54 protein-coding genes (1 of these 54 cut by a window edge) are annotated in these 57219 nt (G+C 65.6%); 24 read left to right on the plus strand and 30 right to left on the minus strand.

Annotated elements, in window-relative coordinates; all coding sequences use genetic code 11:
• Positions 1-60, plus strand: the 3' portion of a protein-coding gene (locus tag S58_RS26385; protein WP_015668452.1) for a L,D-transpeptidase. It extends 621 nt beyond the left edge of the window; 60 of the gene's 681 nt are visible here — the last part of the coding sequence; its start codon lies off the left edge, out of view; the stop codon is at positions 58-60.
• A 97-nt stretch (positions 61-157) separates the two neighbouring features.
• Here the strand turns inward: S58_RS26385 and S58_RS26390 are convergent, their stop codons facing one another.
• On the minus strand, positions 158-1447 hold the full coding sequence (locus tag S58_RS26390; RefSeq protein ID WP_015668453.1) for an extensin family protein: 1290 nt from the start codon (positions 1445-1447) through the stop codon (positions 158-160).
• A 162-nt stretch (positions 1448-1609) separates the two neighbouring features.
• Here S58_RS26390 and S58_RS26395 point away from each other — a divergent pair, with 162 nt between their 5' ends.
• The 3 genes from S58_RS26395 to S58_RS26405 all read left to right on the plus strand — a co-directional run bounded on the left by S58_RS26395 (position 1610) and on the right by S58_RS26405 (position 5593).
• Entirely contained in the window at positions 1610-3238 is a 1629-nt protein-coding gene (locus S58_RS26395) for a fatty-acid--CoA ligase (protein WP_015668454.1), read from the plus strand.
• Positions 3239-3381: 143 nt separating this feature from the next.
• On the plus strand, positions 3382-4599 hold the full coding sequence (locus tag S58_RS26400) for an MFS transporter (protein WP_042340230.1): 1218 nt from the start codon (positions 3382-3384) through the stop codon (positions 4597-4599).
• Positions 4600-4732: 133 nt separating this feature from the next.
• Positions 4733-5593: a DUF1499 domain-containing protein gene (locus S58_RS26405; RefSeq protein ID WP_015668456.1), complete on the plus strand. Its 861-nt coding sequence runs from the start codon at positions 4733-4735 to the stop codon at positions 5591-5593.
• Positions 5594-5696: 103 nt separating this feature from the next.
• Here S58_RS26405 and S58_RS26410 read toward each other — a convergent pair whose 3' ends face one another.
• The 3 genes from S58_RS26410 to ribB form a co-directional block, all read right to left on the minus strand.
• Positions 5697-6611, minus strand: coding sequence for an MBL fold metallo-hydrolase (locus tag S58_RS26410; protein ID WP_015668457.1), 915 nt, complete (start codon positions 6609-6611; stop codon positions 5697-5699).
• 230 nt (positions 6612-6841) lie between these two features.
• Positions 6842-8056 carry an acyl-CoA dehydrogenase gene (locus tag S58_RS26415; RefSeq protein WP_015668458.1) on the minus strand — a complete coding sequence of 405 codons (1215 nt, stop codon included), beginning with the start codon at positions 8054-8056 and terminating at the stop codon, positions 6842-6844.
• A gap of 63 nt (positions 8057-8119) precedes the next feature.
• Positions 8120-9196, minus strand: coding sequence for a 3,4-dihydroxy-2-butanone-4-phosphate synthase (ribB, locus tag S58_RS26420; RefSeq protein ID WP_015668459.1), 1077 nt, complete (start codon positions 9194-9196; stop codon positions 8120-8122).
• Positions 9197-9371: 175 nt separating this feature from the next.
• Between ribB and S58_RS26425 the strand changes: the two genes are divergently transcribed.
• Positions 9372-10610, plus strand: coding sequence for an aminotransferase-like domain-containing protein (locus S58_RS26425; protein WP_015668460.1), 1239 nt, complete (start codon positions 9372-9374; stop codon positions 10608-10610).
• Positions 10611-10619: 9 nt separating this feature from the next.
• Here the strand turns inward: S58_RS26425 and S58_RS26430 are convergent, their stop codons facing one another.
• The gene (locus S58_RS26430; RefSeq protein ID WP_015668461.1) at positions 10620-11900 is read right to left on the minus strand and encodes an amidohydrolase family protein; all 1281 of its coding nucleotides are present in this window, start codon (positions 11898-11900) and stop codon (positions 10620-10622) included.
• A gap of 171 nt (positions 11901-12071) precedes the next feature.
• On the opposite strand from S58_RS26430, the gene S58_RS26435 reads away from it, so the two are divergent.
• Both S58_RS26435 and S58_RS26440 read left to right on the plus strand, forming a co-directional pair.
• Positions 12072-12521, plus strand: a complete 450-nt coding sequence (locus tag S58_RS26435; protein WP_015668462.1) for a hypothetical protein — start codon at positions 12072-12074, stop codon at positions 12519-12521.
• A gap of 144 nt (positions 12522-12665) precedes the next feature.
• The gene (locus tag S58_RS26440; protein ID WP_015668463.1) at positions 12666-12893 is read left to right on the plus strand and encodes a hypothetical protein; all 228 of its coding nucleotides are present in this window, start codon (positions 12666-12668) and stop codon (positions 12891-12893) included.
• 99 nt (positions 12894-12992) lie between these two features.
• On the opposite strand, the gene S58_RS26445 is transcribed toward S58_RS26440, so the two are convergent.
• From S58_RS26445 to S58_RS26495, 11 genes are all read right to left on the minus strand, one after another.
• Complete coding sequence (locus S58_RS26445; RefSeq protein ID WP_015668464.1) at positions 12993-13814, minus strand: aldo/keto reductase; 822 nt, start codon at positions 13812-13814, stop codon at positions 12993-12995.
• Between the two features lie 194 nt (positions 13815-14008).
• Positions 14009-14428, minus strand: coding sequence for a hypothetical protein (locus S58_RS26450; RefSeq protein ID WP_015668465.1), 420 nt, complete (start codon positions 14426-14428; stop codon positions 14009-14011).
• 301 nt (positions 14429-14729) lie between these two features.
• Complete coding sequence (locus S58_RS26455) at positions 14730-15611, minus strand: aldose 1-epimerase family protein (protein WP_042340945.1); 882 nt, start codon at positions 15609-15611, stop codon at positions 14730-14732.
• A 75-nt stretch (positions 15612-15686) separates the two neighbouring features.
• Positions 15687-16730 carry an ABC transporter permease gene (locus S58_RS26460; RefSeq protein WP_015668467.1) on the minus strand — a complete coding sequence of 348 codons (1044 nt, stop codon included), beginning with the start codon at positions 16728-16730 and terminating at the stop codon, positions 15687-15689.
• Positions 16727-18244 carry a sugar ABC transporter ATP-binding protein gene (locus tag S58_RS26465; RefSeq protein ID WP_015668468.1) on the minus strand — a complete coding sequence of 506 codons (1518 nt, stop codon included), beginning with the start codon at positions 18242-18244 and terminating at the stop codon, positions 16727-16729. Before S58_RS26465 ends, S58_RS26460 begins: the two co-directional genes overlap by 4 nt.
• A 69-nt stretch (positions 18245-18313) precedes the next feature.
• On the minus strand, positions 18314-19375 hold the full coding sequence (torT, locus tag S58_RS26470) for a TMAO reductase system periplasmic protein TorT (RefSeq protein ID WP_015668469.1): 1062 nt from the start codon (positions 19373-19375) through the stop codon (positions 18314-18316).
• A 66-nt stretch (positions 19376-19441) separates the two neighbouring features.
• Positions 19442-20413: a 5-oxoprolinase subunit C family protein gene (locus S58_RS26475; RefSeq protein ID WP_015668470.1), complete on the minus strand. Its 972-nt coding sequence runs from the start codon at positions 20411-20413 to the stop codon at positions 19442-19444.
• On the minus strand, positions 20410-21279 hold the full coding sequence (locus S58_RS26480) for a 5-oxoprolinase subunit B family protein (protein ID WP_015668471.1): 870 nt from the start codon (positions 21277-21279) through the stop codon (positions 20410-20412). The genes S58_RS26475 and S58_RS26480 overlap by 4 nt, the downstream gene beginning before the upstream one ends.
• The gene (locus S58_RS26485; RefSeq protein ID WP_015668472.1) at positions 21279-22661 is read right to left on the minus strand and encodes an acetyl-CoA carboxylase biotin carboxylase subunit; all 1383 of its coding nucleotides are present in this window, start codon (positions 22659-22661) and stop codon (positions 21279-21281) included. The genes S58_RS26480 and S58_RS26485 overlap by 1 nt, the downstream gene beginning before the upstream one ends.
• Positions 22658-22897, minus strand: coding sequence for an acetyl-CoA carboxylase (locus S58_RS26490; protein ID WP_015668473.1), 240 nt, complete (start codon positions 22895-22897; stop codon positions 22658-22660). Before S58_RS26490 ends, S58_RS26485 begins: the two co-directional genes overlap by 4 nt.
• 7 nt (positions 22898-22904) lie before the next feature.
• Entirely contained in the window at positions 22905-23699 is a 795-nt protein-coding gene (locus S58_RS26495) for a 5-oxoprolinase subunit PxpA (protein WP_015668474.1), read from the minus strand.
• A 287-nt stretch (positions 23700-23986) separates the two neighbouring features.
• On the opposite strand from S58_RS26495, the gene S58_RS26500 reads away from it, so the two are divergent.
• Together S58_RS26500 and S58_RS26505 are read left to right on the plus strand one after the other, a co-directional pair.
• On the plus strand, positions 23987-24892 hold the full coding sequence (locus S58_RS26500; RefSeq protein ID WP_042340946.1) for a LysR family transcriptional regulator: 906 nt from the start codon (positions 23987-23989) through the stop codon (positions 24890-24892).
• Positions 24893-25216: 324 nt separating this feature from the next.
• Entirely contained in the window at positions 25217-26413 is a 1197-nt protein-coding gene (locus S58_RS26505) for an amidohydrolase family protein (protein ID WP_015668476.1), read from the plus strand.
• 274 nt (positions 26414-26687) lie between these two features.
• Here S58_RS26505 and S58_RS26510 read toward each other — a convergent pair whose 3' ends face one another.
• The 8 genes from S58_RS26510 to S58_RS26545 all read right to left on the minus strand — a co-directional run bounded on the left by S58_RS26510 (position 26688) and on the right by S58_RS26545 (position 34969).
• On the minus strand, positions 26688-27203 hold the full coding sequence (locus S58_RS26510; protein WP_015668477.1) for a MarR family winged helix-turn-helix transcriptional regulator: 516 nt from the start codon (positions 27201-27203) through the stop codon (positions 26688-26690).
• A gap of 13 nt (positions 27204-27216) precedes the next feature.
• Positions 27217-27921, minus strand: a complete 705-nt coding sequence (locus S58_RS26515) for an ABC transporter ATP-binding protein (RefSeq protein WP_015668478.1) — start codon at positions 27919-27921, stop codon at positions 27217-27219.
• Positions 27918-28709, minus strand: a complete 792-nt coding sequence (locus S58_RS26520) for an ABC transporter ATP-binding protein (protein WP_015668479.1) — start codon at positions 28707-28709, stop codon at positions 27918-27920. Before S58_RS26520 ends, S58_RS26515 begins: the two co-directional genes overlap by 4 nt.
• Positions 28706-30592 carry an ABC transporter permease gene (locus S58_RS26525; RefSeq protein WP_015668480.1) on the minus strand — a complete coding sequence of 629 codons (1887 nt, stop codon included), beginning with the start codon at positions 30590-30592 and terminating at the stop codon, positions 28706-28708. The genes S58_RS26520 and S58_RS26525 overlap by 4 nt, the downstream gene beginning before the upstream one ends.
• 184 nt (positions 30593-30776) lie before the next feature.
• The gene (locus tag S58_RS26530; RefSeq protein ID WP_042340232.1) at positions 30777-31979 is read right to left on the minus strand and encodes an ABC transporter substrate-binding protein; all 1203 of its coding nucleotides are present in this window, start codon (positions 31977-31979) and stop codon (positions 30777-30779) included.
• A 27-nt stretch (positions 31980-32006) separates the two neighbouring features.
• Positions 32007-32591, minus strand: coding sequence for an amino acid synthesis family protein (locus S58_RS26535; RefSeq protein WP_015668482.1), 585 nt, complete (start codon positions 32589-32591; stop codon positions 32007-32009).
• 42 nt (positions 32592-32633) lie between these two features.
• Positions 32634-33521, minus strand: coding sequence for a UPF0280 family protein (locus S58_RS26540; RefSeq protein WP_042340233.1), 888 nt, complete (start codon positions 33519-33521; stop codon positions 32634-32636).
• On the minus strand, positions 33518-34969 hold the full coding sequence (locus S58_RS26545; RefSeq protein ID WP_015668484.1) for a hypothetical protein: 1452 nt from the start codon (positions 34967-34969) through the stop codon (positions 33518-33520). The genes S58_RS26540 and S58_RS26545 overlap by 4 nt, the downstream gene beginning before the upstream one ends.
• 298 nt (positions 34970-35267) lie before the next feature.
• On the opposite strand from S58_RS26545, the gene S58_RS26550 reads away from it, so the two are divergent.
• The 10 genes from S58_RS26550 to S58_RS26595 all read left to right on the plus strand — a co-directional run bounded on the left by S58_RS26550 (position 35268) and on the right by S58_RS26595 (position 47538).
• On the plus strand, positions 35268-35750 hold the full coding sequence (locus S58_RS26550) for a (2Fe-2S)-binding protein (RefSeq protein ID WP_015668485.1): 483 nt from the start codon (positions 35268-35270) through the stop codon (positions 35748-35750).
• A complete protein-coding gene (locus S58_RS26555) occupies positions 35750-39295 on the plus strand; it encodes a molybdopterin cofactor-binding domain-containing protein (protein ID WP_015668486.1) in 3546 nt (1181 codons plus the stop codon). The genes S58_RS26550 and S58_RS26555 overlap by 1 nt, the downstream gene beginning before the upstream one ends.
• Positions 39296-39448: 153 nt before the next feature.
• Positions 39449-40231, plus strand: coding sequence for an IclR family transcriptional regulator (locus S58_RS26560; protein ID WP_015668487.1), 783 nt, complete (start codon positions 39449-39451; stop codon positions 40229-40231).
• Positions 40231-41106 (plus strand): ABC transporter permease, encoded by an 876-nt coding sequence (locus S58_RS26565; RefSeq protein ID WP_015668488.1) that lies wholly within the window; start codon positions 40231-40233, stop codon positions 41104-41106. Before S58_RS26560 ends, S58_RS26565 begins: the two co-directional genes overlap by 1 nt.
• Before the next feature lie 8 nt (positions 41107-41114).
• Positions 41115-41993 carry an ABC transporter permease gene (locus S58_RS26570; RefSeq protein ID WP_015668489.1) on the plus strand — a complete coding sequence of 293 codons (879 nt, stop codon included), beginning with the start codon at positions 41115-41117 and terminating at the stop codon, positions 41991-41993.
• 14 nt (positions 41994-42007) lie between these two features.
• Positions 42008-43072 (plus strand): extracellular solute-binding protein, encoded by a 1065-nt coding sequence (locus S58_RS26575; protein ID WP_015668490.1) that lies wholly within the window; start codon positions 42008-42010, stop codon positions 43070-43072.
• A complete protein-coding gene (locus tag S58_RS26580; RefSeq protein ID WP_015668491.1) occupies positions 43069-44157 on the plus strand; it encodes an ABC transporter ATP-binding protein in 1089 nt (362 codons plus the stop codon). Before S58_RS26575 ends, S58_RS26580 begins: the two co-directional genes overlap by 4 nt.
• A gap of 4 nt (positions 44158-44161) precedes the next feature.
• A complete protein-coding gene (locus S58_RS26585; RefSeq protein WP_277996595.1) occupies positions 44162-44884 on the plus strand; it encodes an AroM family protein in 723 nt (240 codons plus the stop codon).
• Positions 44881-45981: a DUF917 domain-containing protein gene (locus tag S58_RS26590; protein WP_015668493.1), complete on the plus strand. Its 1101-nt coding sequence runs from the start codon at positions 44881-44883 to the stop codon at positions 45979-45981. Before S58_RS26585 ends, S58_RS26590 begins: the two co-directional genes overlap by 4 nt.
• A gap of 3 nt (positions 45982-45984) precedes the next feature.
• On the plus strand, positions 45985-47538 hold the full coding sequence (locus tag S58_RS26595; protein ID WP_015668494.1) for a hydantoinase/oxoprolinase N-terminal domain-containing protein: 1554 nt from the start codon (positions 45985-45987) through the stop codon (positions 47536-47538).
• Positions 47539-47548: 10 nt separating this feature from the next.
• On the opposite strand, the gene pncA is transcribed toward S58_RS26595, so the two are convergent.
• Complete coding sequence (pncA, locus tag S58_RS26600; RefSeq protein WP_042340950.1) at positions 47549-48172, minus strand: bifunctional nicotinamidase/pyrazinamidase; 624 nt, start codon at positions 48170-48172, stop codon at positions 47549-47551.
• Between the two features lie 171 nt (positions 48173-48343).
• Between pncA and S58_RS26605 the strand changes: the two genes are divergently transcribed.
• Entirely contained in the window at positions 48344-48637 is a 294-nt protein-coding gene (locus S58_RS26605) for a hypothetical protein (RefSeq protein ID WP_015668496.1), read from the plus strand.
• Between the two features lie 59 nt (positions 48638-48696).
• A complete protein-coding gene (locus S58_RS26610) occupies positions 48697-48897 on the plus strand; it encodes a hypothetical protein (RefSeq protein ID WP_015668497.1) in 201 nt (66 codons plus the stop codon).
• A gap of 20 nt (positions 48898-48917) precedes the next feature.
• On the opposite strand, the gene S58_RS26615 is transcribed toward S58_RS26610, so the two are convergent.
• The 3 genes from S58_RS26615 to S58_RS36890 form a co-directional block, all read right to left on the minus strand.
• The gene (locus S58_RS26615; RefSeq protein WP_015668498.1) at positions 48918-49118 is read right to left on the minus strand and encodes a DUF3606 domain-containing protein; all 201 of its coding nucleotides are present in this window, start codon (positions 49116-49118) and stop codon (positions 48918-48920) included.
• A 75-nt stretch (positions 49119-49193) separates the two neighbouring features.
• Complete coding sequence (gene amaB / locus S58_RS26620) at positions 49194-50744, minus strand: L-piperidine-6-carboxylate dehydrogenase (RefSeq protein ID WP_015668499.1); 1551 nt, start codon at positions 50742-50744, stop codon at positions 49194-49196.
• Positions 50745-51562: 818 nt separating this feature from the next.
• The gene (locus S58_RS36890; protein ID WP_015668500.1) at positions 51563-52339 is read right to left on the minus strand and encodes a class I SAM-dependent methyltransferase; all 777 of its coding nucleotides are present in this window, start codon (positions 52337-52339) and stop codon (positions 51563-51565) included.
• Positions 52340-52492: 153 nt separating this feature from the next.
• On the opposite strand from S58_RS36890, the gene S58_RS26630 reads away from it, so the two are divergent.
• The 3 genes from S58_RS26630 (at position 52493) to S58_RS26640 (ending at position 54921) form a co-directional block, all read left to right on the plus strand.
• Positions 52493-53125, plus strand: a complete 633-nt coding sequence (locus S58_RS26630) for a LysE family translocator (protein ID WP_015668501.1) — start codon at positions 52493-52495, stop codon at positions 53123-53125.
• A 264-nt stretch (positions 53126-53389) separates the two neighbouring features.
• Positions 53390-54016 carry a LysE family translocator gene (locus tag S58_RS26635; RefSeq protein WP_015668502.1) on the plus strand — a complete coding sequence of 209 codons (627 nt, stop codon included), beginning with the start codon at positions 53390-53392 and terminating at the stop codon, positions 54014-54016.
• Between the two features lie 134 nt (positions 54017-54150).
• Positions 54151-54921: a serine O-acetyltransferase gene (locus tag S58_RS26640; protein WP_015668503.1), complete on the plus strand. Its 771-nt coding sequence runs from the start codon at positions 54151-54153 to the stop codon at positions 54919-54921.
• 18 nt (positions 54922-54939) lie between these two features.
• Here the strand turns inward: S58_RS26640 and S58_RS26645 are convergent, their stop codons facing one another.
• Together S58_RS26645 and S58_RS26650 are read right to left on the minus strand one after the other, a co-directional pair.
• Complete coding sequence (locus tag S58_RS26645; RefSeq protein WP_015668504.1) at positions 54940-55194, minus strand: hypothetical protein; 255 nt, start codon at positions 55192-55194, stop codon at positions 54940-54942.
• 135 nt (positions 55195-55329) lie between these two features.
• A complete protein-coding gene (locus S58_RS26650; RefSeq protein WP_377812139.1) occupies positions 55330-56952 on the minus strand; it encodes a methyl-accepting chemotaxis protein in 1623 nt (540 codons plus the stop codon).
• Positions 56953-57219: the final 267 nt, after the last annotated feature.

Consider the following 57219-nt stretch of genomic DNA (forward strand, 5'->3'; position numbering starts at 1 on the left):
TCGCCCTACAAGCCGCAGATGGCGCTGCAGGGCGGCGGCACCTACGCTGCGATGCAGTAAGCATCGGCCTGACGGCGGACGAAATTTCAAAGCCGAGAAACGCGTTTAGCATCCTTTCCGAGAGCGCCGGGCAACCGGCGCTCTTTTGTTTTGGGCGCTAGAACAAACCGCGGAATGGATCCCAGCTGCGACGACCGTGATGGCGCTTCCGCGAAGCGGGCTTCGACGGAGATGTCCGCTCCGCACCCTGGCTCGTCTGTGCGCGCTGATCCCGCCCGGCTGCATCGCGGGTTTTGCCTTTGTCCGAAGCTGCTGGCGGACCACCTGCCGACGGCTTGCCGGTCGATGATCGCGCCTCTGCCGCATCAGCCCCGAGCTTTTGCTGTTCAGGCGCTGACTTTGACGCCGTGCGCCGATTGCGGGCAGCATCGGCGGGTTTTTGCGCGGGAGGCGGCTCTTCCGCATCGGACCGTTCGGCCCCTTCGCTCGCTGACGGTGCGTTGCTCTCCGCTGCGGTCGAAGGTCCGGCCCCCGTCTCCTCCGAGCCGCCGCGACTGGTGCCGTTGCGCTCGGCGGGAGTGCTCGCGGTTTTCCTGGAGCTTTCAGTGCCCGCCTCCGCGGTCTCGCGCGGCGGCGCATCGTCAGGTCGCGCGGCGGGCATCAACGGCGCGACCTTCGGCAGGGGATCGAGCACGTCCCATTGGCAGATCCTGTAGTTGTTGCGCCGCTCCATCAGATCGAGATGAATGTGGTCCTCGTGATACCAGTCCGAATCGGGACCGAGCACGGTCGAGAAATGAGTGCACACCGCGTGCAGCACCGCCTCGCGCAAATCGCGCGGCTGGGCGCGGTCGGTGAGGTCGATCATGCGGCCGTCCGCCAGCTTGAAGCCGTGCACGTCCAGCGCATTGGCACGGCCGTGCTCGGATAGCTGAGCGCCGGCGACATTGTTGCGGCCGCGGCATTGATACGAGTCGAAATTGTCGAGCGCAGTGATCGCGCTGCCGAGCCGCTCGGCCAGCGGCGCCACATCGTTGCGGACCCAATTGGCAACCGCAGTCGCCATCGGGCAGCGCATGGTCGCTGCCGGCGTCAGCGCCACTCGCCGCTTGTCCGGCAGTACCACCGCCTCGAGCCGCACCAGATCCTCGCCACCGCAGCCGCCGGGGCCCTTGATCGGCGGAATCGAGGGCGCGATCGCGACCTCGTCGGTCAAGGCCAGCCGGCAGGCCGAGGGCGGCGGCGCCTTGACGTCCTCCTTCGCGCCGGCCACGGCCTCGCCGCGCGCCGCGTCATCCTTGCCTTTGGCGGCCTCGCGCGCCGGCGCGTCGGCCGGACGCGGCTGCGGAAGCGGCACTTTGGCGGCGATGTCCGCCGGCTTCGAAGCGGGCTCGGAGGCTGCGGGCGCACTGCGATGCGATTTGGCCGCGGCCGGCGCGGCCGCCATGAGCCAGCTCAATGCGAGTGCTGCCGCAGCCGCGCTAACCATCGTGCCCGGCGCGACGTCGTGGCCCCCACAAGGCCATTTGCGCCGGGGGCGGCGCGCGCTAAAATTGATCAAACAGACCAAAAGACCCTCGCTGCAAGCGAATACCGGAGGAACGACCTGATGCTTGGTTTGATGCAAGACTGGCCCCTGCTTTGTCACCGGATCATCGAGCATGCGGCGACAATCCACGGCTCCCAGGAGGTCGTGACCCGCTCGGTCGAAGGCCCCATCGTTCGCACCACCTATCGGCAAATCCACGACCGCGCTCTCAAGGTTTCACAGAAGCTGACGCGCGACGGCATCAAGCTCGGCGACCGCGTCGCCACCATCGCCTGGAATACCGCCCGTCATCTCGAGGTCTGGTACGGCATCATGGGAATCGGCGCGATCTGTCACACGGTCAATCCGCGGCTGTTTCCCGAGCAGATCGCCTGGATCATCAACCATGCGCAGGATCGCATCGTCATCACCGATCTGACCTTCGTGCCGATCCTGGAAAAGCTCGCCGACAAGCTGCCGAGCGTCGAACGGTACGTGGTGCTGACCGACGCCGCGCACATGCCGCAGACGACGCTCAAGAACGCGGTCGCCTACGAATCGTGGATCGGCGAGGCCGACGGCGATTTCACCTGGGGCACCTTCGACGAAAACACCGCAGCTGCGATGTGCTACACGTCCGGCACCACGGGCGATCCGAAAGGTGTGCTGTATTCGCATCGGTCCAACGTGCTGCATGCGTTGATGGCCAATAACCGGGATTCACTCGGTACGTCCGCAGCAGACACAATGCTTCCGGTGGTTCCCCTGTTCCATGCCAACAGCTGGGGCATTGCCTTCTCCGCGCCCTCGATGGGCACCAAGCTCGTGATGCCCGGCCCCAAGCTCGACGGCGCCTCGGTCTACGAGCTGCTCGACACCGAAAAGGTGACCTACACTGCGGGCGTACCGACGGTGTGGCTGATGCTGCTGCAGCACATGCAGGCGCATAACCTCAAACTGCCGCACCTGAAGATGGTGGTGTGCGGCGGCTCGGCGATGCCACGCTCGATGATCCAGGCCTTCCTCGACATGGGCATAGGCGTCCGTCACGCCTGGGGCATGACGGAGATGAGCCCGATCGGCACGCTCGCGACCTTGAAGCCGCCGTTCCTCGACGCCGCGGGCGACGCCAAGCTCGACGTGCTGCAGACCCAGGGTTTTCCGCCGTTCGGCGTCGAAATGAAGATCACCGACGATGCCGGGGCCAAGCTGCCGTGGGACGGCAAGACCTTCGGTCGCCTCAAAGTGTCGGGCCCAGCGGTCTCGAAGGCCTACTTCAAGGTCGACAGCAACATTCTCGACGAGGAAGGCTTCTTCGACACCGGCGACGTCGCGACCGTCGACGAGCATGGTTTCATGCGCATCACCGACCGCTCCAAGGACGTCATCAAGTCCGGCGGCGAGTGGATATCCTCGATCGACCTGGAGAACCTCGCTGTCGGCCATCCGGCCGTGGCGGAGGCGGCCGTGATCGGCGTCTACCATCCGAAATGGGACGAGCGTCCGCTGCTGATCGTGCAGCTCAAGCCCGGCCAGACCACGACGCGCGAGGACATCCTGAAATACATGGAAGGCAAGATCGCCAAATGGTGGATGCCCGATGACGTCGCCTTCGTCGACGGCATCCCGCACACGGCCACCGGCAAGATCCTGAAGACCGCGTTGCGCGATCAGTTCAAGAGCTATCGCTTCCCGAACGCCGCAGCCTGAGAAGGCCGCGTCCAACGGCGCATCACGACGAGCGGCCTCTCCATCATCGGAGAGGCCGTTCTGCTTTGCTCCCGCACCTTGGCCGGTGATCCGGCGTTGACGTGGCGCAAGGCTGGAGGAGATCCAACCGGTACAAAGCCGCGATGAACACGACGGGACAACGGACAGCACGCACCACATGGCGCGACGTGCCGTCGACGGTGCTGACGCTCGGGCTGGTGTCGCTGCTGATGGACATCTCATCGGAGCTGATCCACGCCCTGCTGCCGATCTTCCTCGCCACCGTTGTCGGCGCCTCGACGGTGACCATCGGCCTGATCGAAGGCGTGGCCGAGGCCACCGCCGCGATCACGAAGGTGTTCTCCGGCGCGCTGTCGGACCGGATCGGCAAGCGAAAGCTGCTGGTCGGGATCGGCTATGGGCTGGCGGCACTGACCAAGCCGGTGTTTCCGCTTGCCAGCACCTCCTGGCAGATCCTCGCCGCGCGCTTCGTCGACCGCATCGGCAAGGGCATCCGCGAGGCGCCGCGCGACGCGCTGATCGCGGACGTGACGCCGGAAGGCATCCGCGGCGCGAGCTATGGCCTGCGCCAGGCGCTCGACACGGTCGGCGCCTTTGCCGGCCCGCTGCTCGCCGTGGCCCTGATGGCACTCTACGCCAACGACTTCCGCGCGGTGTTCTGGTGGTCGGCCCTGCCGGCCGCGCTCGCCGTGCTGCTGATCCTGTTCGGCCTGCGCGAGCCGGTGGAGACCGCGCCGGCGCCGCGCCGCGGCTGGCCGATTCACGCGCGCGAGCTGCGCCGGCTGCCACGCGCCTACTGGATCGTGGTCGCCATCGGTGCGGTGTTCGCGCTGGCCCGCTTCAGCGAGGCCTTCCTGGTGCTCAAGGCGCAGGCCGACGGCCTCGCCCTGTTCCTGATCCCGCTGGTCTACGTGCTGATGAACCTGATCTATGCCGGCGTCGCCATGCCGGCGGGCATCCTCTCCGACCGTATCGGCCGCAGCAACGTGCTGACCTGCGGGCTCGTCATGCTCACGGCCGCCGACCTGACGCTGGCTTTCGTGCCCGGCCTGATCGGCACCGCGATCGGAGTGGCGCTCTGGGGCCTCTATCTTGGGCTGTCGCAGGGGCTGCTCTCGGCGATGGTCGCCGATACCGCCCCGCCGGACTTGCGCGGCACCGCCTTCGGCCTGTTCAACCTCGTCACCGGCGGCGCGCTGCTCGTCGCCAGCCTGCTGGCGGGATGGCTGTGGCACGCCTATGGACCGCAGGCGACGTTCACGACCGGCGCGGCATTCTCCGGCGCAACCATCCTGTTGATGCTGACGGCGTTGCGCACCCGCTCCAGCGGAGCCGCCTGACCCGGTCTCCGGATCAACCGCCCTCTCCGGGCCAGACCCCTCTTGAATTTACCCCATCCGCGTGGTCTCACACGGATGACCCGGCCGCCCGGCGCAACACAGGCAGCGGCCCAACCCGGCAGTTCCTGACACGATGGCCCGCAGGTTTCACACCCCCTATCTGTCGGAGCCGACCTCCAGCCTGGCGACCTGGACCCGCAATCTCGCGGTGTTCTCCGTGATCGCCGCGGTCGTTTCGATCCTGATCCTGCGCTTCGACTTCCTGGAGATGAAGCCGGCGCTGGCGACGTTCTTCGGCGCGCTGGGGCTCGCCGCACTGTCCATCCTGCTCGGGCTGGCCGCCTTCGTCGCGATCTGGCGCAACGGCAGCCGCGGCATGAGCCGCATCCTGCTCGCCTTCATGATCGATGCGGTCGTGCTCGCCTATCCGGCCTATCTCGCGCTCCAGTACCGCAAGCTGCCCAAGATCTACGACATCACCACCGACCCGATCGATCCGCCGCGCTTCGAGGCGCTGGCCGCCTTGCGCAACGGCGACGGCACCAACACCGCCGTCTATGCCGGGCTCTATACGGCCGAGCAGCAGCAGAAATTCTATCCGGACATCGAGCCGGTGCAGATCGAGCTGCCGCCCGATCGCGCCTACGCGATCGCGCTGAAGCTGGTCAACCGCCGCAAATGGTTCGTGGTCGACGAGCGCGCGCCGCAGCCGCCGCGCCGCGTCGGCCGCATCGAGGCCGTGGCGCGCACGCCGATCATGGGCTTTCGCGAGGACATCTCGATCCGCGTCCAGCCCGACGGCGAGGATTCCCGCATCGATGTCCGCTCCGCCTCGCGGTATTTCGATTCCGATCTCGGCAGCAACGCCGCGCGCGTCAACAAGCTGATCGAGGATTTGTCGAATGCCGGCGAGGCCGAGGCGCAGAAGCCGGTGAAGAAGATCACGCCGCCGCCGGTGGCGGCGAAGGGAAATGCGAAGACGGTGAAGAAGTGAAATGGGCGAATAGGGAGTAGCGAGCAGAGAAGGAAGTCGCTCGAGCCTGCGTTCGCTCCCCCTATTCGCTACTCCCGATTCGTTATTCGCTACGCCAGATTCGCTACGCCAGCCGATACGTCCCGCCGATCACCGGATCGCCCTCCGTCGCCACGACGCCGCGGGCCACGAGATCCTCCAGATGGGCCAGCACGGAATAGCCGGCCGCGGTGGTGAGCCGCGGATCGATGCCGATATAGATCGCCCGCACCATGGTCGGGATGTCGGCCTCGCCTTTGCCGAGGCGATGCAGGATCGAGCCCTCGCGTGCCTGGCGATGGCGCGTCAGGAAACGCGTGTAGCGCGGCCCTTCCAAGATTTCCGGGCCGTGGCCTGAGAAATAGAGCTCCTCGGGCCGGCTTGCGAGGCGCTCCAGCGAGGCCATGTAGTCGACCATCGAACCGTCGGGCGGCGCCACGATCGAGGTCGCCCAGCCCATCACGTGATCGCCGACGAAGGTGGTGCTGCGCTCGCTCCAGGCGAAGGCGAGATGGTTCGCCGTATGACCGGGCGTCGCCACGGCCTCAAGCTGCCAGCCCCGCCCTTCGATCACATCGCCGTCAGCAACCGTGATGTCGGGCGCGAAATCGCGGTCGACGCCGGATTCCGGGCTGTGCTTCTCGCTCTCGTAACGCGGCCGTGAGGCGCGATGCGGCCCCTCCGCATAGACGGTGGCGCCGGTCGCGGCCTTGAGCCGGCCGGTGTTCGGCGAATGGTCGCGATGGGTGTGGGTCACCAGGATATGCGTGACGGTCTCGCCGCTCACGGCATTCAGCAGCGCCTGCGCATGCGCCTCGTTGTCCGGGCCGGGATCGATGATCGCGACCTTGCCGGTACCCACGATGTAGCTGACGGTGCCGGTGAAGGTGAACGGACTCGGATTGTTGCAGAGGACGCGCCGGATGCCCGGACGCACCTCCTCGACGACACCAGCTGCAAGCGGGAAGTTGCGGTTGAACGGAACGTCGTCCTCGGCCATCACGTGCCCTTAACTTTGCGCGGGCGCTTGAACGGCCCGCTTCCTCCCGGCGTCATGCCCCGCGCAGGCAGGGCATCCGGTACGCCGCGGCATCTCGGCTGATCACTGTCATCCCGGCGTACTGGATCGTCCGCTGGAGCCTGTCATCGGGCTCGCCGAAGGCGAGACCCGGTGACGGAGGATGACAGTTGAGGACTCAAGGCGCGCGTCCCCGGGAACGACCATGCGAACTAGAAAAACGCCTGGATGCCGGTGATGGCGCGGCCGAGGATCAGCGCGTGGACGTCGTGCGCGCCCTCGTAGGTGTTGACCGTCTCGAGGTTGGCGGCGTGGCGCATCACGTGATACTCGATCGAGATGCCGTTGCCGCCGTGCATGTCACGCGCGACCCGGGCGATGTCGAGCGACTTGCCGCAATTGTTGCGCTTGACGATCGAGATCATCTCGGGCGCCATCTTGCCCTCGTCCATCAGGCGACCGACGCGCAAGCTTCCCTGCAGGCCAAGCGCAATCTCGGTCTGCATGTCGGCGAGCTTCTTCTGCACCAGCTGCGTCGCGGCCAGCGGCCGGCCGAACTGCTTGCGATCGAGCGTGTACTGGCGGGCGCGATGCATGCAGTCCTCTGCCGCGCCGAGCACGCCCCAGGAGATGCCGTAGCGGGCGCGGTTGAGGCAGCCGAACGGCCCCTTCAGGCCGGACACGTTCGGCAGCAGCGCGCTTTCCGGCACCACGACGCCGTCCATCACCACCTCACCGGTGATCGAGGCGCGCAAGGACAGCTTGCCGCCGATCTTCGGCGCAGACAGCCCCTTCATGCCCTTCTCGAGGATGAAGCCGCGGATCTGGTTGTCGTGCTCGGCCGATTTGGCCCACACCACGAACACATCGGCGATCGGCGCATTCGAGATCCACATCTTGCTGCCGGTCAGCCGATAGCCGTCCGCAACCTTCTCGGCGCGGGTCTTCATGCCGGCGGGATCGGAGCCGGCATCCGGCTCGGTCAGGCCGAAACAGCCGACCCATTCGCCGCTGGCGAGCTTCGGCAGGTATTTCTTGCGCTGGCTCTCGTCGCCATAGGCGTAGATCGGATACATCACCAGCGACGACTGCACCGAGTTCATCGAGCGGTAGCCGGAATCGACGCGCTCGATCTCGCGCGCCACGAGCCCATAGGCGACGTAGCTCGCATTGGCGCAGCCATATTCCTCCGGCAACGTGATGCCGATCAGGCCGAGCTCCCCCATCTCGTTGAAGATCTCGCGATCGGTCTTCTCTTCGAGATAGGCCTTGGTGATGCGCGGCAGCAGCTTGTCCTGGGCATAGGCGCGCGCGGTGTCACGCACCATGCGCTCGTCCTCGGTCAGCTGATCGTCCAGCAGGAAGGGATCGTCCCACTGGAAGCTCGACTGGGCCGGCTTGTCCTTTGCCTGAGGGCGCGCGCTCATGAATGGTCCTTTCGCGTCTCGCTGCGCACGGGCCGCAGCGGTCTGAAGTTAAATCCTGGAGGTTCAGCCTTCAAGCCGTTCGTTGGCGACGATCTCGATGCCGAAACCCGACAGGCCCTTGTAGTCATGGACCGACGAGGTGAGGTTCCGGATCGACGTCACGCCGAGATCACGCAGGATCTGCGCACCGACGCCGACCTCGCGCCACTGGCGATGACGATCGGCCTCCGCGGTATGCGGCTCTTCGACCGGCTCGACCGGCACGCCGGCCGCACCGTCGCGCAGATAGATGAGCACGCCGCGGCCGGCCTTCTTGAAGTGCTGCAGCACGGCCTGGATACGCTGCGGACCCGCAATCAGGTCCTTGACGATGTTGGGCTTGTGCAGCCGGGTGAGCACATTCTTGCCATCGCCGATCCCATTGTAGACGAACGCGGCGTGGGTGATCGGATCGAACGGCGAACGGTACGCGAAGCCCTGCAACGGGCCGATCGGGCTGTCGGTCGTGAACGTCGACACCCGCTCGATCAGCTTCTCGCGCGCCTGGCGGTACGAGATCAGGTCGGCGATGGTGACGTGCCTGAGATTGTGGGCCGCGGCGAAACGGACGACCTGCTCGCCCTTCATCACCGTGCCGTCATCGTTCATCAACTCGGAGATGACGCCGACCGGTGGCAGCCCCGAGAGCTTGCAGAGATCGACCGCCGCCTCGGTGTGGCCCGAGCGCAGCAGCACGCCGCCGTCACGCGCGATCAACGGGAAGATATGGCCGGGGCGCGCGAAATCGGCGGCGCCGGCATTCGGGTTGGCGAGCGCACGACAGCAGGAGGCGCGCTCTTCGGCCGAGATGCCGGTGCCGCCATCCGGCTTGTAGTCGATCGAGACGGTGAAGGCCGTGGTGTGATTGGAATCGTTGTGCGCGACCATCGGGTCGAGCCGCAGCCGCCGCGCGTCGTCGGCAGTGATCGGCGCGCACACGATGCCGGATGTATGGCGAATGATGAACGCCATCTTGTCGGGCGTACAGAGCGAGGCGGCGACGATGAGATCGCCCTCTCCCTCGCGGTCGTCGTCATCGGTCACGACGACCATCTCGCCCTTGGCGAAGGCGTACAGAACTTCCTGGATCGAGTCGGCCATTGCAAGTCTCGCTGCTTTTCCGGGGTGCTTTAGCCGGGATCGCAGGCGCGCGCCAGAGCAGCGGAACCGCCGCTCGAAGGTCGCCTTCCCCCGGAAAAGGACCTGTCCTGCCGGGACAAGCGCCCCGGTATCTGTTTAAAGTCGCCCGAAATCGAGAACAAGGGAGGCGTGCCTCATGGCCGCATTCGATTTTGCACCGCTCCTGAACTCAGGCCTGCCGGCACCCGCCGCGCGCTGGACAGGACTTGCAAAATACAGCTTCGTCGGCGGCAACAACGACCCTGGTGCCGTGCCGGTGGACGCGTTGCGAGCCGCCGCAGACGCCGTGCTTGCCCGCGAAGGCCGCGCGCTCGCCACCTATGGCCTCGCGCACGGACCACAGGGCTATCGGCCGTTGCGCGACTTCCTGGCCAGCAAGCTGTCGCGCGACGCCGGCATGTCGGCCCGTGCCGACGACATCATGATCCTCTCGGGCTCGCTGCAGGGCCTCGACCTCGTCAACCAGGCGCTGCTGACGCGCGGCGACACCGTGCTGGTCGAGCAGGACAATTACCAGGGCACGCTGACGCGGCTGGCGCGACTCGGCGTCAAGACCATCGGCATCCCGCTCGACGGCGACGGCATGCGAACGGATGCGCTAGCGACGGTGCTGGCCGACCTCAAGGATCGCGGCATCCGGCCGAAATACATCTATACCATTCCGACCGTGCAGAACCCCACCGGCACCATCATGCCGGAGAACCGTCGTGCTGAGCTCTTGTGGCTCTCACGCGCCTATGGCGTGCCGGTGTTCGAGGACGATTGCTATGCGGACCTCATCTGGGAGGGGAGACGCCCGCGCGCGATTCACGGCATGTCCGACCATGGCGGCGTGATCCATCTCGGGTCATTCTCGAAGTCCGTCGCCCCCGCATTGCGTGTCGGCTTCCTGGTCGCGCCCTGGGAGATCATGTCGGTTCTGCTCGCGCTCAAGACCGATGCCGGCTCGGGAGCCCTGGAGCAGATGGTGCTCGCGGAATATTGCAAGCCGCATTTCGCAACTCACGTGCCGCAATTGGTGCGCGGGCTGCGCGCAAAGCTGGGTACGCTGATCGAGGCGCTCGACGCCGAGTTCGGCACGGCCGCGGAATTCGTGCCGCCGAAGGGCGGGATCTTCCTGTGGGTCAAGCTGCCGGACCAGGTCGACGCGATGAAGCTGTCGCAGGCCGCCCTGAAGCGCGGCGTGTCGATCAATCCGGGACCGGAATGGTCGACCGACGCGGCGCATTCCAGAAGCCGCTTGCGGCTGTGCTTTGCGAGCCCCTCGCATCAGGAGATCCGCGACGGCATCGCGGTGCTTGCCGAGGTGTGCCGCCACGAGTTCGGCGTGCCCCTGCGCTCCGCGAATGTGGAGCACAGCAGCGCAGGCGAGTAAGCGCGGGACTCACCGCACCGAGAAGGGCGACTGATAGGGCCGCCCGAACGGCACGCCATTGATCACGGTCTGCACCGGCTTCAGCTGCAGCTTGCCCTCGCGCTTGTTGCCACGCGTATCGAGGAAGCTGACAGGGCCTTCGACCAGGTCGATGATCGCAACGTCGGCCGGTGCGCCGACCTGCAAGGTGCCTAGCTTCGGTGCACGGCCGATGATCTTGGCCGGCGCCGAGGTCGCCATGCCCACGACCTGTTCCAGCGAGAATCCCATCGCCAGGAATTTGCCCATGACGTTCGGCAGGAACGGCATGCCGGGCGAATTGCCCGAGAACACATGGATGTCCGAGGAGATGGTGTCCGGGCCACAGCCGCCAGGGATCGCCACCTCCGCCACGGTGAAATCGAAGCTGCCACCGCCATGTCCGACATCGAACAGCACGCCGCGCTGCTTGGCAGCGAGCGCCGCGGGCAAGAGCTTGCCGTCCTGGACGATGTTGGTGAAGGCGCCGGCCATGTTCGGCGCGCCGGAATAGGCATGGGTCAGGATGTCGCCGGGGCGCAGCAGGTCGAGGATCTGCGACATCAACTCGCCGGTCTCGACGCCACCGATATGCACCATCATCCGCGCCGGCCAGCCGCAGAGCTCACAGGCCTTGATAGCGCGCTTCAACGGCTCGAGCCCGTGCTTGAAGATCACGTTCTCCGACATCCGCACCTTGACCCCGAGCAGGAAGTCCGGGTTCTCGGCCAGCGCCATCGCGCAGGCGTCCACCTGCGCATTGTCGATGTTGTAGAGCTCGGCCACCGGAAACGCCGACAACCCATTGTTGGCGATGTGGACGAAGGCATAGATGCGCGCGCGCGACTGGGCAGCGATGAAGCGGCGCAACGCGGCCAGATTGTTCACCCCCGCATCGCCCGCCGAGACCACCGTCGTGGTGCCCTGGAATTGCACCAGCTCGTCCGGCGGGATCCCGATCGCCGACCCATACGGATAGACGTGGCTGTGGAGGTCGATGAGCCCCGGCATCACCAGCCGGCCGGCGGCGTCGATCGACCGCAACGTCCGCTCGGCCGGGATCTCAGCTTCGATGGCCTCGACGACGCCCCAGCGGATCCCGATGTCGCGCTTGCCGCGCAGCGACTGGCTGGGATCGATGACGTCGCCGCCCTTGATGATGAGGTCGAACTTGTCCGCTGGGCCCATCGCCGCATGAGCCGGGCCCGACACCGCGGCCACGGCGGCCGCTCCGGAAGACAACAGGAAATCACGGCGCGACAGCGCAGACATGTTCAGCCTCCCCAAGCTTGTTTGTAGTTGCCGGCAGCATGCGCCTCGCCTGCGGATCCAGCAAGGCCGGCTCGGAAAGATTGAGACTTTGTGTCAACCAGACGAGCGCAGGACGTTGCGCAGTTGACGCAGTGCATTAAGATGTCCCGGCAGTCATCTCCGCGAGACCGCATGACCTCGATCTCCCGCCCTCTCCTTGCGATCGTCCTCCTCGCATCATCATTCGCGCCGGCCGCTTCGGCCGACGATACTGTCGACGTCGCGCGCGCCTGGGGCCTGATCGGAACCTGGGCTGCCGATTGCGACGCGCCGGCGGTCAAGGGCCGCGGCGCCATCATCTCCTACGAGGTCACCGCGGAGGGCAACCTGATCTATCGCCGCGACCATGATCCGTCCGATATCAACGAGGTCGCAAACGCGCGCGTCGAGCCCGACCAGACTCTGGTGCTCTCGATCGTGCTGCCGAAGGCGCGCCAGACGCGCGAGAACGGCATCGTCAAGACGACGGATGGCGGCATCCGCTCGGTGTTCAACCGCGGCGAGGACGGCAGCTACACCATTCGCGAGGCCCGCTTCATCGCCAACGGCAAGCCGACGCCCGCCCTCCGGAAGTGCGACTGAGGCGCCAAGCGAGAGAGAGAAGCCAGCGTTCACGCCCGGCCTGAAGACCAAATCTGAACGTGCATTCAGCAACTTCGCAGAAGTTCCTGCGGAACGTTCTCCCACACTTCAAGTTGATCCCGCACTTTCATTCTGGAGGACAACATGAAGAAAATCGCTCTTGCACTCGCTTCCCTTGCGGCTGTCGCGCTCGTGGCCCCGTCGATGGCCAACGCCGAGACCGTGGTCATCAAGCGCGGCGGCCATCACTATCATCACGGCTGGGAGCATCGCGGCTTCGACCGCTCCCGCGCCGAGTACCGCATGCGCCGTGAGGTCCGGCCGTTTCACCGCCACCACGACCGCACCGTGATCATCAAGCACCGCGACTGATCCGCGAATCGACATGGAAATGGCCCCGCGAGGGGCCATTTCTCTTCAGCCGCATTGGCCGCAAACGAAGCAACACCAGGGATCAGCGATCCCAGGGGATCAGCGATCCCAATCCGGCGCAAAGCCTGGATTGACGAAGCGCTTATCCTTGGGGAGGGCCGCGATGGTCGCGCGATCCTCATCATCGAGCTGGACCTTCATCGCATCCCAATTGGCCTGCTGACTTTCCCTGCGCCCCGCCTTGGGAATCGCCGCCACCCCGTCCTGATCCAACAGCCATTTCAGCGCGACCTGGGCGGCACTTGCGCCATGCTTCCTGCCGATCGCCGCGAGCGTCTCGTCGGCGGCCGCGCGCCCCTGCGCCAGCGGGCAATAGGCCACCAGGGGGATCGATCGGCTGGCCATGTAGCCCATCAGCTTCGACTGATCGAGCATCACATGGTACTCGACCTGGTTGCAGGCGACGGGCGCCTGGATGTCCTCCACGGCCTGCTTCAGCAAGGCGACGGTGAAATTGGCCACGCCGATCGCGCGCGTGCGTCCCTCGTCCTTCAGCTTCAACAGCGTTTCCAGCGCGGCCGGCAAGTTCATTCCCTTGGCCGGCCAATGGATGAGATAGAGGTCGACGAAGTCCAGCCTGAGCTTCCTCAAGCTCGTATCGAACGCACGGCGGATCGCGTCCGGCGCGAGATTCTCCGGCCAGACCTTTGTGGTGACATGCAATTCGGCGCGCGGCAGATCGGCCGCCGCAAGCGCAGCCCCGATCGCATCCTCATTGGCATACATCTCGGCGGTGTCGATGTGGCGGTACCCGAGCGCGAGCGCGCTCTCGACCGCTTCGCGGCATACCGTGCCCTGCATGCGAAACGTGCCGAGCCCAAGCTTGGGCAGATGGATACCCTGGGTGTCGATGACGTTCATGACTTCTCCTGGAGACGCGCGGGCCACTTCGCCAGCGAAGGCCGGCGGCAGCCTCGAAACATCAAGACCTTGGCGGGAAGCGCTCAGCTTGCCTTCGCTCCGCTTGCGAGTTCAAGCGAGCCGGCATCCACGTCAATCAAGATGTCGGGAGCTAGGTTCCGGACGCAACGAGCACGCCGGTGCAGCCTGCCCGCTCAGCGCCAGTTGCAGATGCCGCCACTGCCGGGCCGGCACGGCCAGGTCTGGACGCGCGTATCCATCGCCTGTGCGTCCAGAGGATTGCCGCGCCGATGAGCGAGCTTGGTCCGGGCGGCGCCACGGGGCCGCTCCGCCGTCCTTACGCTATGTCCGCGTCGCGCAGCGACAGCACGCGGGACATCGGAGCTGATGTCGGATTCATGCGCTGGCCGGACGGTGGCCACAGGCCGATCGGTCCGGGCTTCAATAGGAATGGGTTCGAAATGCGCCTCAGGGCCAAGCGGCACCGGTGACAACACCGCCTTCGACAGATCGAGCTTGAAGAAATCACCTGGCTGATAGGCGTCGGCAATCGCTTGGGTGCCCGTGAGCAGCACGGCGCATGTGATCGTGCCGACGAACGCTTTCAACACCATCCCGTCCCTCCCGTCTCCCCGCGCAATCACCATTGCACGCCCCTCTGCGAGATCCCTTCGCAACAACGGATTGCGACTTCGACTGCCGCCAGCGCTCAGCGCTTCGATCCGCGTCGCGATGTTCGTTGATCGACCGTTGTCAGTCCGAGTGAAAACCCAGGATCTGCCGGCCGTTCGACGCATCATATCCAAAGTTCCGCCCCCGTCCCTCATGTAGGTCACGGCCGCGCCTTTTCCAGGCCTAAAATAGCGAGTCACGGTTACCACTGTGCACGCAAACGGGCGCTGCGGATAAGTCAGACTAATTGGACGATTCGATTCTGATGCGGCAGCGCAGCGTCTCCGCTGCTCCCGGCGCCATATGCAAAATGCCAGGTTTGAGCGCGAACTCGGCGTCGAAATTGAGCGGGCTCGCAAAGCCGCGCCAGGGTTCGATGCAGACGAAAGGCGCGCCGCCCGGCTTCGACCAGATGCCGAGCTGGCGAAAATTATCCCAAGCTAATTCCAGCGCAGGCCCTTTGGTTCCGACGAGCCGAACCGACTGGCTGGCAGGCTGGTCGAGAATGATCGCATCATCGTTGAACAGACGATCGTTCAATAGGAGGACGTCGCCGTCGATCGGCGACGGCTCCGGCTGCTCGCGCAGCAGGCCGCCGGTCAGACGGCGGATCGGCGCCGGCTCAGCTTCTGCAAAGATCAGCCGGTAGCTCTCCTTCGGTTGCCCCGGAAGCAGCGGCCAGTTGAAAGCGGGATGGGCGCCGAACGACGCAGGCAGCATCTCCGCGCCGGGGTTGGCGATCTCGACCACCATGTCGAGCGCGTCAGCCGTGATCCGGTAGCTCAAGGTGAGATGGAAGGCGAAGGGATAGCGCGCTTGCGTCGTCTCGTCATCAGTCAGGCGCAGCACGCAGGCCTCGGCGCTGCGCTCCAGCCAAATGAAGCGCAGGTCGCGGGCGAAGCCGTGTTGGGTCATTGGATAGGTCCGGCCGCGATGGTGCAGGTGATCGCCCTTGAGGCGGCCGACGATCGGAAACAACCAGGGCGCATGGCGCGGCCACACCGGCCCCGCCTGCCACAGCAGCTCCAGTCCGTCGGCTGTCTTCAGCGAGCATAGCTCGGCGCCATCGGCCTTGATCGTGGCGGTGATGCCGCCGGCGCTGATCGTATGGAGGTCGTCGCTCATCATTCACCACCTTCGCAGAAGCCGCGCAGGTGATGCCGGATTGCCGTGGCAACGTCCAGGGGCTGCAATGCCAACTCAGCGCTCTCCGACCAGCAGCCGGTAGCGGAACTGATCGAGGATGACCGCGAGCACCAGCAATGAGCCGAGCAGCACCATCTGCATATAGGAGCCGATCTGCGCGATGTTCATGCCGTTCTGCAAGAGCACGATGAAGAAGCCGCCAAGCACCACGTTCTCGACCCGGCCGATGCCGCCATGCAGCGACACGCCGGCGATGACGCAGGCCGCGATCGATTCCAGCGCGATCGTGCCGCCGAGATTGGTCTCGCCGGAGCCGACGCGGGCGGTCAGCAGCAGACCCGCGACCGAGGCCAGCAGCGCGCACATGATATAGGCGATGAACAGCACCTTGGTGGTGTTGACACCGGACAACCGCGCCGCCTTGACGTTGCCGCCGACCGCCTGGATGTGCTTGCCGAGCCGGGTGCGGTTCATCACCAGCCAGATCGTCGCCGCCGCGACGAGCGCGATCAGCACCGGCACAGGAATGTCGAGCACGCGGCCAAAGCCGAGCATGTCGCCGAACTCATACGGCATTCCCGACACCGGCACCCCGCCGGTCAGGAACAGCGCGATTCCGGCGCCGACCGACTGCACGCCGAGCGTCATGATGAAGGGCGAGACGCCGAACACGGCGACGCCGAGCCCGTTGATGCTGCCGATCACGAGCGCGGCCGCAAGACCGGCGCAGCAGCCGAGCACGGTCACGAGCCAGAGCATGTCCGGCGGCAGGACGTGCGAGAGCGCGACCATCGCAAGCGCCGACACCACGGAGGTCAGCGCGATCGCGGTGCCGACCGACAGGTCGAAGCCGCCGGTGACCAGCGCCAGCATCTGCCCCAGCGACACCAGGATCAGGTAGACCGACTGCCGCGCCACGTTGGTGAGGTTCTGCAGCGCCAGGAATTCCTTCGAGACCAGCGAGAACGCGATGAGGGTGGCGAGAAGGAAGAACGGCAGCACGCCCACGCGGAGGAATACCGCGCGCAGGCCCGCCAGCAGCGCATTGGACCGCGGAACTGAGGTGTCCTCGGCGATTGTCGTGGTTGGCATGCTCACGCCGAGCCCTCCGTTTCAGCAAAGAAGTGTTTCAAGACGTTCTCTTCGGTGATCGCATCGCCCGACAGCTCGGCTGCGATGCGCCCCTTGGCGAACACCACGAGCCGATGCGACAAGTTCATCACCTCCGGCAGATCCGAGGAGATCACGACCACGGCCTTGCCGGCCTCGGCGAGGTCCTTGATGATCTGGTACAGGGCCATGCGCGTGCCCATGTCGACGCCGACGGTCGGCTCGTCGAAGATGTAGACGTCGCGGTCATCGGCAAAGCCCTTGCCGAACAGCACCTTCTGCTGGTTGCCGCCGGACAGCTTGGACGCCGCGCGGTTCATGGCAACCTTGGCGATGCCGACCTTGTCGCCGATCGCATCCGTCAGCGCCCGGCTGCGCCGCGGCCCGACGAAGCCGAGTGGGCCTGCGACATCGGCGCGATCAAGCAGGCTGAGCTCGATATTTCCGCGCGCGCTCGCGGTCATCTGCAGCCCCTCGCTCTTGCGGTCCGAGGGCAGGAAGAACACGCCGTCCTTGAGCAGCGCCCGCGTCGAAGCGCCGGTGACGTCGCGCCCCTTCAGCATCATCCTTCCGGACTGCAGCGGCTGCAGCCCCATCGCCGCGCGCCAGATCCGCGACTTGCCGCTGCCGACGAGGCCGGCGCAGCCGAGCACCTCGCCGGCGCGGACCTGGAGATCAGCGCCGTGCACGCCGGCGGTGCGGATGCCCTCCAGCCTCATCACGACGGGACCATCAGCGCGATGCGCAATCTTCGGATAGATCTGGTCGACCGCGCGGCCCGTCATCAGTTCGATCAGTTCGCGCTCCGAGGTGCCGCGTGCCGGCACGGTCGCGATCAGCCGGCCGTCGCGCAGGATCGAGATGCGATCGGCGATTTCCTGGAATTCCTGGATCCGGTGCGAGATGTAGATGATGCCGACGCCCGAGGCAGCGGCCTTGGCGATGAAGCCGAACAGCCGCTCGGTCTCGCGCTCGGTCAGCGAGGCCGTCGGCTCGTCGAGGATCAGCACGCGCGCATGGGAAAGAAACGCCTTGGCGATCTCGACCATCTGCTGCTGCGCCCGCGACAGGCTGGAGGCCGGCCTGATGACGTCGATGTCGAAATCGAGCTCGGCGAATAGTTTTCGCGCGCCGGCCAGCATGGCGCGGCGATCGGTCAGCGGTCCGCGCATCAGCTCGCGGCCGAGATAGAGATTCTCGAACACCGGCAAGGTCGGCACCAGCGAGAATTCCTGGAACACGGTGCCGATACCGGCCTTGGCCGCATCATGCACGGAGTGGAAGCTCACCTCGTCACCATCGATGCTGATCGCACCGGAGGTCGGCCGGAACACGCCGGAGAGAATCGAGATCAAGGTCGACTTGCCGGCGCCGTTCTCGCCGAACAGCACATGCACCTCGCCGCGCTCGACCTTGAGATGGACGCCGCTGAGCGCCTTGACGCCGGGAAACTCCTTCGAGATCCCGGTCATCTCGACCAGCGGCGCAGCCACGCTACCCATTGCCTGCCCCCTTGCGATGCGGCCCTGCCCCCGTCAGGGAACAGAGGCAGAGCCGCACCTGACCCCCGCTCAGTTGAAGACGGGCTTGAACCCGTCCGGGGGAAGGATGTTCGCCGGCGGCACGGTGGCGACGTTGGCGGAGTCGACCACGAATATCTTCGGGCCGACATGCTTCACGTAGTCCTTGCCTTCGAGGATGCGCACGGCCTGGTCGACCGCGATCCGGCCTTGGATCACCATGGAGTCGGCGGGCGCCGCCATGATCAGGCCGCGCTTGATGCCCTCATAGACGCCGGGCGTCATGTAGAAGGCGAGCAGATCGACCTTGCCCTTGAGGCCGCGTTCGCGGATCAGGCCCTGCGCCGCCTCGGCGGTCACGGCGGTGCCGGCGATGTAGCGGATGTTGGGCGCGGCCTGCAGGGCGTCCTCGACCAGCTTGGCCTGCACCTCCTTGCCGGTGTCGCCATATTTCGGCTCCAGCACCTTGATCGCCGAGCCCTTCACCGCATCCATGAAGCCCTTGTTGGCGGCCTCGACCCAGCCGGCACCGGCCGGACCAGGGAACCAGCCGACCACGACCTCGGGCGAGCCGGCCGGATGCTTCTTGGCGAGATAGCTGCCGGTCTCGGCGCCCATCGTGTAGAACGACACCAGCGACTTCGCCGAGACCTCAGGCGAGGAGATGCCGTTGACGAGGTCGATCACCGGGATCTTCTTCTTGGCGATCTCGCCGATCACCTTGTTGAGGCCGTCGGCCGAGATCGCGCCAATGATGACAGCATCGGTACCGCTCGCGACGCAATCCTCGATCTGCGAGATCTGCTTGTTGAGCTCGGTGTAGCCGCCAGCTTCGACCAGGTTCATCTTGACGCCGAGGCGCTTGCTCTCCTCCGCGACGCCATAATCGACGCCGAGCCAATAGGCGTCCTTCATATGCGGGAACGAGACGCACAGCTTCCACGGCTTGGAAGCTTTCTCCAGCGGCACATACTTCACGTCCCACGGCTTGCCGTCCGCCGCGAACGGCGGATCGATCTTGGCTGCGTCGTACGGATACCAGTCGGCGGCATGGGCGGTCGCCGACAGCACCAGCGCCGACGACGCCAAGAGAACACGGACCAAACTCTTCATTGAACTACCCCTTTGTCATCTCAGTCGTGGAAATTCAGCACCGGCCGGTCGGCAACGAACGTACGGTCAGGCCAATGCCGCCCGGATCTTCTGCAGAAGAGCTTTGCGATCAGCGCGCGCGGCCAGCGCGCCGTCCATGTCGATCTCGACGAAGCGCGTCGGCATGTTCGGCTGCAGCTGGCCGATCAGGTCCATGTCGGCCGAGATCACCGTGCCGACCATGAAATAGCCGCCGCCGGAAACGGCATCGCGATGCAGGATGATCGGCTCCTTGCCGCCAGGCACCTGGATCGAGCCGTAGGGATAGCAGCTGTCGACGATGTTGGAGGGATCGGAGCCCGCACCGAACGGCTGCTCGCGCTCGACGAATTTCAACGCCTGGCCGCCACGGAAGCGATAACCCATGCGATCGGCCTCCGGCGCGACCTTCCATTGGTCGGCGAAGAAGCTCTGCTGCGACTCCGGGAGAATGCGATGCCAGTACAGCCCCGGCAGCACGCGTAGTTCGGCTGGATGGCCGGGCATGCGGCGCAGCGCCTCCGGCACGCTCGCACCGGCCTTGCCGCTTGCCGCGGTACCAACCGGAAGTTCATCGCCTGCTGCAATGGCTCGGCCCTTGAAGCCGCCGAGCGCGCCGATCGGATAGGTCGAGCGGCTGCCGAGCGCGAGCGGCACGTCGATGCCGCCCGAAACCGAGATGATGATGCGCGCGCCGCTCTTGAGATAGTCGAAGCTGAGCACCTGCCCGGGCTTGACTTCAAGTGAAGTCCAGCCCGGCTGCTCGACGCCATCGAGCTTGATCGGCATCTCGGCGCCGGTCACTGCGATACGCACCGGCGCCGTGAATTCCAGCTGCGGGCCGATGAAGACGGCTTCCAGGCACGCCGCGCCCTCATCATTGCCGACCAGCATGTTGGCCGCGCGCAAGGCCAGCCGATCCATCGCGCCGCCGACGGGAATGCCGAGATGGAAGTAGCCGGGGCGGCCGAGGTCCTGCACCGTGGTCGACAGGCCCGGATGAAGCACCTTGATGGTCATGCCAGTGCTCCTTCCAGCTTGGCGTTGTAGCCGGTCATGTCCTTCTGGAAGTCGCGGAAGTCGAAGGTGACGTCGCGGATCAACGGCGCGAAGCGGCCGGACGCGACCTCGCCGAGCGCATGGTCGTATTCGTCCTGCTTGATCGGCTTGAACTTGACGATGTCGCCGGGCCGGAAGAACACCATGAAGTCGCGCAGGTAGGAGATGCTCTGCTCGGGATCGAAGATCGGCATCGGCGTGATGCCGAACATCTGGTAGCCGCCGGCGCCGCGCACCGAATAGATGCAGGAGAAGCAGCCGCCATGGCCGATCGTGAGCTTCGGCGTGTCGGTGCGCGGCCGCAGATATTTCGGCACTTGAAGTTGCTTCGCCCGCTCGACCATCTGATACATGAAGGGCAGGCCGGCCACGAAGCCGACCATCGAGACGAACCAGGGCGAGCCGCTATGTGCCCTGATGAAGGCATCGACATCGGCGAGCCCGTTGACGCGGGCGGCATATTCGAGGTCGCTGGCGGTCGGGTCCTGATGCCGCTCGCGGAAGCGCATCAGGGTCTCGTGCGTCCAGGGGTCCTGATAGAACACCGGGATCTCGATGATCCGGGTCTTGATCACGGGCTCGGTCTTCGCCGCCGCGCTCTCGATGCCCTGCACCTCTTTCAAGATGTCATTCGGCTTGATCAGGTCGGGATCGAACTTGATCTGGAACGAGGCATTAGCCGGGCAGATCTCGGTGACGCCCTTGATGCCGGCATCGCGGATCGCATTGGTCATCGACAGGCTCTTGAAGAAGGCATCGAGCGACATCGCTTCGTCGCATTCGACGAAGAGATGCTCGTCACCCCCGAACGAGTAGCGGGTCATCATCAGGCGTCCTCCCTGGCGCGGGCAAGCTGCGCGAAATCGGTCTCGAGCCACGGCTCGAGGAAGCGGGTGTGGGTGCAGCCATCCGTAACGCTGGGGTCACGCGCCAGCGCCGCATGCAGCGGAATGGTGGTGGGGATGCCGGTGATCGCCAGCCCGTCGAGTGCCGCGCGCAGGCGGGCCAGGCAATCGGCGCGGTCGTGCCCACGCACGATCAGCTTGCCGAGCAGCGAATCGTAGAACGGCGGCACGTCGTAGCCTTCGAACAGCAGCGTATCGAAGCGGATGCCCTCGCCGTCCGGCACGACGAGCTGCGTGATCCGGCCGGGCGCGGGCATGAAGCCCTTGTACGGATCCTCGGCATTGATCCGGCACTCGATGGCGTGGCCCTGGATGCGGATGTCGTCCTGCGTGACCGACAGCGTCGCCCCGCCCGCGATCTTCAACATCTCCTGCACCAGATCGAGCCCGGTGATCATCTCGGTGACGGGATGTTCGACCTGGATGCGGGTGTTGACCTCGATGAAGTAGAATTCGCTGGTCGCGTCGTCGTAGAGATATTCGACAGTGCCGGCGCCGCTGTAGCCGACGGCGCGGCCGAGCGCGACGGCGCTGGCGCAGAGCCGCTGGCGGACGTCGTCCGGAAGCCCGATTGCGGGCGCCTCCTCCCAGACCTTCTGCCGCCGCCGCTGCAGCGAGCATTCGCGCTCATAGCAATGCACGACGTCAGTGCCGTCGCCCAAGATCTGCACCTCGACATGGCGGGCGCGCTCGATCACCTTCTCGATGTACAGTCCGCCGTCTCCAAAGGCGGCCGCCGCCTCGCTCGAGGCCTGCGGAAACTGTCGCGCAAATTCGTCGGCATCGCCGACGATGCGGATGCCGCGTCCGCCGCCGCCGGCCGCGGCCTTGATCATCACGGGGAAACCGATCCGCGCCGCGATCGCGATGGCCTCGTCGAGATCGGTGACGCGACCGTCCGAGCCCGGCACCGTCGGCACACCGGCCAGCGCCGCGACCTGGCGCGCCATCACCTTGTCACCGAGCAGCCGGATCGCGTCCGCGCTCGGGCCGACGAAGACGATGCCGGCCGCGGTCACCGCGTCAGCGAATTCGGCATTCTCGGCGAGAAAGCCGTAGCCGGGATGCACGGCGTCGACCTTGGCGGACTTGGCCGCGTTCACCACGGCGTCGATGTTGAGATAGGATTTCTTGGCAGCCGGCGGCCCGATCTCGACGGTCTCGTCGGCGAGCTGCGCCGCCAGCGATCCGGCATCCGCGGTGCTGTGTGCGAGCACGGTGCGCAGGCCGAGCGCCTTCGCCGCGCGGATGATCCGCACCGCGATCTCGCCCCGGTTGGCGATCAGGACCGAGCGCAGGGTCATGCCTCGACCTCGGCGATCACCTGCCCGGCCATGATGGCATCGGCATCATCGACGGTGAAGCGGATGCCGTTCCCGCTGACGCCGGCTTTCACCTCATGAAACGACTTCATCACCTCGACGAGGCCGATCACGTCGTCGGCCGCGACGCTGTCGCCATCATTCTTGAACGGCGCGCTCTCCGGCGACGGCTTGCGGTAGAACACCCCGGGCAGCGGGGACTTGATCTCAATGCTCATGGGACAACTATTCGCTTTGCGGTTTCTGGGGAACGATGTCGGAGACAGGCGCGATGCGGATGCCGCCCGCGATCAGCGTCTGGCGCATCGCGCTGGCGATCTCGAAGGCGCCCGGCGTATCCGAATGGAAGCAGATCGATTCGAAGGCGACATCGATGTCGTCGCCCTCGATGGTGCGGACCTTGCCGGTCTGGCAGGCGCGCAGCACCTTGTCGGCAACGCCCTGCGGATCGAGCTTCTTGCCGTGGCGGGTGAAGACGATCGAGCCGGAGCGGTCGTAGTCACGGTCAGCATAGAACTCACGAATGACCGGCTGCCCCGCCTCCACCGCGACCCGGTAGGTCACCGAGATGTCCATGCAGAACACGAAGCTGTTCGGCGCCACTGTGCGCATCAGCTTGATGAAGGAGCGCGACAGCTGCTCGTTGGCCGCGAGCTCCATGTAGAGCGCGCCATGCGGCTTGACGTGCTGCAGGCTGCCGCCATGCCGGCGCGCGAACTCTCTGATAGCGCCGACCTGGTAGACGATGTCGTTGATAAGCTCGTCGGCCGAGCCGTCGATGCGGCGGCGGCCAAAGCCCTGGAGATCGCGATAGCCGGGATGCGCGCCGATGCCGACGCCGTGCTGGGTCGCGAGCCGCACCGTGGTGTCCATCAGGTTCGGATCGCCGGCGTGGAAGCCGGCGGCGATGTTCGCCGAGCTGATCAGCTCCATCAGCTTGGCATCCTCTGCGTCGCTCAGCCGCCAGGAGCCGAACGCTTCGCCCAGATCGCAATTGATATCGACAGTCTTGACCGGCACGGATGCTCCCTCACCTGGCGCCGTCCGATTGCGCGGGGCAATGGCGTGACGACGGAAGCCGAGGTTAGGGACACCTACTCCCATTGAAAATTATTATTGTTGGAAACTCATTTTCTCCTTTTTAGATTGACCTCTGAACGATCTTTGTGCGCAGCATCAATCTAGTATATTGAATTTACATGGAAAATAGCGCAGCCCATTTGCGATGCAACGTGCTTAAGGACTACTCAATTTGCTTTTTAAGAAGAAAGATGCCTCTGTATTCTGATCTTTGAATGGAGAATTGCGTGGCCATCAGCCTGCGCCAGATCCGCTATTTCGTGGCCACCGCCGAGCAAGGACAGATCACCCAGGCCGCCTCGGCGCTGTCGATCTCGCAATCGGCGATCACGACCTCCATCAAGGAGCTTGAGGAAACCGTCGGCGCCGAGCTGTTCAGCCGTTCGCCGCAGGGCATGGAGCTGACGCCGATCGGACGCCAGTTCCTGTTTCATGCCTACGATATCCTCAACAAGGTCGAGGAAGCCACCTCGCTGCGCGTGCCGGCCGGCGACGTCGAGGGCAGCCTCACCCTGGCTGCGACGTACACCGTGATCGGCTACTTCCTCCCCAACCATCTCGAACGGCTGAAGCGCAACTACCCGCGCCTCAACATCCAGCTGTTCGAGCTGACGCGCGAGGCGATCGAGGAGGGGCTGCTGTCGAACCGCTACGATATCGCGGTGCTGCTGACGTCGAACGTGCAGAACCCGGATCTCACCATGGAGACCCTGATCGGTTCGCGGCGGCGGCTGTGGGTGCCGTCGAAACATCGCCTGTTGCAGCAGGAAGCCGTCTCGCTGAAGGACGTCGCCGCCGAGCCCTACATCATGCTGACGGTCGACGAGGCCGCGCACACCTCGCTGAAGTACTGGAGCAAGACGGCCTTCCAGCCCCACGTCGTACTGCGGACGTCGTCTGTGGAAGCGGTGCGCTCGATGGTCGCCAACGGCCAGGGCGTCGCGATCCTGTCCGACATGGTGCTGCGTCCGTGGTCGCTGGAGGGACGACGGATCGAAACCATCGTGCTCAGCGATCCCGTCCCGGCGATGGATATCGGCTTGGCATGGCGGCGGAACATCGAGTTCACCCCGGCCATGGAGGTGTTCCGCTCCTATTTCCGCCAGGCGTTCTACATTCCGACCTTGCGATAAACGCTGCTTCGACGAGCTGATTGGAGCAGCCGCTCGCCACTCGGCCGTCCTTCGAGACGCCCGCCTACGGCGGGCTCCTCGGGACGAGGATCCAAGACGTGGCGAGATCTGGCCCCTCATGGTGAGGAGCGCCGCCCTTGCGGCGCGTCTCGAACCATGAGGCCCGTGACCCTGACGCGGGCAGCCCGCGCCTGATCTTCGTGCACGCCGTCCGCTTGCCGGGAGCATTCATTCGTGTACGAATGACCAAAACCGGCTTGATGCTGCGCCGCGTGCAGGCGCAAACTGCCGCGAACTGCTTTGCCAGGAGAGAAGGACATCCCGATGGCCCATGACGCGCCGCAAGCAACCGGTCCCAGCAAGCTGGTGATCCGCAACATCGGCTTGATGCTGTCAGGCGCCATGGAACGGCCGATCCTGGACGCCGACACGATCGTCGCCGAGAACGGCAAGATCACCGCCATCGGCCGCTTCAAGGACGTCGATACTTCGGGCGCCACCACAATCGTCGACGCGCATGGCACGACCGTCGCGCCAGGCCTGATCGACAGCCACGTCCATCCGGTCGCGGGCGATTGGACGCCGCGGCAGAACCAGAGCAACTGGATCGACTCCTATCTGCATGGCGGCGTCACCACGATGATCTCGGCCGGCGAGGTCCACATGCCCGGCCGCCCGCGCGACGTCGTCGGCCTGAAGGCGATGGCGATCTTCGCGCAGCGCGCGTTCTGGACGCTCCGTCCCGGCGGCGTGAAGGTGCATGCCGGCGCGCCGGTCATCGAATGCGAGATGGTCGAGGACGACTTCAAGGAGCTCGCCGCGGCCGGCGTCAAGCTGCTCGGCGAGGTCGGCCTCGGCGGCGTCAAGGACGGCCCGACCGCGCGCAAGATGGTCGGCTGGGCGCGCAAATACGGCATCCAGAGCACCATCCATACCGGCGGCCCGTCGATCCCCGGCTCCGGCCTGATCGACAAGGACGTGGTCCTGGAAGCCGGCACCGACGTGATCGGGCACATCAATGGCGGCCACACCGCCCTGCCCGACGACCAGATCCGCTGCATCTGCGAGGGCTGCAAGGCCGGCCTCGAGCTCGTTCACAACGGCAATGAGCGCTCGGCGCTGTTCACCTTGCGCACCGCGCGCGAAATGAACGAGCTCAGCCGCGTCATCCTCGGCACCGATGCGCCGGCCGGCTCCGGCGTACAGCCGCTCGGCATCCTCAGAATGGTGTCGCTGCTGTCCTCCCTCGGCGACGTCCCAGCCGAGATCGCGTTCTGCTTCGCCACCGGCAACACCGCGCGGATGCGCGAGCTCGATTGCGGCCTGATCGAAATCGGCCGCTCTGCCGATTTCGTCATCATGGACAAGGCGCAGCACTCGCCGGCCAACACCCTGCTCGACAGCGTCCAGCTCGGCGATCTCCCCGGCATTGGCATGACCATCATCGACGGCATCGTCCGCACCCAGCGCAGCCGCAACACGCCGCCGGCGACGAAGATCCCGGAGATCGTGGCGAAGTAGTTGCCACAGGCACCGTCATTGCGAGCGCAGCGAAGCAATCCAGGGCGCCGCGCGTGACTCTGGATTGCTTCGCTGCGCTCGCAATGACGCGGTGGGCTTGAGGACGATCACGCGAACTAGCAAACGCCTGCCCAATCGCGTCAATCATCAACGGCGTTCTCCGCCGTCATTCCGGGGCGTGCGCAGCACGAGCCCGGAATCCATACTGACGATCGTGGCTATGGATTCCGGGCCCATCGCTTCGCGATGTCCCGGAATGACGGCGAGTATGGAACTACCGCAGCCTGTTCAACAGCCCCAGCAGCGTCTCGCGCTCCTTGGCATCGAGCGGCGCCAGCGTCTCCTTGGAGATCGCGAGCGCCAGCGGAGCGGTCTTCTCGGCGAGCTGCTGGCCGGCGCGGGTCAGGCTGACGAGCAGCCGCCGGCCGTCCTGTGGGTCGGAGCTCGTCTCGGTGAGACCGCGCGCCGTCAGCCGGTCGATGACGCCCTTGATGGTCGCGACATCCATCGCCGTGAGCCGTCCGAGCTGGTTCTGTGAGCACGGCCCGGTCTCGACCAGCTTCGACAGCGCCGCCCATTGCGTCGGCGTCAGATTGCTGCCGATGTCGCGCGCGAAGATCATGGTGTGGCGCTGCCACACCTGACGGAGGATGAATCCGATCTGGTCGTCCAGCACATAAGCCGCGCGGGCCGGCTTGGCCGCAGCCTTCGCGCCAGGCTTGGCCTGCGGCTTCGGTGCGGTTTTCGTTGCGGCTTTCGCCGATCGCTTCAGCGTGGCGCTCTTGGCCATGTCTTCCCTCGCCTCAGATCGACAGATGCGCGTCGCGGATGTCGGGCCGCGCGTCGAGCTCGGCCATGGTGCCTTCGAAGCAGATGCGGCCGCGCTCGATGATATAGGCACGATCCGAGATCAGCTTGGCAAAATGCAGGTTCTGCTCGGAGACGACCAGCGACACACCTTCCTTCTTCATCGTCAGGATGGCGTCGACCATCTGCTCGACGATCTTGGGCGACAGGCCTTCGGAGGGCTCGTCGAGCAGCACCAGCGACGGATTACCCATCAGGGTGCGCGCGATCGTCAGCATCTGCTGCTCGCCGCCGCTCATGCGGCCGCCGGGGCGGTTCTTCATCTCGCCGAGATTCGGAAACAACTGATACAGCTTCTCGCGCGTCCATTGCGGCGCGCCAGGTCGCGGCTTCTGCCGGCCGACCTCGAGATTTTCCTCCACCGTCAAATCGGTGAAGATCCGGCGCTCTTCCGGCACGTAGCCGAGGCCAGCACGCACGATCTCATGAGTCGGCGCGGACGAGATGTCCTGGCCCTCGAACATGATCTGCCCCTCGCGCAGCTCGACCAGGCCGACGATCGAGCGGAAGGTCGTCGACTTGCCGGCGCCGTTGCGCCCGAGCAGCGCCACCACCTCGCCCTCGCCGACCTCGAGGCCGATGTCGAACAGGATGTGCGCGGGGCCATAATGGCTGTTGAGATTGGCGACCGACAGCTTCATGCCGGAGCTCCCTCGCGATGGTCGGCATCATACAGCAGGCCTTCGCCGAGATAGATCGCCTGCACTTCGCGGTTGGCCCGCACCTCGCCCGGCGATCCCTCGGCAATGAGGCTGCCGCGATTGAGCACGAGGATGCGGTCCGCATGCTCGAACACCACGTCCATGTCGTGCTCGGTGAAGAGCACGCCAATCGACTGCTCGCGCGCGATTCTGGCGGTCAGCCGCATCAGCTCGACGCGCTCGCGCGGCGCCATGCCTGCGGTCGGCTCATCCATCAGCAGCAGCTTCGGCTGGTTGGCGAACGCGATCGCGAGCTCCAGCCGCTTGAGGTCGCCATAGGCCAGCTCGCCGCAGGGCCGCTCGGCATAGCCGGCCATGCCGACGAGATCGAGCAGTCGATCTGCTTCGCTACGCTCGATCGACATCATCGGCGTCCAGAAGTCGAACAGGCGGCGATGATATGACACCAGCGCGACCTGGATGTTCTCGCGCACGGTCATGGTCGGATAGGTTGCGGTGATCTGGAAGGTGCGGCCGACGCCGAGCCGCCAGACCTCGCGTGGCTTGCGCCCGGTGGTCTCCTGACCCATGACCGTGATGCGACCGCTGTCCGGCACGTTCTGGCCGTTGAGCATGTCGAAGCAGGTGCTCTTTCCCGCGCCATTGGGTCCAATGAGCGCGAGGATCTCGCCGGCCTGCAGCATGAACGACACGCTGCGCACGGCATGGATGCCGCCGTAGGATTTAGACAGGCCTTCGACCGAGAGCAGCGACACACCGAGACTCATTGTGCGCCCTCCATCTTGGCCGACAGCGAAGGCGCTTTGTGGGCAGTTGCGCGGCGGCGATGCATGACGCTCTCGACCACGCCGACGATACCCTTCGGGAACGCGACCACGATCAGCACGATGAAGATACCGAGCACGAGCTTCGACCAATCGGTCTTGCTGACAAGCCAGATGTTGAGCGCCTTGTAGACGATGGCGCCGAAGATCGCGCCGGGCACCGTCTCGACACCGCCGAGCAGCACCATGACCAGCGCGTCGACCGACAGCGAGATGCCCATGTTGTCAGGAAACACGCTGCCCTTCAGATAGGCGAACAGCGCGCCGCCGATACCTGCGGTGGTGCCGGCGACGATGAAGGCCGTCCACTGGATGCGCTTGCCGTTGAGGCCGATGGCCTCGCTGCGCAGCGGCGAATCCCGCATCGCGCGCAGCGCGTAACCGAACGGCGAGAAGGTGATCAGACGCAGCGCGCCGACGACGAGCGCCGAGACACCTAGCGCGAGCCAGTAGAAGTGCGACGGCGACGCCGCCCATTTCTCCGGCCACAGACCGAGAATGCCGTTGTCGCCACCCGTCACCGCGACCCATTGGAACGCGATCGACCACACGATCTGCGCAAAGGCGAGCGTGAGCATCGCGAAGTACACGCCGGAGAGCTGCACCGCGAATGCGCCGAACACGGCTGCACCCGCCGCACCGAGCAAGGGACCGAGCAGCAGGCAGACGATCATCGGCAGCCCCGCCATCTTGGCGAGGAAGGCAACGCCATAGGCGCCGAGACCAAAATAGGCGGCGTGGCCGAACGAGGCGAGCCCGCCGACCGCCATCAGGAAGTGCAGGGAGGCCGCGAAGATCACGAAGATCGCAATCTCGGCGCCGACGGTCAGCGCGTAATTGCCGGCGATGAACGGCAGCATTGCCGCGAGCGCCAGCGCCACGAGAGATGCCAGCCGCTCGACCGAGCTCAGCGGTCGCCAGGGGATGACGGTCAGGCCCGGCGTACGGCGCGCCGGCGCTTCCTTCTTGCCGAACAGGCCCCAGGGCCGCACCACCAGCACCACCGCCATCACCAGGAAGACGAGGATCAGCGAGATCGTGGGAAAGATGAGAATGCCGAATGCGTTGAGCTCGGACACCAGCACCGCGGCGACAAAGGCGCCGAGAATGCTGCCGAGGCCACCGATCACGACGACGACGAACACCTCGACGATGATGCGCAGGTCCATCGCATGATGGACCGCATCGCGCGGGATCTGCAGCGCGCCGCCGAGGGCGGCGAGAAAGACGCCCACCGCGAACACCGAGGTGAACAGCCATTTCTGATTGACGCCGAGCGCCGCAACCATGTCGCGGTCCTGCGTCGCCGCCCGCACCAGGATGCCCCATCGCGTGCGCTGGAACAGCAGCCAGAGTGCGCCGAGGACGATGGGGCCGAGCGCAATCAGGAACAGGTCGTAGCTCGGAATGTTCTGGCCGAAGAAATCGACCGCTCCCTTGAAGCCGGGCGCGCGGCGGCCAAGCAGATCATCCGGGCCCCAGATCAGCACCACCAGATCCTCGACCATCAAGGTCAGGCCGAAGGTCGCGAGCAATTGGAACAGCTCGGGTGCGTGATAGATCCGGCGCAGCAGCACCATCTCGACGAGCACACCGATCGCCGCCACCACCAGCGCCGCGACGACGATGCCGCCCCAGAAGCCGAACGTGCCGGACAAGCGCTCGGTCAGCGTGAACGCGACATAGGCGCCGAGCATGTAGAACGCGCCATGGGCGAAATTGACGATGCGGGTGACGCCGAAGATGATCGACAGCCCCGACGCGACCAGGAACAGCGAGGCTGCACTGGCAAGGCCGGTCAGGAACTGGACGAAATAGAAGGCCATGGGCAGTCCGCGTCAGGAGATCGTCTGTGTGTCGAATGAGCCGCGTTCGCGCTCGTGTGCTCTGTCAACGAGCCGGCGAGCAAGCGTGGGGTGAGGGATCTCGGCCCGAACCTGTAGATCAGGCGTCGTGCTCCCTCACCCCGCCCGCTCTCCCCCGCGGGAGGAGGAGGCAGGAAGGCGTGGATCAATCTTTCGGACGGAGCTTGGCGACCTCATCGTCACCAGGCAGATAGTCCGAACCCTTGCGATAGACGGTGTCGACCATGATGCCCTTGCCGTCCTTCTGCGCGGTCTTGCCGACATAGGCACCGAGCGTCGACTGATGATCGATCTTGCGGAAGGTGATCTCGCCGAACGGTGACGGCACGGCGAGGCCCTCGGCCGCGGTGATCAGCTTCTCGACATCGGTCGAGCCGGCCTTGGCGAGGATCGCGGCCGCCGACTTGATCGTCTGGTAGCCGACGATCGAGCCGAGCCGCGGATAATCGTTGTACTTGGCCTGATACGCCTTCAGGAACGCGTCGTGCTCCGGCGACTTGATCGAGTACCAGGGATAGCCGGTGACGATCCAACCCTCCGGCGTCTCGTCCTTGAGCGGATCGAGATATTCCGGCTCGCCGGTCAGGAAGCTCACGACCTTGCGGTCCTTGAACACGCCGCGGGTGTTGCCTTCACGAACCAGCTTCACCAGGTCGGCGCCGAAGGTGACGTTGAGGATCGCTTCCGGATTGGCGGCGGCGACGGCCTGCACAACCGGGCCGGCGTCGATCTTGCCCTGCGGCGGCCACTGCTCGTCGACCCACTGAATGTCAGGGCGCTTTTCCGACAACAGCTTCTTGAACACGGCAACCGCCGACTGGCCGTATTCGTAATTCGGCGCGATCGTCGCCCAGCGCTTGGCCGGCAGCTTGGCGGCCTCTTCGACCAGCATCGCCGCCTGCATGTAGTTGGACGGACGCAGGCGAAACGTATAGCGGTTGCCCTTGGACCAGGTGATGGCGTCGGTCAGCGGCTCGGCCGCCAGGAAGAACACCTTCTTCTGGTTGGCGAAGTCGCTGACGGCGAGGCCGATGTTCGACAGGAACGTGCCGGCGAGCATCGCGACGTTCTCGCTCGACACCAGCTCGTTGGCCGCGGTCTGCGCGTCTGCCGGCTTGCCGCTGTCGTCCTTGGAGACGACGACGAGCTTCTTGCCGTTGATGCCGCCAGCCGCATTGACCTCCTCGACCGCGAGTTGCCAGCCCTTGCGATAGGGCTCGGTGAAGGCCGGCAGCAGCGAGTAGCTGTTGATCTCGCCGATCTTGATGACGTCCTCGGCACGAGCGGTGCCCGTCAGTCCCGCGACGGCAAGGCCCAGGCCTGCCGCAAGCATCGTTCTCCGTCGCATCCCTTCAGCCTCCAGTTTTGATTTGAACTATCGTAGACCGTCGTCGCCCTTGATCTCGGCCACCGTGAGCCCGCCGACCCGCGGCAGCGGACGGCCGCTGTCGGTCACCGCGAGCGCCACCATGATCTCGTTGGCCCGCGGCGCATCGTTGATCTGCACCTCCATGCCGTCGAAATGACTGCGCACGAAGGCGGCATCCTTGTGCCCGAGCGGAATGTCGAGCGTGCAGCCGACGCCGCCGCGCTTCTTCGACGACGGGATCAGCGCGGCGCCCTTGCCGAGCACCTTGCGCACCGGCGCGCCCATCTTTGGATGCAGGATCGCCGCCGCATGCTCCAGCTCGCCGTCGCTGCCGACGGCGGCCGCCTTGCCATAGCTGTGCGCCGCCGGCCCCTCGATGCCGAGCGCGGCGACCGCGCGCTTCGCCAGCATCTCGCCAAGCTCCTCGCCGATCGCGATCAGCGGCGTGAGGTCCTCGACATAGCGGCCGGCGAACGGGTTTTCGATGACCGCAACGGCCGCGGCCCGGCGGGTCGGCGGCGAGATCGCTCTGCCCATCTCGTGATGAACTTCCTCGACCACGGTCACGATCTTGCGGATGACGGCGCTCATGATCGACGGTCCCTCATGTTCAAGCTCATCATGCATCAAACCTCACGCCGCCGCGGCTCGCAACTGCGGGTGACCAACAATCTCAATGGGGCGTAACCCCACCACGCGCATGTTCCCAGCCAGTTGCAGCACCGCGCCCTCGATGAGGCCTTCGGACAGCAGCGCCTGCGCCCGCCGCTCGCCGGCCGCAAGCGCGTCGGCGATCTCGGCATCGCTCAGCTCGCCGACCTGGCATGTGACGAGACGGTGACCGAGATCGCTGTCCGGCTGCAGCTCGCAGGCGGGACGACGAAGCACGGCAGGATGATCCGGAAGATCGACGGCATTGCCGATCACGGTCGCAGCAGCGTCGGCCTGCGCCGCGCTGCGCGCCAGCACGGTGACTGCATCGGCAATCCCCAGCGAAAAGCTGCGGCCATGGCGGCCCGAGGTGGCAACCCCACGAATTCCATCGGCCGCGCGTAACGTCATCCTGCGCATCACGCCGGCGCTGTCAGGACGATCCATCAGCCCGACGCTGAACGTTGCGGCGTCCTGCAAATGGAGCGCGATGTCGCCGCCGTTGTTGACATAGCCGCGTGTCAAGTTCGCCACGCTCAGGATTGCGCCGAGAACGTCCTCGGCGACGCTGCCGGCGACGGCCGCCATCGGCGTGATGAACATCTCGCGTGCGAACGGCGCCACAGCCGCATGCATGCGCTGCGCGACCACGCCATGCAGCGAACACCGATCCGGCTCCGCAGCCCTGCGCAAGTCGGGCAGCTCCGCGCACAGCGCGTCAAGCAGTCCGGTGAAACGCTCGGCCGCCGCCCGATAGGCCGCGCGAATATCCGCTTCAGGGCCATCGGCCCCGATGATCAGATCGATCGGACCGTCCTGCAGGTGCAGCCGACGATCCGGCAACAATGCGATCTGCGGCTGCCGGCTCATGTGCTCTGCCCCGGCCATGGCAGCTGCCGGATGTCCTTGCTGACATCCCTCAGCCCGTCGAGCGGCTGCACATAGTCGACGTGGCCGCCGAGCGCCGCATAGTCGGACAATCTCAACGTGAACTCGATCGGCGCGACGATCGCGGGCGTCGGCACGTAGCCGAAGGCGCCGGCCGGCATCTGCGTCACGTCGACCATGTAGGTGATGCCGCCGCCCGGCCAGACATAGACCGGCGCACCGCCGCTCGTGACCCGCGTCAATGCATCCTTCACCGAGCGCGTCAGCCGCACCGGATTGTCGGTCACGCCTGCGCGCAAGGAGCCGCCGGCGCCGGCCATGAACAGCACGGTACACAGCGCCGGCTCGCAATTCTCCTGGATGCGCTCGACCGAGAACTGCAGCTCCGGTGGCATCTCGCGCTGGACCGGCGTCAGCGTCTCGTCGAGCACGTAGTAGCCGGCGTGTTCGCCGGTGGTCGACACCATCAGCAGCGTCGTTCCCGGTTTCGCCGTCTTCGGATCGAACGGCCCAAGGATCGACAGCGGGTCCGAGATGTCGGTGCCGCCCCACCCCGTGCCGGGCTGTGCGACCTGGAAGTAGCGGCCGGGAGTCGAGCGCCGCCCCTTCATCTTGATCCCAGTCGCGGGAATGTCGAGCAGCTTGCCGGCCTGATGCTCCGACAGCACGCCGGTGATGTGATCGTCGACCACGACGACCTCGTCGACCTTGCCCTGCCATTGCTTGGCGAACATGCCGATCGTGGCCGAGCCGCAGCCGACGCGCATGCGCTCTTCCTTGACGCCGTTGACGATCGGCGGCTGACCTGCCTGCACGATCACGCTGGCGCCGCCGTCGACGACGAGCTCGACGGCCTTGCGGTTGCTGAGATCCATCAGCGCGTCGCAGGTTACGCGGCCCTCCTTCTTGGAGCCGCCGGTGAGATGATGCACGCCACCGAGCGACAGCATCTGCGAGCCGTATTCGCTGGTCGTGACGTGGCCGACCGCCTCGCCGTCGACGCGCACTGTCGCTGCTTCCGGCCCGAGATAGCGGTCGGTGTCGATCTTCACCTTGACGCCGCAATAGCTGAAGATGCCCTCGGTCACGACCGTAACCATGTCGACGCCATCGACCTGCGACGACACGATGAACGGCGCCGGCTTATAGTCGGGATAGGTCGTGCCAGCGCCGATCGCGGTCACGAACAGCTCCGGCTCATGCACGATCTTGCCGTCCCAGTCGCCGCTCGCCTGGAACGGCACCAGCTTGCCGCCATGCGACACCGTGCGCTCCAGCAGAATATGCGGATCGACGCGCACCAGCACGCCGTCCTGATTGGCATAGCGGTCGCATGCGCCGGCCGCGCCCGGCTTGATGTAGCACATCACCGGGCAGGCATCGCAGCGGATCTTGTCCCCTGCACCGTCGCTCGCCGTCTCAGTCACCATGCACAGGCTCAATCTCAAACAGGCTCAATCTCAAGCGGGGATCGTCGCAGCCGCGAATGCGCGCGGCAATTCGTTCGTATACGAATGATGAGGTGCCCATCCGCCGACTGTCAAGCACCGGCGCACGCGAAAAGCACGTTTGCCGGATAAACGATCAGTTTGCTCTGCACAATGACGAGAAATCGTGCATGCGCTGCAGCGCGAAACGTGGCACTTGCATGTTAGTACACAAACGATACGCTCCGGGCGATCAGCATACCATCCTTGTTAACGATACCATACCGGGCGACAGAAGGGCATGACGCCAGCAACGATTCGGCTGACCGTGAACGGACAGGCGCATGATGTCGCCGCGGCGCCGGACACGCCCCTGCTCCACGTGCTACGCAACGATCTCGCGCTGAACGGCCCGAAATACGGGTGCGGCCTCGGCGAATGCGGCGCCTGCACGGTGCTGATCGACGGCCGTGCCGCCCGCTCCTGCGTGGTTCCGATCGAGGGCTGCATCGGCCGCAGCGTCGTCACGCTGGAAGGCCTGGGATCTCGCGAGAACCCGGACGCCGTGCAGCAGGCCTTCATCGCCGAGCAGGCCGCGCAATGCGGCTATTGCCTGAACGGCATGATCATGACGACCAAGGCGCTGCTCGCGATCAAGCCCGACCCGTCGCTCGACGACATCAAGCAGGCGCTGCGCTACAATCTCTGTCGCTGCGGCGCTCATGTCGAAATCCTGCGCGCCGCGATGCGCGCTGCCGGCCATACGCTCGAGGCACTTGATTGATGGACGATCGCCTCGCCAAGGAAGCAGATCATCAGCGCGGCTGGCTGGCCGTCGAACGTCCTCTTGCTGGCGCTGATGGCCAAGTCGAGACCTTCATCAGGATCACGGCATCAGGCGAAGTGTCGGCCTTCAACGGCCATGTCGATCTCGGCACCGGCATCCGCACCGCCCTGGGACAGATCGTCGCAGAAGAACTGGATGTCTCCTTCGCCCGCGTGATCGTCGTGCTGGGCGACACGGCCGTCGTGCCGAACCAGGGCGCGACCATCGCCAGCGAGACCATCCAGATCACCGCCGTGCCATTGCGCAACGCCGCGGCGCAGGCCCGCGCCTATCTGTTGGCGCGCGCCGCGACGCAGCTCGGCGTCAGCACATCCGAATTGTCCGTCGAGGACGGGCTGGTCCGTGGCCCGAACAATCGCGTCCTCAGCTATGGCGAGTTGATCGGCGACGACACCATCAGGCTGGAGCTCGCCGACGACGCCATCGTCAAATCAGTGGACGACTATCAGATCGTCGGCCGCTCGGTGCCGCGCGTCGATCTGCCGGCGAAGGCCACCGGCGAGCTCACTTACGTGCACGATGTTCGCGTCCCCGGCATGCTGCATGGCCGCGTCGTACGTCCGCCCTATGCCGGCGTCGATGCCGGCCCGTTCGTCGGCACCAGCCTGCTCGGCGTCGACAAGGCCTCGGTGCGCGACATTCCCGGGCTGGTCGACGTCGTCGTGATCGGCGACTTCATTGGTGTCGTCGCCGAGCGTGAGGAGAACGCGATCCTGGCGGCCGAGCGCCTGAAGGTGAGCTGGAAGCCGGTGCCGACCTTGCGCGATCTCGACGATGTCGAGAACGCGCTGCGGGCCAATCCGTCCGAACCGCGCCGGCTGCTCGACAAGGGCGATGTCGATACTGCCATCGACGGCGCCGCCAGGCCGATGCGGCGGACTTATCTCTGGCCCTATCAGATGCACGGCTCGATCGGGCCGTCCTGCGCGGTTGCCGACTATCGCGACGGGCAGATCCGCATCTATTCCGGCACGCAGAATCCGCACATGCTGCGCGGCGATCTGGCCAAGCTGATCAATTGTCTCGAGAATCAGATCGAGCTGATCCGGCTGGAGGCCGCCGGCTGCTACGGCCGCAACTGCGCTGACGATGTCACGGCCGACGCACTGCTGCTGTCGCATGCGGTCGGCCGCCCGGTGCGCGTGCAGCTGTCGCGCGAGCAGGAGCATCTGTGGGAGCCCAAGGGCACGGCGCAGCTGATGGACGTCAATGGTGGCCTCAACGCCGATGGATCGGTTGCGGCCTATGAGTTCGCCACGCGCTATCCGTCGAACGGCGCACCGACTTTGGCCTTGCTGCTCACCGGCCGCATTGCGCCCGAGCCGTCCGTGTTCGAGATGGGCGACCGCACCGCAATCCCGCCCTATGACTACGACCACATGCGCATCACCGCGCATGACATGCCACCGATCGTGCGCGCGTCCTGGTTTCGTGGCGTCTCGGCGCTGCCCAACAGCTTCGCGCACGAATCCTATATTGACGAGCTCGCCGCCGAAGCCGGCGTCGATCCGATCGAATATCGGCTGCGTTATCTGAGGGACGAACGTGCCCGCGATCTCGTCAACGCGGTCGCCGAGCGCGCCGGCTGGACACCACGCCCGGTGCGGGAAGATAAGACGCCCGACAACGGCGTCGTGCACGGCCGCGGCTTTGCCTACGCGCTGTACGTGCACAGCAAGTTTCCCGGCTATGGGGCGGCGTGGTCGGCGTGGATCGCCGACGTCGCGGTGAATACGACGACCGGTGACGTCAGCGTCACACGCGTCGTGGCGGGCCAGGACTCAGGCCTGATGATCAATCCGGACGGCGTGCGCCATCAGATCGAAGGCAACGTCATCCAGGCGACCAGCCGGGCGCTGATGGAGGAGATTCCGTTCGCGCGCGGCAAGGTGGCGGCGCGTGAATGGGGCGCCTACCCGATCATCACCTTCCCCGATGTACCTAAGATCGACGTCCTGATGCTGCCGCGACCGGATCAGCCGCCGCTCGGCGTCGGCGAATCCGCATCCGTCCCCAGCGCCGCAGCGATCGCCAACGCGATCTACGACGCCACCGGCGTGCGCTTCCGTGAGCCGCCGTTCACGCCGGAGCGCATCCTGAAAGGACTGCGCGGCGAACACGTGGAGACGCCGACGCAGCGGTCGTTGCCCGCGCCTGACAAGCCGGCGACGACATGGCTCAAACCTTTCGCCAAGCGCGGCGGCCTCGTCGCCAGCGCCGTTGCGGCCTGTGCGGCTGCGATCGGCGTTGCCACCGCGGTGCTGCCCTGGCGCGCGATTGCACCGATCACGCGGCCTGATCCGTCCGTCTATTCCGCGGCGACGATCGCGCGCGGCGAAGCACTCGCGGCGCTCGGCAATTGTGCCGTCTGCCACACCGCCGACGGCGGTGTGGTCAACGCTGGCGGCCGCGCGCTGGAGACGCCGTTCGGCACGCTCTTCAGCACCAACATCACGCCCGATGCCGAGACCGGCATCGGCGCCTGGTCCTATCCCGCCTTCGAGCGCGCGATGCGCGAGGGCGTGCACCGCGACGGGCGGCAGCTCTATCCGGCCTTTCCCTACACGCATTTCGCGCGGACGGATGATGCCGACCTGCAGGCGCTCTATGCCTACCTGATGGCGCAGGCACCGGTCCGGCAGCAGGCGCCCGACAATGCGCTGCGCTTTCCCTTCAATTTGCGGCCGCTGGTCGCCGGATGGAATGCGCTGTTTCACGATACCAAGCCGTTCAAGCCTGACCCGGCCAGATCCGAGCAGTGGAATCGCGGCTTCTATCTGGTCGAAAGCCTCGGCCATTGCAGTGCCTGTCATTCGCCGCGCAACGCGCTCGGCGCCGAGCCGCGCAATGCCTATCTCGCCGGCGGCTTTGCCGACGGCTGGGAGGCGCCGGCGCTGACCTCGCTCTCGGCCGCTCCGATTCCGTGGACGGAGGACGAGCTCACCACCTATCTGCGCTCCGGCCAGTCGCGCTTCCACGGCGTGGCAGCAGGCCCCATGGCGCCGATCGTCAAGGACCTCGCCACGCTACCGGATGCGGATATCCGGGCGATGGCGACCTACCTCGCCTCGTTCCAGGAGCACACACCCGAGCCCGAAAAACTGGAAGCGATGGCCTCGGAGCTGGAGGCACGCACCAAGGTCAGCTCGGCCTCGTCGCCGGCGGCGCGGCTCTATCTCGGCGCCTGCGCCGTCTGTCACGAGGTCGGCGGTCTGCCGCTGTTCGGCAGCCGGCCCTCGCTCGCGCTCAACAGCAATTTGCACAGCGCGACGCCCGACAATCTGATCCAGGTGATCCTGCACGGCATCACGACGCCGGCCTCGTCCGAGCTCGGCTACATGCCGGCCTTCAAGGACCATCTGAGCGACGCGCAGCTCGGCGAACTCGTCTCGTATCTCCGCAGCCAGTTCGCGCCGGACAGGCCGGCCTGGACCGCCGTGGACGCCGCGGTCAGCCGCGTCCGCTCCGCCGCGCCACACTGAGGCCGACCATGCTCACCCTGCGTCCGGCGCCGCGACCACCACCCTGACGCGCATTCGGGCATCGCCTTGCCAGTATTTTCGCCTTGCGGCAGACGGGTTGCCGCTTCTAGAATTCGGGACTATGTTCCGCATAATGGAACCAACGGTATCATCATGAGCGCCCTGACCAACGCCATCGACATCCTGCGCTGCTTTTCGACCTCGCGGCCGAACCTCTCCTTTGCCGACGTGCAAGTCCTGACCGGCAAGCCGAAGAGCTCGACCTCCCGCCTGCTCCGCTCGCTGCGCGATTGCGGCCTGCTCGAGCAGGACCCGCACAGCCGGCGCTACCGTCCCGGCCTGCTCACCTTCGAGCTCGGGCGGCTGCATCGCGCCCATGACGACCTGATCGCCACCGCCGAGCGCGAACTGCGCGACGTCTGCGCGCGCACCGGCCATACCGGCTACATCGCCGTGCTCGACGGCTATCAGCAGGTCGTGCTGCGCATCGTGCCCGGCTCCAATCCGCTGCGCGTCGTCAACCCGCCGGGCCAGCGCACGCCCGCGATCATCACCTCGAACGGCCGCGCCATGCTGGCGCGCTTGTCCGACCAGGAGATCCGCGCGCGCGTGCCGCTCGACTATCCCAAGGTCCCCGCCAACTCGCCGCAGAACTTCACCGAGCTGATGGCCCGGCTGAACGAGATCCGCCGCAGCGGCATCTCCGATGCGGCCGATGAAGCCATCGAAGGCGTTGGCTCACAGGGCTTTGCGCTCGCCAGCGGCGACAGCGGCGAATTGATCGGCATCGCCATCTCCTATTCGGTGCAGGCGACCACCGAGATCGAGCGCGCCAACGTCCGCCGCGAGCTCGGCGCGATGGCCGCGAAGCTGCGGCGGATGACCGGCGATCCGCTCGGCCAGACCATCGAGCAGCTGACCGGACTGGCCTCCTGATGCCAGGCGCCAGCGCGCCGCGCGTCAACAGCCTGGCGCTGTTGATCCTGCCGAGCGCGCTGCTATTCGCGCTGTTCTTCTTCCTGCCGATCGGATTGATGGCGGTCATGAGCGTGCTGACCGGCAATCCCGTGGTCATGCCGAACGTCGCCGTCACCGCCAAGCACTACGCCCGCATCGGCAATGACAGCTACTATCTCGAGGTGATCTGGACCACGATCCGGATCGGCCTCTGGACCACCTTGGCCGCGCTCCTGATCGGCTATCCGCTCGCGCATTGGATGGCGCGGATCAAGAGCCGCACCGGCCATGCGCTGCTGCTGATGGCGGTGCTGGCGCCAATGCTGACCGGCATCGTGGTGCGCACCTTCGCCTGGATGACGCTGCTGTCCGACAAGGGCGTCGTCAACCAGCTCCTGACCTCGCTCGGACTGATCACGAAGCCGCTGCAGCTGATGTACAACGAGACCGGCATCATCATCGGCCTCGTCCACATCTACGTGCCGTTCATGGTCCTGACCCTGACCGGCGTGATCGGCCGCATCGACGAGCGGCTCGAACAGGCGGCGGAAAATCTCGGCGCGAGCCCATGGCGAGCATTCCTCGAAGTCACCCTGCCGCTCAGCCTGCCCGGCATCCTCGCCGGCTCGCTGCTGGTGTTCGCGCTCGCGATCAGCGCCTATGTCACGCCGATCCTGCTCGGCGGCTTCCAGATCATGACCCTGCCGATCCTGATCTACCAGCAGATCTCCGCGAACTTCAACATCGGTTTCGCGGCCGCACTCGGCATGGTCCTGCTCGCGATCTCGCTGCTGCTCGTCATCGCCTACAATCACATGCTCGGCCTCGTCTCCGGCCAGCGCGAGCTGCAATGAGGACGGCGATGACGAGCCTAGCGCCCCGATCGCAGCCCCATCTCGCTGCATCGCATGACCTGACGACCGCGCCTGCACGTCGCGGCACGACCCCGCCGCGGCATTGGGGCCGCAGGCTTTATCTCGCGGCCAACATCACAATCCTCGTCTTCCTGCTGATGCCGATTGCGATCGTCATCGTTTTCGCACTGAATCCGACACCCTTCATCCAGTTTCCGCCGGTCGGCGTGTCGCTGCGCTGGTTCGAAAAATTCTTCGTCTCGCGCGACTTCATGCACGCGCTCGCTTTCAGCCTGGAAGTCGCGGCGCTGACGACAGCAGCGGCCACCGTGCTCGGCGCATCCGCAGCGCTCGCCATCGCCCGTGGCAATTTGCCGGGCTCGCGGCTGATCGTCGCCACGATGCTGTCGCCCCTGATGCTGCCGGCGATCCTCACCGGCCTCGCGCTATTCCAGTCCTACGTCCTGCTCGACGTCGGCCGTCCCTTGTGGGGACTCGTTGCAGGGCATACGCTCGTCGCCATCCCCTATGTCGTCCGGACCACGCTCGCCGTGCTGCATAATTTCGATGTGCGACTGGAGGAAGCCGCGCAGAATCTCGGCGCCAGCCCGACGCGAACGTTCTTCGAGGTCACCTTGCCGCTGGTCAAACCCGGGGTGATGGCCGGCGCCATCTTCGCCTTCATCGTCTCGTTCGACCAGTTTCCGGTATCGCTATTCCTCGTCGCCCCCGGCAATGAGACACTGCCGATCACGCTGTTCAACTATCTCAAATTCGATCTCGACGGCACCATCGGCGCGGCCTCCGTCGTCTCGATCCTGCTTGCCTTCATCGTCGTCATCGCGCTCGACCGCACCGTCGGCCTGCGCTCCTACGTCAAACTCTAAGGGAGCTCCTGGACATGACCGCCTCATCACGTCGCTTTCCCCTGAGCCGCCGCCGCCTGCTGACGGCCGCCGCGTCGCTTGGCGCCGGCGTCCTCGCAGCTCCCTATGTCGCGCGCGCCGACGAGCCGGTGCTGAACATCACCGGCTGGGGCGGCAAATGGGGCGACGTCATGAAGGCGGAGATCGGCCCCGCCTTCGAGAGCGAATTCAAGTGCAAGCTCAAGACGGATACCGCGCTGCCGTTCCTGCCGAAGCTGCAGGCGAGCTCGCGCTCGGCGCCTGTTTACGACGTGCTGCACACCAATTCGAACGAGCAGTGGGCGGCAGTCGAAATGGGCCTCGTCGAGCCGAAGGTCGATCCCAAGCTGGTGCCGAACATCACCGATGTCTACCCCTATGCGGTCAGCGACAAGATCGTCGGCGTTTGCATCTTCACCAGCGCGATCGGCCTGGGCATGCGCACCGACAAGGGTTACGCCAACGTCACGTCCTGGAAGGAGCTGTGGGATCCGAAGTACAACGGCGTGCGCGGCGGCTACGTCATCCCGGTCAACAGCCTGGGGCAGGCTTTCCTGATGATGTGCGGCACGCTGTACGGCAAGGGACAGATGGATCTCGACGCCGCCTATGCCGCGCTGGAGAAGCTGAAGCCGATCAAGCTGGTCGACTTCACCGGCGCGATGGAGAAGCTGCTGCTGTCCGGCGAGGTCGGACTCGGCGTCATCCACGATTCCGGCATCTACCGCTATGACGGCCAGAACCAGCCTACCGAATTCGTCACGCCGAGCGAGGGCGTGCTGTCGCTGGAGCAGGTGCTCACCATCACGCCCGGCAGCAAGGTGAAGGAGCTCGCCAACGCCTATGTGAACTACATGCTGCGGCCCGATGTTCAAAAGCGCCTCGCCGAGACGGTGTGGTATTCGCCGGCCAACAAGAAGGTCAAGCTCGACGCCAAGTACGACGCCAAACTGCTGACCACGCCGGAGAAGGTCAGCAAGCTGATCCAGGTCGACTGGAAGTGGTATAATGCGCAGAAGGACGAGATCGACAGCAGGGTCAACCGGATCTTCCGCGCATGAGCGCAAGCATCGAGATCGCAAGGGTCAGCAAGGTCTATGACGGCGGCGTCCGCGCCGTCGACGCCGTCGCCATGGACATCCGGCCGGGCGAGTTCTTCTCCCTGCTCGGCCCCTCCGGCTGCGGCAAGACCACGACCTTGCGCATGATCGCGGGTTTCGACACGCCGAGCACCGGCGAGATCCGCATCGACGGCGCCGACATCACCCATGTGCCCGCCCACAGGCGCGACATGGCGATGGTGTTCCAGAACTATGCGCTGTTTCCACATCGCACGGTGGCTGAGAACGTCGCCTTCGGCCTGCGCATGCGCAAGATCGACAAGGCCACCATCGCCTCCAAGGTCAAGGCTGCGCTGGCGATGGTCGAGCTGTCCGGCATGGAGCACCGCAGGCCGGCGCAGCTGTCCGGCGGCCAGCAGCAACGCGTCGCGCTGGCCCGCGCCATCGTGATCTCGCCGCGGGTGCTGTTGTGCGACGAGCCGCTCGGCGCGCTCGACAAGAAGCTGCGCCAGCAGATGCAGTTCGAGCTCAAGCAGCTGCAGAAGTCCCTCGGGCTCACCCTCGTCTTCGTCACCCACGACCAGGAGGAGGCGCTGGCGATGTCCGACCGCATCGCGGTCATGAACGCCGGGCGCGTCGAGCAGATCGGTACGCCGGTCGAGATCTACGACCAGCCGCGAACGCGCTTCGTCGCCGACTTCATCGGCGACACCAACATCTTCCGTGGCCAGCGCGTGACGATGGACCACAGTGTCGGAATCGCCGTCGGCAACGGCCTCGTATTGGCCCTGCCGGCGGCGGCCGCAATCGCTGGTAGCGAGGTTGTATCGGTCGCCTTGCGACCGGAGAAGATCGGTGTGTCTCCCGGCAGCACGCCCGATGTCAGAAGCACGGGCGTGTCGGCGCGCGGCACGGTCGAGAGCACGAATTTCCTTGGCGGCGCCGTTCTGTACCGCATCGTCCTTGACGGCGGGCAGCGCGTGCTCGCCCAGCAGCCGAACTCCGGAGCGGGTCCGCTCCATGCGCCCGGCCACGCAGTCACGCTCGGCTGGCGCCCAGCCGATCTCGTCATTCTCGAGGACTGATACTTTGAACGTCATACTCTCATCTACTTCAACGGACACGGCAGATCGCTCCCCGCTGCAGCGGCGCATCGGCGTCGTGGTCATCGGGCAAAGCCCCCGCCCCACGATGGAAGCCGAGGTTGCAGCCGTGCTGTCCCCTGGCATCACGATCGAGCTGCGCGGCGCGCTCGACGGCATGAGCCGCGACGAGATCGACCTGATACCGCCGGTCGACGGCGCCGACGCGCTGTTCACCTTGCTGCCAAATGGCGACAACGTCCGTATCAGCAAGAAGGCGGTCGAGGGTCGCGCCAATGCGCAACTGGCGAAGTTTCGGCATGAGGGCATCGACGTCGTCATGCTCGCCTGTACCGGCAAGTTTCCCAACCTCACCCCAGAGGGACTGGTGATCCTGCCCTCGGCGGTGCTGCACAAGATGGTCGAAGCCGTGCTGCCGAAGGGACGGCTCGGCGTGTTCTCCCCGCTGGCCGAGCAGACCGCGCTGATCGCCGGCAAATGGCAGCGCGAGGGTGTCGAAGTGGTCGGCGTCACGCTGCAGCCGGGCTCGGATGATGCTGTTGTCGATGCGGCGGCGCGCGAGATGTCGGCGAAGACCCCGGATCTCGTGGTGCTCGACTGCATGAGCTACACCAGCGCCAACAAGGCTCGCGTCCGTCGCCATTATGCCGGCCCCGTGATCCTGTCGATCGCCGCGGCTGCCCGCGTCGTCGAGGAGCTGGTGTCGTGAGCGCGGGCGAGATGAAGACGATCAGCCTCGACGACATCGAGGCACTCGCGGTCGGAGCCTGGATCCTCGGCACCGGCGGCGGCGGCAGCCCCTATCTCGGCCTGCTCAATCTGCGCCGGCTCTACACGGAAGGCCATCGCGTGCAGCTGATGTCGCCGCTCGATCTCGCCGACGACGACTGGGTTGCTGTCGTCTCCAACATGGGCGCGCCCTTGGTCGGCCAGGAGCGGCTTGCCGACAGCCGCAGCATCGCGCGCGCCGTGCGCATGCAGGAGGAGGTCAACGGCATCAAATTCCGCGCCGTCATGTCGGTCGAGATCGGCGGCGGCAACGGCATGCAGGCGCTGATGGCGGCCGCCCATCTCGGCATCCCCGTCGTCGACGCCGACTGCATGGGCCGCGCCTTTCCCGAAGCGCAGATGACGTCGGTGGCGATCGGGGACCTCAAGCCCTATCCGTGCACGCTGTATGATCCGCGCGGCATCGAGGCGGTCGTCACGAAGGTGCCGAGCTGGAAGTGGATGGAGCGCGCCAGCCGCAAGATCTGCGTCGAGATGGGCTCGATCGCCTCGACCAGCAAGGCGCCGCGCACGGGGCGCGAGGTCAAGGACTGGGGCATTCATTTCACCACCACCAAGGCGATCGCGATCGGCCGCGCCGTCGACGCGGCGAATAGAAGTCACCAGGACCCGATCGCCGCGATCCTGACATGCGAGGGCGGCCAGCGCCTGTTCAGCGGCAAGATCGTCGACGTCGAGCGCCGCACCACCGAAGGCTTTCTGCGCGGCAGCGCCGTCATCGAGGGCAGCGACGATGATCGCGGCACCCGCCTCAAGCTGTCGTTCCAGAACGAGTGGATCGTGGCCTGGCGCGATGGCGAGGCGATCGCGATGTCGCCGGATTTGATCTGCGTGCTCGACAGCGTCAACGGCCATGGCATCGGCACCGAGACCGTGCGCTACGGCCAGCGCGTGACGGTGATCGCACTGCCGGCACCCGCCGTTTTGACCAGCCCGCGCGGACTCGACTTCGTCGGCCCCCGTGCCTTCGGTTACGACCTCGATTTCCGGTCGCTGTTTGCGACCTCTGGAGCATAATGAATGAAGCGGATTGGTATTGACGTCGGTGGCACCAACACCGACGCCGTCCTGATTGCCGACGACAAGGTCGTCCACTCCGTCAAGAGCGCGACCACCGCCGACGTCACCTCCGGCATCCTTGCCGCGCTGAAGGCGCTGCGGAGCAATCCTGCAGCGGCCGTGCCGGTCGATGCGGTCGTGATCGGCACTACGCATTTCATCAATGCGGTGGTGCAGCGGCGGCACCTGCAGAAGATCGGCGCCGTCAGAATCGGCATGCCGGCCTCCGCCTCGCTGCCGCCGTTCTGCGATTGGCCCGCTGATCTCGCCGACATCGTCAGCGGCGAGACCTTCATGCTGGAAGGCGGCCACGACTATGATGGCCGGCCGTTCATGCCGCTCGACATCGCCGGGCTGAAGGCGGCGGCGCATGCGATCAAGGCCAAGGGCCTGCGCTCGGTCGCGGTCGCCTCGTCGTTCTCGCCGCTCGACCCGGCTCACGAAAACACCGCGCGGGAGATTTTTGCCGAGATCTGTCCTGACGTGGCGGTGACGTTGTCGCACGACCTCGGCCGCATCGGCCTGCTGGAGCGCGAGAACGCCGCGCTGCTCAACGCCGCGCTGCACGACCTCGCCGTCACCACCGTGGCCGCCTTCCGCAGGGCGATCACGGATTCCGGCATCGATGCGCCGCTGTTTTTGACCCAGAACGACGGCACTGTGATGCAGGCGGAGATCGCGACCGCCTTCCCGGTCATGAGCTTCGCCTCCGGCGCCACCAACTCGATGCGCGGCGCCGCGTATCTCTCCGGCCTCGACGACGCCATGGTCGTCGACGTCGGCGGCACCACCAGCGACATCGGCCAGCTGCGCCACGGTTTTCCGCGAGAGGCCAACGCGGTGGTCGAGGTCGGCGGCGTCCGTACGCTCTTCCGCATGCCTGATCTGCTCTCGATCGGGCTCGGCGGCGGCAGCCATGTCGCGCAGGATCCCGTTCGCGTCGGGCCGCTCAGCGTCGGATATCGCCTGACCGCCGATGCGCTGGTGTTCGGCGGTGACCAACTCACCGCCACCGACATCGCCGTCGCGGCCGGGCTGATCGATATCGGCGACCGCGCGCGCGTCGCGCATTTGCCGAAGAGCCTGGTCGATGCGGCGCTCGCGGATGCCCACCGCAAGCTCGAAGGCGACATCGACCGCATGAAGACCGAAGCGGGCGACGTGCCGCTGCTCGCGGTCGGCGGCGGCGCCTTCCTGGTGCCGGAGCGCCTCGCCGGCATTTCCGACATCGTCCGCGTTGACCATGGCGACTGTGCCAATGCGGTCGGCGCCGCCATCGCCCAGGTCTCCGGCGAGGCCGACCAGGTGTTCCGCGACCTCAGCCGCGACGAGGCCATCGCGGCCGCCCGCGGCATCGCCGAGGAGCGCGCGGTAGAGGCCGGCGCCGATCGCGACACGCTCAAGACCGTCGACGTCGAGGACATGCCGATCGCCTACCTCCCCGGCAATGCGCTGCGCGTCCGCGTCCGCGTCGCCGGCGCCATCGCCGAGCCGAAGATCGGCGCGGCGGCGTAGTCCGCCGTCGTCACCCCAGCTCGGCGATACGCACAACGCCCGCCTCGGCGCCTTGCGCCTTTGCCGCCGCCATCGAGCCGCCGAGATCGATGCCGCGGCAGGCGCTGTCGATCACGACGGCCTCGAAGCCGAGCCGGCGTGCGTCGACCGCCGAATAGTGCACGCAGAAATCGGCCGCGAGCCCGACCAGGAACACCCGCTTCAAACCGCGCTCGCGCAAATATCCGGCGAGCCCCGTCGGCGTGGTCTTGTCGTTCTCGAAGAACGCCGAATAGGAATCGATCTCCGGGCGAAAACCCTTGCGGATGATCAGTTGCGCCTTGTCGGTCGCAAGATCAGCATGGAAGGCCGCGCCGGGCGTGCCCTGGATGCAATGGTCCGGCCACAGCGTCTGCGGGCCGTAGGCCATCGTGACGCTCTCGAACGGCGCCTTGCCCGGATGGCTCGAGGCGAACGAGCTGTGACCTGCGGGATGCCAGTCCTGGGTCAGGACGACGTGCTCGAACCGGCCGCTCAGCCGATTGATCAGCGGGACCACCGCGTCGCCATCGGCGACCGCCAGCGCCCCGCCGGGGCAAAAGTCGTTCTGCACATCGATGATGAGCAGCAAATCCTCGTTCGCCTTGATCTTCATGTTGGTCTGCACCCGCTTCACTGATGTCCGTCCAGGATGGCCGCAGCCGGCGACGATCTCAAGCCGGACGGCTGAAGGAGCCAGCCCCTTCGTTTCCGAATCCCTGCCCTGCAGGCCAGGCCTGGAAACCCCGGCGAGATCGTGGATTCTCTTTCCTGGAGAGATTCGCCGATGTCCGTCATGATCACGTGCCGACCTGCCGTCCGCAGCCTCGATGGCTGGGCGACGGCGACGCTGCTGGAGGCGGGCGCGATCGTCGAATGCGAACAGCATGGCTGGATGCGGGAGCGAGGCGATCCGCACGCCCTGACGTTGGCTTTTCGCGTCGCACGCGACGATCCGCCGCCCGGGTTCAGCGATTCGGAAGCGGTCGCGGCCATCGAGGACGTCCTCCGCGCGATCAGCGACAGCTGTCCTGAATGCTCACGGCAGGGCGAGCCGGAAGAACGGCCGCGATTCAAATAAGTGATTCCGCGCCTGCCCCATTCCGGCCTAATCTGCGGCGAGGAACGGGAGACGTCACCATGCCGCAACGTCCCGCCCACTGGCTGCTGCGCAAACCATGCCCGACCTGCGGTCGCGCGCTCGCTGTGCGCGACGGCAAGGGCGAACGCCGCGAGCTGATCTGCCCCAACTGCGACGGTCCTGATCCGCTGCACTCGCCGAAAGCGCTCGGTTGGGCCAAGGGATCGCTGCGGCCGCCGCAGCGGCCGCAGAAGAACTAGGGGATGCTGCGCTTCGCCAATTAACGCGAGAGCTTGCGCTCGACGGTCTTGCGGCTGTTGCCGACCTTCTTGACCGCCTTCTTCACGGCCGAAGCCGAGCGGCCGCTCTTCTTCGCTTCGTAGCGGACTTCGTAGTCCTGGCCGCCGGCGACGCGGGCGCGGTCCTGCTTGCGTCCGCGCGCCGACTTTGCGGCAGAGGTCGTCTTCTTCGGTGCTGCCATGATGATCCTCCTTTTCAGCGCGCAACGCGCAAGTCAGCAAACCAGTTCCGCTGACGAAGGAAGACATCGCGCCGGTCAGCCGATGTCGAACTTGACGCCCTGCGCCAGCGGCAGGCTGCGTCCGTAGTTCACGGTGTTGGTGGCCCGGCGCATATAGGCCTTCCACGCATCAGAGCCGGATTCGCGGCCGCCGCCGGTCTCTTTCTCGCCGCCGAATGCACCGCCGATCTCGGCGCCGGACGGACCGATATTGACGTTGGCGATGCCGCAATCGGAGCCGCGCAACGACACGAACGTCTCGGCCTCGCGCAGATCGTTGGTGAAGATCGACGATGACAGGCCCTGCGGCACGGCATTGTGCAGCTTGATCGCGGCATCGAGGTCGCGATACGGCATCACGTAGAGGATCGGCGCAAACGTCTCGCGCTCGACGGGACCTGCCTGCGTGCCGATCTCGACCAGCGCCGGCCGCACGTAGTAGGCATTCTCGAAGCCGCCGATCGTGACCCGCTCGCCGCCGAACACGCGGCCGCCGTGATCCCTCGCCGCGCTCAGGGCGTCCTGCATGGCATCATAGGCACCGCGGTCGATCAGTGGGCCGATCAGGGTGTCCTGCTGCAGCGGATTGCCGATCGCGACCGAGGCATAGGCCTGCTTCAGCCGCGGCACGAGCTGCTCATAGACATCAGCATGCACGAACAGGCGGCGCAGGCTGGTGCAGCGCTGGCCGGCCGTGCCCATCGCGGCGAAAGCCACGGCCCGCAAGGTGAGATCGAGATCGGCGGAAGGTGCGACGATCGCGGCATTGTTGCCGCCGAGCTCGAGGATGGCACGCGCAAAGCGCCCGGCAAGGCAGGCACCGACCACGCGTCCCATCGCTGTCGAGCCGGTCGCCGAAACCAGCGGCACGTTGGGATCGTCAACCAGCATTTCGCCGACCGCGCGGCCGCCGAGCAGCAGGCCGGTCAGACCATCCGGCGCGTCGCCGCCCTCGCGGCGATAGCGGGCCAGCGCACGCGCCAACAGAGCATCGGTCGCGAGCGCCGTCAGCGGCGTCTTCTCGGACGGCTTCCAGACGACACTGTTGCCGCAGACCAGCGCGACCGCCGCATTCCAGGCCCACACCGCGACGGGAAAGTTGAAGGCCGAGATCACGCCGGTGACACCGAGGGGGTGCCAGGTCTCCATCATGCGGTGCTCGGCGCGCTCGGTGGCGATGGTCAGGCCATAAAGCTGGCGCGAGAGGCCGACAGCGAACTCGCAGATGTCGATCATCTCCTGGACCTCGCCCAGGCCTTCCGACACGATCTTGCCGGCCTCGATCGAAACCAGGCGGCCGAGCGCGGCCTTGTTGGCGCGCAGCTCCTCGCCGAGCAGCCGGACCAGTTCGCCGCGCTTCGGCGCCGGCACCAGCCGCCACTGCAGAAACGCCCCGTGGGCGCGCGCGATCACCGCCGTGGCATCCGCTCTCGTGTCGTCATGCACCTGGGCCAGCACCTCGCCAGTCACGGGCGAGCGGGCGGCGCGCGCCCCGCCGCGCAGCCGCTCCGGCGCGACGCCGAGCGAGGTCAGGATGTCAGTCGTTTCCGCGGCGAGATTGAGGGAATGTGCTTGGCTGGGCGACATATGCAACTCCGGAGTTGTCTTTCGCGCCGGTGCGCGCGAGACGCAATTGACGGTCCATCATGATCGCCCTCCGTGTAGATCATAATCCGCCGCGGCGCGAGCGCCCGCCCGCTGGCCGATCCGCCACTTGGAACGTCAGAACTTGGACGTCAGATCGCGCCTGTCGCGATCGCGGCCCCCCGAACTGGCCGTGCCGGCGCGCATCCGCGCGATCACGCGACGCCGACGCGCCCGAGGCTTGAATGCCGACGGACCCTCGGAAATCACGAGGGCGCAGGGAATGCCGGGAGCTGGCCGCCCCCATGGCCCGCCAGCTGAAAAAAATGCTGGCGGCAGGAACCACAGGTTCAGCCGAGACATCCCGGCATTCCCCGCGCGATGGTCTTCACGTTTATATCGTGCTCTCCTCGGTGTACGGCTGTTTAGCCACCGTCGCCGACGGGATCATCGCCCGACAGCTTGGCGCCAGCGTCGCGGCGCCAGGACCACACGACTTCACGTCCGCAAACTGCCGTTCGTCCGCGTGCAAGCACGCTGCGGCACCCCACGGCCATCGCCTCCCCGCCTCACGTCTCGTGACGATCGCGATACGCCCCTCGTGGCGAAGCAGGATGGAGGCTATAAAGCATAGTTTCTGGAAAAGCGAAAGAGAAATTTTTTGGGCGAGCGGTGGCCCCCGGCGGACTAAGGTCGATGTGGGAGCGTCTGCCTGCTCTGCGCCGGGCCAAAAGCAGCCTTCATCCCCGGTGCCGGCCGGAAGGTCCGGGATGGGCCAGAACCGGAAGTGAACGCGACAAATGGGCTGACGCGAAGGGCTATTAGTCGCCATCAACACGGTGAGCAATGTAGAGATGCGTTTCGTAATCGATGTCAAGGCCGCCTCCTTGATCGTCGATTGCTTTTGCAATTTCATCGAGCAGGTCTTCACGCGTCTCTGCGGCGAGTAGCCGAACGTCCGACCGCGTGCTCAGAAAATCCGTGTAGCTGGATGTCGTGTGCTGCCATTTCCACGGATAACACTTGTGCTCAACGGACCCGAACAACTGCGACTGGTCAAACCAGTCCTTAAACGGGCCGTTCGGTAGGTACCAAGCTTCGGGCGGCGGCCCCCACGAGCCCGTGTGACGTAGCCAAATTTGCTTAAACCGTTCAAATAAGTGTGAGGGTAGTCCGACAGGCACGTGCCCGAAGACGGCTAGTGTTCCGTTAGTCGAAAGCAGTTGGGCGGCTTTTACGAACCGCACTTCTGGGGATACCCAGTGCCACGCCTGTGCCGCGAAGATTAGAGCGAACACTGAATTGCCAACCGGCCACGCCTCGAAAGTAGCCCCGACCAATTTCACGTTGGCAAAACTCGCCAAAGTCTCGCGTGCAGCGAGCAGCATTTCTGGTCCAGGATCAATGGCAACGATAGGAAAGCCCCGCGGCGCGAAGCCCTTTGTCGCCTGACCCGTTCCGCAGCCGACTTCGAGAATGTTATCGGTTGGCCTTAGCTCTGCGTACGACAGAACATCGTCAATAAGCGCCTCTGGATAGTCCGGGCGTGAGGCCCTGTATACGCTCGCAACCTGATCGAACGTAAAGCGCTGTTCCATCGTTCGCCCCCTTCCGATATTGAGGAATATGCCTCAGGCGCGGCCCGTCTGTCCAACCGCCGATTTCCGCTTTGGGTCAACAAGGGACGTCGACGAGACACGCTACACCTTTATCTTGGCTTCGCTGCGACTGACTCGGAGGACGAACCGGAGATGCCCGATGTTCATACGCTCGCGCTGTTTTCCCTGGCATCTCTGGCGCTGACGGCAACGCCGGGCCCGGACATGCTGCTGATCGCGAGCCGCAGCATTGCACAGGGGCGATCCGTCGGGTTTGCGACACTGATGGGAATTCAGGCCGGAACCTATTGTCATGCTCTGGCTGCAGCCTTCGGGCTGTCCAAATTGTTTCTGCTGGTCCCTGTCGCCTATGATGCCGTTCGCTATGCGGGTGCGGCTTATCTCTTGTTTCTGGCGTGGCAGGCGTTCACTTCGGACCGTCTGCTCGCGCCGACTTCCGGCGAAAGTGATCGGCGCTCGACCTTGGCGGCTTTTCGGCAGGGGCTGGTGACGAACCTGCTCAATCCAAAGATGGCGCTGTTCGTTCTGGCGCTCTTTCCGCAATTCATCCAGGCCGATGCTGGATCGATGGCGCTCCAGGTGATGACGCTGGCGACCGTGCTCAATGCGATCGGCCTGCTCGTGAACGGAGCCGTCATCGCGGTTGCGAGCCGTGTCGGCACCAACGTCTTCAGAAGCAGCCGCCTCGGCCGCTGGCCGCAATATCTGCTGGGAACGGTGTTTGGAGCGCTCGCCCTGAGGCTGGCCTTCGACGGGAAGCGTTAGGACTAGTGTGCGTCACCGAATTGATGTGCGCAATGACAACGATGAAGACTCAGTATGCCTGACGTAAAGATCAAGCGCTTCTCCGACCTGACGATTGCTCGGCAGACAAGTCCAAAATCAAAAGGAGACAGTTGGGGCTAATCTGGCCATGATCGAGTACACGCAGCAGACCTAACTGCTGAGCCTATCGAAGTTCGCTCGCCGCAAGCCTTGACGCGGCGCGAGCGATATACCCTGATGAACGTCGAGATGACGGAGACCAGCATGACGATCGAGACATGGCTCGCATTTACCGGAACGTCCATCATCCTCCTGGTGATCCCGGGGCCAACCGTGCTGCTCGTGGTCTCCTATGCGCTGGGCCAGGGATGGCGAACCGCGCTGCCGACGGCGGCCGGCGTCGCGCTGGGCGACTTCACCGCCATGACCTTGTCCATGCTCGGCGTCGGCGCGCTGCTGGCGACGTCGGCGATGCTGTTCGCCGCGTTGAAATGGATCGGCGCGGCCTATCTGGTCTGGCTCGGGATCAAGCTATGGCAGGGCGGCGGCTCCTTCAATGCGGTGCCGCGGACCGACAGGGCCTCGGCGCTGAAGATGCTCGGTCACGCCTGGATCGTCACGGCGCTGAACCCGAAGAGCATCACCTTCTTCGTCGCGTTCCTGCCGCAGTTTCTCAGTCCGAACGGCAGCTTCCTCACGCAACTGATCGTATTCGAAACCACGTTCGTCGTGCTCGCCTTCGCCAACGCCGTCGGCTATGCGTTGATCGCCTCGCGCGCCCGCGCGCTCGTACGGAGCGCGAAGGTGACCCGCATCTTCAACAAGGCGGGCGGCACCCTCCTGATCGGCGCGGGTGTCGCCGCCGCAGCGGCGCGGACGGCGCAGAACTGAATGGGCTGCAACCTTCGGCAAGGCATGTCGCCGGCCACATCGGATGACAACGCCCGCGAAGCGTCAGTCAGGTTTCTGCAACGCGCAGATCAGGCTATAGTGCCGCCGTCACCTGTTATCGAGCAGGCTCTGCCATGGCCGACACACACCCATCCAGTCCCGCGTTCTGGCCGTCGATCCAGCATGAGGCCCGGCGCATCGCTGAATCCGACCCCGTGTTCGGCCCCGCCCTGTCGGCTGCAATCCTCGACCATTCTGATCTCGGTAGCGCCGTCGCGCAGCAGATTGGCGTCCGCCTCGGCAGCGGCGATGGCGCGCGCGCCCGGTTTGCCTCGGTCGCACGCGAGGCGTATGCCGCCACGCCTGAACTCGTCGAGGCGGCGGGTCGCGACCTCGGCGCGATCGCTGCGCGCGATCCGGCTGTAACGGCGCTGCTGCCGCCGCTGCTCAACTACAAAGGCTACATCGCGCTGCAGGCCCATCGCGTCGCGCATTGGCTCTGGACGAATGAACGATTCGACCTCGCGCTGCTGCTCCAGGCCGAGTCCTCGGCGTCACTGCAGGTGAGCATCCACCCTTCCGCGCGCATCGGGACCTCGGTGTTTCTCGATCACGCCACCGGCATCGTCATCGGCGCTTTCGCCGCGATCGGCGACGATGTCACGATCCTGCAGAACGTCACCATCGGACGCCTCGACGCTCTGCCGGGCCGGGCCCCGCGGATCGGCCGCGGCGTGCTGCTGTCCTCGGGCACGACGGTGCTGGGCGATGTCGAGGTCGGCGACTTCGCCAAGGTCGGCGCCGGAGCGGTCGTCACCAGCGATGTGCCGGCCGGCTGCACGGCCATCGGCACGCCGGCGCGGCTGACGAACTGTCCGGAGCAGCCGATCCCAGCCGGGGCATGAGCCGCATGGCAGCAGGCTCTACAACGGCGACTCGAGCTTGGCGGCGGTTGCGGAGATCAGGTCGCGGATCTTGTCGCATTCGGGAGCGAGCGAGGCGAGCGACGGATCCGACCTGATGCACCGGTCGAGATTGTCGACCGCCTGCCGCCAAACTTCCAGCTCGCGCCGCAGCCGTCTGAGCTGACTGGGCACCACGGCATCATGCGGGCTTTCTGCTTGCGCGCCGATGATGCGCAACGAATCCCGGGCGGGAAATGCGATGATGTCGGCCACGGCAACGCCTCACTCAGAACTCAAGGGTGCCATTCGGACTGCGTCCCTGCGGAGGCCATTCCGAGCGGCAGCATGGCCCTGCGATCGCGCGGCAGGCAGGCCGCGGCGCGATCGACGCTTCCCGGCGATCTCGCCTCAGGCGGCAGCCCGATCGCTCAGGGCCTGGGCTTCGGCTGCAGCACGCGCCATGCTGGACGACATCTCGTTGGTCACCGTGCTCTGCTCCTCCACCGCAGCCGCGGTCGAGGTCACGTACTCGCTGACGTTCTGGATCGCCTGCTTGATCGTGCCCAGCGATGTGACGACGCCTCCGGAGATATTGTTGAGGCTGTCGATCTCCTGGGCGATCTTGTCGGTCGCCGTCTTGGCCTGGGTGGCCAGGTTCTTGACCTCCGAGGCGACGACGGCGAACCCTCTGCCCGCCTCGCCGGCGCGGGCCGACTCGATCGTGGCGTTCAGCGCCAGCAGGTTGATCTGGCCGGTGATGCTGTGGATCATCTCGACGATGCCGCTCATGGCCTGGGCGGCCGCGGACAGACGCTGCGCCTGGGCATCCGCCGAGGTCACACGGTCCACCGCACTGATGGCGGTCTCGCGCGACTTCGTCATGGCTTCGGAAATTTCCCGCACCGAGGCATTGAGCTCCTCGGCGCCTGCGGCAACCGATTCCATCATCGCCCGGACCCGCTCGTTGCCCATGCGAACGAAAACCTGCCGGGTGACGTCGGTGGCATATTTGACCACCTTGAACGGCTTGCCGTTGAGATCGAGGATCGGATTGTAGGACGCCTGGATATAGACTTCCTTGCCGCCCTTGCCGATGCGCTTGTATTCGGCGGACTGGTACTGGCCGCGGTTCAGGCTGGCCCAGAAATCGCGATAGGCGGAGCTGTCGCGCTCGGACGGCTCGACGAACATGCTGTGATGCTTGCCCTGGATCTCAGGCAGGGTGTAGCCGAGCGCATGCAGGAAGTTGGCGTTCGCGGTGATGATCGTGCCGTCCATGCCGAACTCGATCACGGCCTGCGACTTGCCGATCGCATCGATCTGGCCGGCCAGGTCGGCATTCTTCAGCTTCTGGGCGGTGACGTCGGTCGCGAACTTGACGACCCCGATCGGCTTGCCTGAGGCATCGAACACCGGGTTGTAGGTGGCCAGGATCCACACTTCCTTGCCGCCCTTGCCGATGCGCTTGTATTCGCCGCTCTGGTATTCGCCGCGATTGAGCGCAGCCCAGAATTCGCGATAGGCCGGACTGTCGCGCAGCGCCGGCTCGACGAACATGCTGTGATGCTTGCCCTGGATCTCGTCGAGGCGATAGCCCAGCGCACCGAGAAAGTTCTGGTTGGCATTGACGATGGTGCCGTCCAGCTTGAACTCGATCATGGCCTGCGCGCGATCGATGGCCGTCAGCTTGGCCCCGTCGGCCATGCTCTTCAGCTTCTTCTGGGTGATGTCGGTCGCGAACTTGACGACCTTCACCGGCTTGCCGGAGCTGTCGAGGACCGGATTGTAGGACGCTTCGATCCAGATCTCGGCGCCGCCCTTGGCGATGCGCTTGAACTCGGCAGCCTTGAATTCACCCCGGTTCAGCGCCGCCCAGAACTCGCGGTAGGCGGAGCTGTCGCGCTCGGACGGGTCGACTAACATGCTGTGCGACCTGCCCTTGATCTCGTTCAGCTGATAGCCGAGCGCATCGAGGAAATTCTGGTTCGCTGTGATGATCGTGCCGTCGAGCTGGAATTCGATGACAGCCATTGCGCGACTGAGGGCGGCGAGCTGAGCCTCGGCATCCGAGCGGCTGTTCGAGCGAAACAACAAGGTATCCTCCGAATGCTAGGCTGGTTTTCAGGTATTCGGCGGCGAACGATGCATGTCGCAAACGACCGAAACTCTATATGCCTAAAATTGACGGAACTTGTTCCACTATCGTTAAAGCGAAAGGGTGAATCCGGGATTTCCGTATTTCTACTCGTGCGACATCGCGCCCGACGGGGCTGCTTTATGCCACCAAATGCGCTGCGA

Source organism: Bradyrhizobium oligotrophicum S58 (genome assembly GCF_000344805.1).
Classification (GTDB): domain Bacteria; phylum Pseudomonadota; class Alphaproteobacteria; order Rhizobiales; family Xanthobacteraceae; genus Bradyrhizobium; species Bradyrhizobium oligotrophicum.

Coding starts and splice junctions, on each gene's coding strand:
- S58_RS26390 (WP_015668453.1), bottom strand. CDS start 1,447: ATGGCGGCCGCGCCGGCCGCGGCCAAATCGCATCGCAGTGCGCCCGCA.
- S58_RS26395 (WP_015668454.1), top strand. CDS start 1,610: ATGCTTGGTTTGATGCAAGACTGGCCCCTGCTTTGTCACCGGATCATC.
- S58_RS26400 (WP_042340230.1), top strand. CDS start 3,382: ATGAACACGACGGGACAACGGACAGCACGCACCACATGGCGCGACGTG.
- S58_RS26405 (WP_015668456.1), top strand. CDS start 4,733: ATGGCCCGCAGGTTTCACACCCCCTATCTGTCGGAGCCGACCTCCAGC.
- S58_RS26410 (WP_015668457.1), bottom strand. CDS start 6,611: ATGGCCGAGGACGACGTTCCGTTCAACCGCAACTTCCCGCTTGCAGCT.
- S58_RS26415 (WP_015668458.1), bottom strand. CDS start 8,056: ATGAGCGCGCGCCCTCAGGCAAAGGACAAGCCGGCCCAGTCGAGCTTC.
- ribB (WP_015668459.1), bottom strand. CDS start 9,196: ATGGCCGACTCGATCCAGGAAGTTCTGTACGCCTTCGCCAAGGGCGAG.
- S58_RS26425 (WP_015668460.1), top strand. CDS start 9,372: ATGGCCGCATTCGATTTTGCACCGCTCCTGAACTCAGGCCTGCCGGCA.
- S58_RS26430 (WP_015668461.1), bottom strand. CDS start 11,900: ATGTCTGCGCTGTCGCGCCGTGATTTCCTGTTGTCTTCCGGAGCGGCC.
- S58_RS26435 (WP_015668462.1), top strand. CDS start 12,072: ATGACCTCGATCTCCCGCCCTCTCCTTGCGATCGTCCTCCTCGCATCA.
- S58_RS26440 (WP_015668463.1), top strand. CDS start 12,666: ATGAAGAAAATCGCTCTTGCACTCGCTTCCCTTGCGGCTGTCGCGCTC.
- S58_RS26445 (WP_015668464.1), bottom strand. CDS start 13,814: ATGAACGTCATCGACACCCAGGGTATCCATCTGCCCAAGCTTGGGCTC.
- S58_RS26450 (WP_015668465.1), bottom strand. CDS start 14,428: ATGGTGTTGAAAGCGTTCGTCGGCACGATCACATGCGCCGTGCTGCTC.
- S58_RS26455 (WP_042340945.1), bottom strand. CDS start 15,611: ATGAGCGACGACCTCCATACGATCAGCGCCGGCGGCATCACCGCCACG.
- S58_RS26465 (WP_015668468.1), bottom strand. CDS start 18,244: ATGGGTAGCGTGGCTGCGCCGCTGGTCGAGATGACCGGGATCTCGAAG.
- torT (WP_015668469.1), bottom strand. CDS start 19,375: ATGAAGAGTTTGGTCCGTGTTCTCTTGGCGTCGTCGGCGCTGGTGCTG.
- S58_RS26475 (WP_015668470.1), bottom strand. CDS start 20,413: ATGACCATCAAGGTGCTTCATCCGGGCCTGTCGACCACGGTGCAGGAC.
- S58_RS26480 (WP_015668471.1), bottom strand. CDS start 21,279: ATGATGACCCGCTACTCGTTCGGGGGTGACGAGCATCTCTTCGTCGAA.
- S58_RS26485 (WP_015668472.1), bottom strand. CDS start 22,661: ATGACCCTGCGCTCGGTCCTGATCGCCAACCGGGGCGAGATCGCGGTG.
- S58_RS26490 (WP_015668473.1), bottom strand. CDS start 22,897: ATGAGCATTGAGATCAAGTCCCCGCTGCCCGGGGTGTTCTACCGCAAG.
- S58_RS26505 (WP_015668476.1), top strand. CDS start 25,217: ATGGCCCATGACGCGCCGCAAGCAACCGGTCCCAGCAAGCTGGTGATC.
- S58_RS26510 (WP_015668477.1), bottom strand. CDS start 27,203: ATGGCCAAGAGCGCCACGCTGAAGCGATCGGCGAAAGCCGCAACGAAA.
- S58_RS26515 (WP_015668478.1), bottom strand. CDS start 27,921: ATGAAGCTGTCGGTCGCCAATCTCAACAGCCATTATGGCCCCGCGCAC.
- S58_RS26520 (WP_015668479.1), bottom strand. CDS start 28,709: ATGAGTCTCGGTGTGTCGCTGCTCTCGGTCGAAGGCCTGTCTAAATCC.
- S58_RS26525 (WP_015668480.1), bottom strand. CDS start 30,592: ATGGCCTTCTATTTCGTCCAGTTCCTGACCGGCCTTGCCAGTGCAGCC.
- S58_RS26530 (WP_042340232.1), bottom strand. CDS start 31,979: ATGCGACGGAGAACGATGCTTGCGGCAGGCCTGGGCCTTGCCGTCGCG.
- S58_RS26535 (WP_015668482.1), bottom strand. CDS start 32,591: ATGAGCGCCGTCATCCGCAAGATCGTGACCGTGGTCGAGGAAGTTCAT.
- S58_RS26540 (WP_042340233.1), bottom strand. CDS start 33,521: ATGAGCCGGCAGCCGCAGATCGCATTGTTGCCGGATCGTCGGCTGCAC.
- S58_RS26545 (WP_015668484.1), bottom strand. CDS start 34,969: ATGGTGACTGAGACGGCGAGCGACGGTGCAGGGGACAAGATCCGCTGC.
- S58_RS26550 (WP_015668485.1), top strand. CDS start 35,268: ATGACGCCAGCAACGATTCGGCTGACCGTGAACGGACAGGCGCATGAT.
- S58_RS26555 (WP_015668486.1), top strand. CDS start 35,750: ATGGACGATCGCCTCGCCAAGGAAGCAGATCATCAGCGCGGCTGGCTG.
- S58_RS26560 (WP_015668487.1), top strand. CDS start 39,449: ATGAGCGCCCTGACCAACGCCATCGACATCCTGCGCTGCTTTTCGACC.
- S58_RS26565 (WP_015668488.1), top strand. CDS start 40,231: ATGCCAGGCGCCAGCGCGCCGCGCGTCAACAGCCTGGCGCTGTTGATC.
- S58_RS26570 (WP_015668489.1), top strand. CDS start 41,115: ATGACGAGCCTAGCGCCCCGATCGCAGCCCCATCTCGCTGCATCGCAT.
- S58_RS26575 (WP_015668490.1), top strand. CDS start 42,008: ATGACCGCCTCATCACGTCGCTTTCCCCTGAGCCGCCGCCGCCTGCTG.
- S58_RS26580 (WP_015668491.1), top strand. CDS start 43,069: ATGAGCGCAAGCATCGAGATCGCAAGGGTCAGCAAGGTCTATGACGGC.
- S58_RS26595 (WP_015668494.1), top strand. CDS start 45,985: ATGAAGCGGATTGGTATTGACGTCGGTGGCACCAACACCGACGCCGTC.
- pncA (WP_042340950.1), bottom strand. CDS start 48,172: ATGAAGATCAAGGCGAACGAGGATTTGCTGCTCATCATCGATGTGCAG.
- S58_RS26605 (WP_015668496.1), top strand. CDS start 48,344: ATGTCCGTCATGATCACGTGCCGACCTGCCGTCCGCAGCCTCGATGGC.
- S58_RS26610 (WP_015668497.1), top strand. CDS start 48,697: ATGCCGCAACGTCCCGCCCACTGGCTGCTGCGCAAACCATGCCCGACC.
- S58_RS26615 (WP_015668498.1), bottom strand. CDS start 49,118: ATGGCAGCACCGAAGAAGACGACCTCTGCCGCAAAGTCGGCGCGCGGA.
- amaB (WP_015668499.1), bottom strand. CDS start 50,744: ATGTCGCCCAGCCAAGCACATTCCCTCAATCTCGCCGCGGAAACGACT.
- S58_RS36890 (WP_015668500.1), bottom strand. CDS start 52,339: ATGGAACAGCGCTTTACGTTCGATCAGGTTGCGAGCGTATACAGGGCC.
- S58_RS26630 (WP_015668501.1), top strand. CDS start 52,493: ATGCCCGATGTTCATACGCTCGCGCTGTTTTCCCTGGCATCTCTGGCG.
- S58_RS26635 (WP_015668502.1), top strand. CDS start 53,390: ATGACGATCGAGACATGGCTCGCATTTACCGGAACGTCCATCATCCTC.
- S58_RS26640 (WP_015668503.1), top strand. CDS start 54,151: ATGGCCGACACACACCCATCCAGTCCCGCGTTCTGGCCGTCGATCCAG.
- S58_RS26650 (WP_377812139.1), bottom strand. CDS start 56,952: ATGGCTGTCATCGAATTCCAGCTCGACGGCACGATCATCACAGCGAAC.